At 34.8% G+C, this 57,460-nt stretch carries 69 protein-coding genes and 1 pseudogene (2 of these 70 cut by a window edge); 13 read left to right on the top strand and 57 right to left on the bottom strand.

Going from position 1 to position 57,460, the window contains the following annotated elements:
- From flhB to ABH961_RS03650, 9 genes are all read right to left on the bottom strand, one after another.
- A protein-coding gene (gene flhB, locus ABH961_RS03690) for a flagellar type III secretion system protein FlhB (protein ID WP_048543383.1) crosses the window boundary here: on the bottom strand, positions 1 to 983 show its 5' portion. It extends 64 nt beyond the left edge of the window; 983 of the gene's 1,047 nt are visible here — the first part of the coding sequence; it begins with the start codon at positions 981 to 983; its stop codon lies off the left edge, out of view.
- A 10-nt stretch (positions 984 to 993) separates the two neighbouring features.
- The gene (locus tag ABH961_RS03685; RefSeq protein WP_001055716.1) at positions 994 to 1,755 is read right to left on the bottom strand and encodes a flagellar biosynthetic protein FliR; all 762 of its coding nucleotides are present in this window, start codon (positions 1,753 to 1,755) and stop codon (positions 994 to 996) included.
- Positions 1,756 to 1,770: 15 nt separating this feature from the next.
- Positions 1,771 to 2,046 carry a flagellar biosynthetic protein FliQ gene (locus tag ABH961_RS03680; protein WP_001098085.1) on the bottom strand — a complete coding sequence of 92 codons (276 nt, stop codon included), beginning with the start codon at positions 2,044 to 2,046 and terminating at the stop codon, positions 1,771 to 1,773.
- A gap of 33 nt (positions 2,047 to 2,079) precedes the next feature.
- Positions 2,080 to 2,838, bottom strand: a complete 759-nt coding sequence (locus ABH961_RS03675; protein WP_098080172.1) for a flagellar type III secretion system pore protein FliP — start codon at positions 2,836 to 2,838, stop codon at positions 2,080 to 2,082.
- A complete protein-coding gene (locus ABH961_RS03670; RefSeq protein ID WP_000121176.1) occupies positions 2,835 to 3,155 on the bottom strand; it encodes a hypothetical protein in 321 nt (106 codons plus the stop codon). The genes ABH961_RS03675 and ABH961_RS03670 overlap by 4 nt, the downstream gene beginning before the upstream one ends.
- 12 nt (positions 3,156 to 3,167) lie before the next feature.
- Positions 3,168 to 3,527 (bottom strand): flagellar motor switch protein FliN, encoded by a 360-nt coding sequence (fliN, locus tag ABH961_RS03665; protein ID WP_000680019.1) that lies wholly within the window; start codon positions 3,525 to 3,527, stop codon positions 3,168 to 3,170.
- Between the two features lie 10 nt (positions 3,528 to 3,537).
- Entirely contained in the window at positions 3,538 to 4,524 is a 987-nt protein-coding gene (fliM, locus tag ABH961_RS03660) for a flagellar motor switch protein FliM (protein ID WP_098068106.1), read from the bottom strand.
- Between the two features lie 14 nt (positions 4,525 to 4,538).
- Positions 4,539 to 4,763: a flagellar motor switch protein FliN gene (locus ABH961_RS03655; protein WP_000775712.1), complete on the bottom strand. Its 225-nt coding sequence runs from the start codon at positions 4,761 to 4,763 to the stop codon at positions 4,539 to 4,541.
- 63 nt (positions 4,764 to 4,826) lie between these two features.
- Positions 4,827 to 5,612: a lytic transglycosylase domain-containing protein gene (locus ABH961_RS03650; protein ID WP_098080170.1), complete on the bottom strand. Its 786-nt coding sequence runs from the start codon at positions 5,610 to 5,612 to the stop codon at positions 4,827 to 4,829.
- Between the two features lie 256 nt (positions 5,613 to 5,868).
- Here ABH961_RS03650 and ABH961_RS03645 point away from each other — a divergent pair, with 256 nt between their 5' ends.
- Together ABH961_RS03645 and ABH961_RS03640 are read left to right on the top strand one after the other, a co-directional pair.
- Positions 5,869 to 6,990 carry a flagellin N-terminal helical domain-containing protein gene (locus ABH961_RS03645; protein ID WP_098080168.1) on the top strand — a complete coding sequence of 374 codons (1,122 nt, stop codon included), beginning with the start codon at positions 5,869 to 5,871 and terminating at the stop codon, positions 6,988 to 6,990.
- Positions 6,991 to 7,229: 239 nt separating this feature from the next.
- Positions 7,230 to 8,030 carry a flagellin N-terminal helical domain-containing protein gene (locus tag ABH961_RS03640; protein WP_098080166.1) on the top strand — a complete coding sequence of 267 codons (801 nt, stop codon included), beginning with the start codon at positions 7,230 to 7,232 and terminating at the stop codon, positions 8,028 to 8,030.
- A gap of 94 nt (positions 8,031 to 8,124) precedes the next feature.
- Here ABH961_RS03640 and ABH961_RS03635 read toward each other — a convergent pair whose 3' ends face one another.
- The 22 genes from ABH961_RS03635 to ABH961_RS03530 form a co-directional block, all read right to left on the bottom strand.
- A complete protein-coding gene (locus ABH961_RS03635; RefSeq protein WP_098080164.1) occupies positions 8,125 to 9,072 on the bottom strand; it encodes a DNA-binding domain-containing protein in 948 nt (315 codons plus the stop codon).
- Between the two features lie 625 nt (positions 9,073 to 9,697).
- On the bottom strand, positions 9,698 to 10,606 hold the full coding sequence (locus tag ABH961_RS03630) for a chemotaxis protein (protein ID WP_097817762.1): 909 nt from the start codon (positions 10,604 to 10,606) through the stop codon (positions 9,698 to 9,700).
- Between the two features lie 119 nt (positions 10,607 to 10,725).
- On the bottom strand, positions 10,726 to 11,211 hold the full coding sequence (locus ABH961_RS03625) for a LysR family transcriptional regulator (RefSeq protein ID WP_098080162.1): 486 nt from the start codon (positions 11,209 to 11,211) through the stop codon (positions 10,726 to 10,728).
- 267 nt (positions 11,212 to 11,478) lie between these two features.
- Positions 11,479 to 11,817: a DUF3964 family protein gene (locus ABH961_RS03620; RefSeq protein WP_000213334.1), complete on the bottom strand. Its 339-nt coding sequence runs from the start codon at positions 11,815 to 11,817 to the stop codon at positions 11,479 to 11,481.
- A 49-nt stretch (positions 11,818 to 11,866) separates the two neighbouring features.
- Positions 11,867 to 13,180 (bottom strand): flagellar hook protein FlgE, encoded by a 1,314-nt coding sequence (gene flgE / locus ABH961_RS03615; RefSeq protein ID WP_098080160.1) that lies wholly within the window; start codon positions 13,178 to 13,180, stop codon positions 11,867 to 11,869.
- Between the two features lie 21 nt (positions 13,181 to 13,201).
- Entirely contained in the window at positions 13,202 to 13,774 is a 573-nt protein-coding gene (locus ABH961_RS03610; RefSeq protein WP_001143481.1) for a flagellar hook assembly protein FlgD, read from the bottom strand.
- Between the two features lie 3 nt (positions 13,775 to 13,777).
- Positions 13,778 to 14,887 (bottom strand): flagellar hook-length control protein FliK, encoded by a 1,110-nt coding sequence (locus ABH961_RS03605; RefSeq protein ID WP_141520071.1) that lies wholly within the window; start codon positions 14,885 to 14,887, stop codon positions 13,778 to 13,780.
- A 10-nt stretch (positions 14,888 to 14,897) separates the two neighbouring features.
- Positions 14,898 to 15,308, bottom strand: coding sequence for a cytoplasmic protein (locus ABH961_RS03600; protein ID WP_098080157.1), 411 nt, complete (start codon positions 15,306 to 15,308; stop codon positions 14,898 to 14,900).
- A 116-nt stretch (positions 15,309 to 15,424) separates the two neighbouring features.
- A complete protein-coding gene (gene fliI / locus ABH961_RS03595; protein WP_098080155.1) occupies positions 15,425 to 16,729 on the bottom strand; it encodes a flagellar protein export ATPase FliI in 1,305 nt (434 codons plus the stop codon).
- Positions 16,726 to 17,415 (bottom strand): FliH/SctL family protein, encoded by a 690-nt coding sequence (locus ABH961_RS03590; protein ID WP_098080153.1) that lies wholly within the window; start codon positions 17,413 to 17,415, stop codon positions 16,726 to 16,728. Before ABH961_RS03590 ends, fliI begins: the two co-directional genes overlap by 4 nt.
- Positions 17,402 to 18,406: a flagellar motor switch protein FliG gene (locus tag ABH961_RS03585; protein WP_000883360.1), complete on the bottom strand. Its 1,005-nt coding sequence runs from the start codon at positions 18,404 to 18,406 to the stop codon at positions 17,402 to 17,404. Before ABH961_RS03585 ends, ABH961_RS03590 begins: the two co-directional genes overlap by 14 nt.
- Positions 18,407 to 18,419: 13 nt before the next feature.
- Positions 18,420 to 19,997: a flagellar M-ring protein FliF C-terminal domain-containing protein gene (locus ABH961_RS03580; RefSeq protein ID WP_098080151.1), complete on the bottom strand. Its 1,578-nt coding sequence runs from the start codon at positions 19,995 to 19,997 to the stop codon at positions 18,420 to 18,422.
- A 22-nt stretch (positions 19,998 to 20,019) separates the two neighbouring features.
- A complete protein-coding gene (fliE, locus tag ABH961_RS03575) occupies positions 20,020 to 20,319 on the bottom strand; it encodes a flagellar hook-basal body complex protein FliE (protein WP_048551712.1) in 300 nt (99 codons plus the stop codon).
- A gap of 16 nt (positions 20,320 to 20,335) precedes the next feature.
- Positions 20,336 to 20,749, bottom strand: a complete 414-nt coding sequence (flgC, locus tag ABH961_RS03570; RefSeq protein WP_000484673.1) for a flagellar basal body rod protein FlgC — start codon at positions 20,747 to 20,749, stop codon at positions 20,336 to 20,338.
- A 20-nt stretch (positions 20,750 to 20,769) separates the two neighbouring features.
- Positions 20,770 to 21,177 carry a flagellar basal body rod protein FlgB gene (gene flgB, locus ABH961_RS03565; RefSeq protein ID WP_070805664.1) on the bottom strand — a complete coding sequence of 136 codons (408 nt, stop codon included), beginning with the start codon at positions 21,175 to 21,177 and terminating at the stop codon, positions 20,770 to 20,772.
- Positions 21,178 to 21,546: 369 nt separating this feature from the next.
- The gene (locus ABH961_RS03560; protein ID WP_001058080.1) at positions 21,547 to 21,819 is read right to left on the bottom strand and encodes a hypothetical protein; all 273 of its coding nucleotides are present in this window, start codon (positions 21,817 to 21,819) and stop codon (positions 21,547 to 21,549) included.
- Positions 21,809 to 22,177 (bottom strand): flagellar export chaperone FliS, encoded by a 369-nt coding sequence (locus ABH961_RS03555; RefSeq protein ID WP_098080149.1) that lies wholly within the window; start codon positions 22,175 to 22,177, stop codon positions 21,809 to 21,811. The genes ABH961_RS03560 and ABH961_RS03555 overlap by 11 nt, the downstream gene beginning before the upstream one ends.
- A 22-nt stretch (positions 22,178 to 22,199) precedes the next feature.
- The gene (locus ABH961_RS03550) at positions 22,200 to 23,603 is read right to left on the bottom strand and encodes a flagellar hook-associated protein 2 (RefSeq protein WP_098080147.1); all 1,404 of its coding nucleotides are present in this window, start codon (positions 23,601 to 23,603) and stop codon (positions 22,200 to 22,202) included.
- Positions 23,604 to 23,622: 19 nt separating this feature from the next.
- The gene (locus ABH961_RS03545; protein ID WP_060630278.1) at positions 23,623 to 24,486 is read right to left on the bottom strand and encodes a flagellar hook-associated protein 3; all 864 of its coding nucleotides are present in this window, start codon (positions 24,484 to 24,486) and stop codon (positions 23,623 to 23,625) included.
- A 41-nt stretch (positions 24,487 to 24,527) separates the two neighbouring features.
- Positions 24,528 to 25,826 (bottom strand): flagellar hook-associated protein FlgK, encoded by a 1,299-nt coding sequence (gene flgK, locus ABH961_RS03540; protein ID WP_098080145.1) that lies wholly within the window; start codon positions 25,824 to 25,826, stop codon positions 24,528 to 24,530.
- Positions 25,827 to 25,843: 17 nt separating this feature from the next.
- Entirely contained in the window at positions 25,844 to 26,296 is a 453-nt protein-coding gene (locus ABH961_RS03535) for a hypothetical protein (protein ID WP_098080143.1), read from the bottom strand.
- Positions 26,297 to 26,312: 16 nt separating this feature from the next.
- Positions 26,313 to 26,777 (bottom strand): YaaR family protein, encoded by a 465-nt coding sequence (locus tag ABH961_RS03530; RefSeq protein WP_000946323.1) that lies wholly within the window; start codon positions 26,775 to 26,777, stop codon positions 26,313 to 26,315.
- A 143-nt stretch (positions 26,778 to 26,920) separates the two neighbouring features.
- Between ABH961_RS03530 and ABH961_RS03525 the strand changes: the two genes are divergently transcribed.
- Both ABH961_RS03525 and cheR read left to right on the top strand, forming a co-directional pair.
- Complete coding sequence (locus ABH961_RS03525; protein ID WP_064469673.1) at positions 26,921 to 27,418, top strand: hypothetical protein; 498 nt, start codon at positions 26,921 to 26,923, stop codon at positions 27,416 to 27,418.
- Between the two features lie 39 nt (positions 27,419 to 27,457).
- Complete coding sequence (gene cheR, locus ABH961_RS03520) at positions 27,458 to 28,240, top strand: protein-glutamate O-methyltransferase CheR (RefSeq protein ID WP_141520070.1); 783 nt, start codon at positions 27,458 to 27,460, stop codon at positions 28,238 to 28,240.
- 32 nt (positions 28,241 to 28,272) lie between these two features.
- On the opposite strand, the gene ABH961_RS03515 is transcribed toward cheR, so the two are convergent.
- From ABH961_RS03515 to ABH961_RS03485, 7 genes are all read right to left on the bottom strand, one after another.
- Positions 28,273 to 28,989 carry a hypothetical protein gene (locus ABH961_RS03515; RefSeq protein ID WP_098080139.1) on the bottom strand — a complete coding sequence of 239 codons (717 nt, stop codon included), beginning with the start codon at positions 28,987 to 28,989 and terminating at the stop codon, positions 28,273 to 28,275.
- 27 nt (positions 28,990 to 29,016) lie between these two features.
- Complete coding sequence (locus ABH961_RS03510) at positions 29,017 to 30,363, bottom strand: transglycosylase (protein WP_098080137.1); 1,347 nt, start codon at positions 30,361 to 30,363, stop codon at positions 29,017 to 29,019.
- A gap of 29 nt (positions 30,364 to 30,392) precedes the next feature.
- Positions 30,393 to 32,033, bottom strand: a complete 1,641-nt coding sequence (locus ABH961_RS03505; RefSeq protein ID WP_098123401.1) for a flagellar motor switch protein — start codon at positions 32,031 to 32,033, stop codon at positions 30,393 to 30,395.
- Positions 32,034 to 32,206: 173 nt separating this feature from the next.
- Positions 32,207 to 34,207, bottom strand: a complete 2,001-nt coding sequence (locus ABH961_RS03500; RefSeq protein ID WP_098080135.1) for a chemotaxis protein CheA — start codon at positions 34,205 to 34,207, stop codon at positions 32,207 to 32,209.
- Positions 34,208 to 34,336: 129 nt separating this feature from the next.
- Entirely contained in the window at positions 34,337 to 34,705 is a 369-nt protein-coding gene (locus ABH961_RS03495; protein ID WP_000940570.1) for a response regulator, read from the bottom strand.
- Positions 34,706 to 34,855: 150 nt separating this feature from the next.
- Positions 34,856 to 35,533, bottom strand: a complete 678-nt coding sequence (locus ABH961_RS03490) for an OmpA family protein (RefSeq protein WP_000977943.1) — start codon at positions 35,531 to 35,533, stop codon at positions 34,856 to 34,858.
- Between the two features lie 22 nt (positions 35,534 to 35,555).
- A complete protein-coding gene (locus tag ABH961_RS03485) occupies positions 35,556 to 36,389 on the bottom strand; it encodes a flagellar motor protein MotP (RefSeq protein ID WP_000502146.1) in 834 nt (277 codons plus the stop codon).
- Positions 36,390 to 36,561: 172 nt separating this feature from the next.
- Between ABH961_RS03485 and ABH961_RS03480 the strand changes: the two genes are divergently transcribed.
- The gene (locus ABH961_RS03480; protein ID WP_098080131.1) at positions 36,562 to 37,164 is read left to right on the top strand and encodes an HD domain-containing protein; all 603 of its coding nucleotides are present in this window, start codon (positions 36,562 to 36,564) and stop codon (positions 37,162 to 37,164) included.
- A gap of 25 nt (positions 37,165 to 37,189) precedes the next feature.
- Here ABH961_RS03480 and hfq read toward each other — a convergent pair whose 3' ends face one another.
- Positions 37,190 to 37,378 (bottom strand): RNA chaperone Hfq, encoded by a 189-nt coding sequence (gene hfq / locus ABH961_RS03475; RefSeq protein ID WP_087985600.1) that lies wholly within the window; start codon positions 37,376 to 37,378, stop codon positions 37,190 to 37,192.
- Positions 37,379 to 37,432: 54 nt separating this feature from the next.
- On the bottom strand, positions 37,433 to 37,651 hold the full coding sequence (locus ABH961_RS03470) for an aspartyl-phosphate phosphatase Spo0E family protein (protein ID WP_002096752.1): 219 nt from the start codon (positions 37,649 to 37,651) through the stop codon (positions 37,433 to 37,435).
- A 239-nt stretch (positions 37,652 to 37,890) separates the two neighbouring features.
- Here ABH961_RS03470 and ABH961_RS03465 point away from each other — a divergent pair, with 239 nt between their 5' ends.
- The 6 genes from ABH961_RS03465 (at position 37,891) to ABH961_RS03440 (ending at position 42,531) form a co-directional block, all read left to right on the top strand.
- Positions 37,891 to 38,010, top strand: coding sequence for a YjcZ family sporulation protein (locus ABH961_RS03465; RefSeq protein ID WP_000120179.1), 120 nt, complete (start codon positions 37,891 to 37,893; stop codon positions 38,008 to 38,010).
- A gap of 165 nt (positions 38,011 to 38,175) precedes the next feature.
- Entirely contained in the window at positions 38,176 to 38,643 is a 468-nt protein-coding gene (locus ABH961_RS03460; protein ID WP_098080129.1) for a VOC family protein, read from the top strand.
- 6 nt (positions 38,644 to 38,649) lie between these two features.
- Positions 38,650 to 39,864: an MFS transporter gene (locus tag ABH961_RS03455; protein WP_098080127.1), complete on the top strand. Its 1,215-nt coding sequence runs from the start codon at positions 38,650 to 38,652 to the stop codon at positions 39,862 to 39,864.
- 128 nt (positions 39,865 to 39,992) lie between these two features.
- A complete protein-coding gene (locus tag ABH961_RS03450; RefSeq protein ID WP_098078459.1) occupies positions 39,993 to 40,442 on the top strand; it encodes an ArsR/SmtB family transcription factor in 450 nt (149 codons plus the stop codon).
- Between the two features lie 19 nt (positions 40,443 to 40,461).
- Positions 40,462 to 41,682, top strand: a complete 1,221-nt coding sequence (locus tag ABH961_RS03445) for an MFS transporter (RefSeq protein WP_404518895.1) — start codon at positions 40,462 to 40,464, stop codon at positions 41,680 to 41,682.
- A gap of 123 nt (positions 41,683 to 41,805) precedes the next feature.
- Positions 41,806 to 42,531 (top strand): sulfite exporter TauE/SafE family protein, encoded by a 726-nt coding sequence (locus ABH961_RS03440; RefSeq protein ID WP_098080123.1) that lies wholly within the window; start codon positions 41,806 to 41,808, stop codon positions 42,529 to 42,531.
- A 94-nt stretch (positions 42,532 to 42,625) separates the two neighbouring features.
- Here the strand turns inward: ABH961_RS03440 and ABH961_RS03435 are convergent, their stop codons facing one another.
- The 4 genes from ABH961_RS03435 to ABH961_RS03420 form a co-directional block, all read right to left on the bottom strand.
- Positions 42,626 to 43,210: a type 1 glutamine amidotransferase family protein gene (locus tag ABH961_RS03435; RefSeq protein ID WP_048543416.1), complete on the bottom strand. Its 585-nt coding sequence runs from the start codon at positions 43,208 to 43,210 to the stop codon at positions 42,626 to 42,628.
- Between the two features lie 86 nt (positions 43,211 to 43,296).
- Positions 43,297 to 44,031, bottom strand: a complete 735-nt coding sequence (nfsA, locus tag ABH961_RS03430; RefSeq protein ID WP_048543417.1) for an oxygen-insensitive NADPH nitroreductase — start codon at positions 44,029 to 44,031, stop codon at positions 43,297 to 43,299.
- 252 nt (positions 44,032 to 44,283) lie between these two features.
- A complete protein-coding gene (locus ABH961_RS03425; protein WP_048543418.1) occupies positions 44,284 to 44,601 on the bottom strand; it encodes a magnetosome magnetite crystal formation protein family in 318 nt (105 codons plus the stop codon).
- Positions 44,602 to 44,749: 148 nt separating this feature from the next.
- Positions 44,750 to 45,328, bottom strand: a complete 579-nt coding sequence (locus ABH961_RS03420) for a YdcF family protein (RefSeq protein WP_404518892.1) — start codon at positions 45,326 to 45,328, stop codon at positions 44,750 to 44,752.
- 160 nt (positions 45,329 to 45,488) lie between these two features.
- On the opposite strand from ABH961_RS03420, the gene ABH961_RS03415 reads away from it, so the two are divergent.
- On the top strand, positions 45,489 to 46,154 hold the full coding sequence (locus ABH961_RS03415) for a DUF421 domain-containing protein (RefSeq protein WP_000923941.1): 666 nt from the start codon (positions 45,489 to 45,491) through the stop codon (positions 46,152 to 46,154).
- Positions 46,155 to 46,189: 35 nt separating this feature from the next.
- Here the strand turns inward: ABH961_RS03415 and ABH961_RS03410 are convergent, their stop codons facing one another.
- From ABH961_RS03410 to ABH961_RS03390, 5 genes and pseudogenes are all read right to left on the bottom strand, one after another.
- Positions 46,190 to 47,545: an MATE family efflux transporter gene (locus ABH961_RS03410; protein WP_048543619.1), complete on the bottom strand. Its 1,356-nt coding sequence runs from the start codon at positions 47,543 to 47,545 to the stop codon at positions 46,190 to 46,192.
- 129 nt (positions 47,546 to 47,674) lie between these two features.
- Entirely contained in the window at positions 47,675 to 48,520 is an 846-nt protein-coding gene (locus ABH961_RS03405; protein ID WP_048543420.1) for a MerR family transcriptional regulator, read from the bottom strand.
- A gap of 201 nt (positions 48,521 to 48,721) precedes the next feature.
- A pseudogene (locus ABH961_RS03400) lies at positions 48,722 to 48,877 on the bottom strand (zinc ribbon domain-containing protein); the annotation flags it as partial.
- Complete coding sequence (locus ABH961_RS03395) at positions 48,853 to 48,954, bottom strand: helix-turn-helix domain-containing protein (protein ID WP_000599306.1); 102 nt, start codon at positions 48,952 to 48,954, stop codon at positions 48,853 to 48,855. The gene ABH961_RS03395 and the pseudogene ABH961_RS03400, both read right to left, overlap by 25 nt.
- Positions 48,954 to 49,082, bottom strand: a complete 129-nt coding sequence (locus ABH961_RS03390) for a hypothetical protein (RefSeq protein ID WP_255256191.1) — start codon at positions 49,080 to 49,082, stop codon at positions 48,954 to 48,956. The genes ABH961_RS03395 and ABH961_RS03390 overlap by 1 nt, the downstream gene beginning before the upstream one ends.
- 722 nt (positions 49,083 to 49,804) lie before the next feature.
- Between ABH961_RS03390 and ABH961_RS03385 the strand changes: the two genes are divergently transcribed.
- Positions 49,805 to 50,968 carry a cation:proton antiporter gene (locus tag ABH961_RS03385; RefSeq protein WP_048543422.1) on the top strand — a complete coding sequence of 388 codons (1,164 nt, stop codon included), beginning with the start codon at positions 49,805 to 49,807 and terminating at the stop codon, positions 50,966 to 50,968.
- 60 nt (positions 50,969 to 51,028) lie between these two features.
- On the opposite strand, the gene ABH961_RS03380 is transcribed toward ABH961_RS03385, so the two are convergent.
- From ABH961_RS03380 to ABH961_RS03345, 8 genes are all read right to left on the bottom strand, one after another.
- Entirely contained in the window at positions 51,029 to 51,337 is a 309-nt protein-coding gene (locus tag ABH961_RS03380; RefSeq protein ID WP_223265741.1) for a DUF3986 family protein, read from the bottom strand.
- Positions 51,338 to 51,388: 51 nt separating this feature from the next.
- A complete protein-coding gene (locus tag ABH961_RS03375; RefSeq protein ID WP_062822007.1) occupies positions 51,389 to 52,738 on the bottom strand; it encodes an aspartate aminotransferase family protein in 1,350 nt (449 codons plus the stop codon).
- A 180-nt stretch (positions 52,739 to 52,918) separates the two neighbouring features.
- Positions 52,919 to 54,469, bottom strand: a complete 1,551-nt coding sequence (locus ABH961_RS03370; protein ID WP_048543439.1) for a solute symporter family protein — start codon at positions 54,467 to 54,469, stop codon at positions 52,919 to 52,921.
- A 2-nt stretch (positions 54,470 to 54,471) separates the two neighbouring features.
- A complete protein-coding gene (locus ABH961_RS03365; protein ID WP_404518890.1) occupies positions 54,472 to 54,813 on the bottom strand; it encodes a DUF485 domain-containing protein in 342 nt (113 codons plus the stop codon).
- Between the two features lie 309 nt (positions 54,814 to 55,122).
- A complete protein-coding gene (locus ABH961_RS03360; protein ID WP_000832138.1) occupies positions 55,123 to 55,752 on the bottom strand; it encodes a sterol desaturase family protein in 630 nt (209 codons plus the stop codon).
- 82 nt (positions 55,753 to 55,834) lie between these two features.
- Positions 55,835 to 56,128 (bottom strand): hypothetical protein, encoded by a 294-nt coding sequence (locus tag ABH961_RS03355; RefSeq protein ID WP_000286360.1) that lies wholly within the window; start codon positions 56,126 to 56,128, stop codon positions 55,835 to 55,837.
- A 19-nt stretch (positions 56,129 to 56,147) separates the two neighbouring features.
- Positions 56,148 to 56,780, bottom strand: coding sequence for a LysE family transporter (locus ABH961_RS03350; RefSeq protein WP_000466560.1), 633 nt, complete (start codon positions 56,778 to 56,780; stop codon positions 56,148 to 56,150).
- A gap of 138 nt (positions 56,781 to 56,918) precedes the next feature.
- Positions 56,919 to 57,460 carry the 3' portion of a YqcI/YcgG family protein gene (locus ABH961_RS03345; RefSeq protein WP_404518888.1) on the bottom strand. The gene runs 187 nt beyond the window's last position, so only the last 542 of its 729 coding nucleotides appear in the window; its start codon lies off the right edge, out of view; its stop codon occupies positions 56,919 to 56,921.

The following is a 57,460-nucleotide window of genomic DNA, read 5'->3' as shown; positions in this document are numbered from 1 at the left end:
TCTTCTGGAATCGTCTCATCTTCCTCGACTTGATAATATAAAGAACGAGCAAGTGGACGGTTTTCCACCATTGGTATTTCTTGTTCGCGGGCGAGCGTTCGTATATATAATGCGAGCTCATCTTCCCCTTTTGCAACGACAATTGGCGCCGAATCAACCTGTTTATTGTACCGAAGTACGACTGAAATATGAGTCGGATTGTTTACAATAAACGTTGCACCATCCATCTTCTTCGCAATTGTCCCTTGCAAGATGGCATGCATAAAGTTTTTTCGCTTTCCCTTTACTTGCGGGTCCCCTTCATTATCTTTATGCTCTCGTTTTACTTCTTCTTTTTTCATCTTAATATCTTGTTCGTACTCCCATTTTTGATAAATAAAATCAATAATAGAAAGAACGATTAATATAATTAAAATAGCTAAAAAGATAAATTTAATTTGCCTAATAATTTCAGTAAGTGACGCAGTCCAGTTAAATCCAATCATACTAACGATTTTCTCTAAATTCTTTTTAAAGAGAACGTAAGCGACGTAACCGATTAATCCCATATAAAATAGTGATTTCAATATATCTACTAAACTTTTACGACTAAACAATCTCGTAAAATAGTTTTTTGGGTTAATACGTGACGCTTTCGGCTTAATGACTTTAGAAGAAAATAAGAAACCGACTTGAATCATATAATTAAATAAATGAAAAGCGTATACGAGTATTAATATCGGGGCTGATACTTTTAGTAATAAAATACCCATTAAATAAAAATACTCGGTCGAATCTGTATTTTTTCCAATTTGATCAAACAACACTGCTACAGAGTTTGCAATCTCAAACCCTAACCAATCTCCGAAAAAGTAAACGACAACTGCTAATACAAGTATGGAAAACAAATTATTTAAATCTTTACTCCGGGCAATATTCCCTTCTTCACGCGATTTCTTACGCTTCTGCGGGGTGGCCTTTTCTGTTTTATTATCCTTTGCCATGCGCGTCCCCCTACTTCGTTAAGAAAAAATTAAATAGTTTCGTATATTCCTCAAGCAATACATCCGTCATATTTTTAAACACATAACCGAGCATCGGTACACTCATCGCAATAAACAAAATACCACATGTGATTTTAATGACGTACGCATTCATAAAAACGTTTAATTGCGGAGCGTTTTTTGCGATTAAAATTAAAACAAAGTTAATGATGAACAAACTTCCCATAAGCGGAAGAGCAATTTCAACCGCTGATGTAATCGCAAATAATAACGTTGCGAGTAGACTATCTAGGAAACTAGTCGTCAGCAATTTTGAAATCGCCTCTGTATATTGAAACGACTTTAAAATCGTGGCAACGAAATAATTAATGCCGCCAAGTGAAATAAAAATAATGAGAAAAAATATATCAAAAATGGTTGAAAGTAAAGTAGACTGTGAACCTGCATTTACATCAAACAAACTTGCCTGTGATAAACCGATATCAAAGTCTAAAATATGCCCTGCCATTTTTGGAATGTTCCACAGCATTTCTACAATTTTTGAAAGCGATAATCCAATTACAATTTGCGTACCTGCATAGGCTGCAACGTCCCAAGTTGTCTTTATGTGAGAGACATCAACTTGATCGGCCACTGTAATCGAAAGAGCAAGTCCAACTGTAACCTTTGCCATCGCTGGAATCGATCGCCCTGAGAAAAACGGTAAAAAATATAAAAATGAAGTAATGCGGCAAAACGCAAAAAACGTCGCCGCCCATAATTCCATATTCATTTCAGTTCACCTATCTTAGTACGAACGCAATAGCGATGGGATTTTATCAAATAAATCTAAAATAAGCGTCGTTAACTCTTGAAACATCCACGGACCTAAAATGATAATAACGAGTACAATACTTGCCATTTTCGGTAAAAACGTCAGCGTTTGCTCTTGAATTTGCATCATCGCCATAATGACAGCGATGATAATAACGACAATCATACTTACGCCGGCAACCGGCATTAAAATCATAACCCCTTTGTAAAAAAAGGTTTGAAAAATATCTATAATTGGTGACGTATTCATTTATATGACTCCTATCACATAGCATCAAACGCTTCAGGCGACTGTTTTAAACATAATGTCGACGATTTTTGTATATCCACCTAAATATACAAAAACAAGTATTTTAAATGGTAAACTTAAAATCATCGGCGGTACCATCATCATCCCGAGGTACATTAAAAGTGTACTAATAATCAAATCTATAAATACAAACGCTAAATAAATGAACATCCCCGTTAATAATCCCTTTTGAATTTGCGTTAACGTAAAGGATGGTACGAGCGTAAATAAGGAAAGATCTTTCAACTCTTTCGGCAACTCTTCTCCGCGCACTTTCAGCATCATTTTTAAATCATGCTTATACGTATGCTTTGACATATACTCTTTCATAATCGGAGCTGTCGTCTCCGCAGCTTGACTTACCGTTATTTTCTCTTTCGTCATCGGATCCCACACATCGCTCTTTAGCTGCCCAAGTACAGGCTGCATCGTAAAGAGTGATAAAAACAATGCAAGTCCAACAAGTACTTGGTTCGGTGGTAAATTCATTACCCCAAGTCCTTGACGTGTAATCCCAAGAACGATCATAAAATAAGTAAAATGTGTAAATAATAGAACGATAGAAGAAGATAATGATAAAAGGGTAACGAGCGCAAATAGTTGTACACTTGAATTACTCGTAAACTCTTTTCCATTTTCGAAATTAATAAAACCGTTCGGGGCCGCATACGCTGGATTTACAAAAACAATTGAAAAAACGATAGAAAATACGAAAATAACGGCTAATAATGATAACTGTTTCTTTATTCTCATGATGGATCCTCTACTTTTTTCGTTTCACTCTTCACCGCGTCTTCTAGCGCTTGTTGAAACTGATTTCCTGTTCCTGTTAATTGCACAGATTGTACACCGTTATTACTAATAACAGTGAACACTTGCTTTCCATCTACTTCAAATAAAAAGGCACTCGTTTGATGATTTAAATAAACGCCGTCCTTTACTTGAATATGGCCATTTTCACCTTGTTTAAAAAACTGCTGTTTGCGCGTCTTTTTTGTCATATAGTATGCACCGTAGCCGAGCGCACCAAACAGTAAAACGACTTGAAATAAGGTCGTCATATACGACATATGACTCCTCCTCTACTCTTTATCTAGCATTTGACTTTGCGCTTTCATAAGCGCAGCTTGCTTCTTGTCAGCTTCAATTTCAGAAATGATAATACCGAACTTCTCGTCCATTACGATCGCTTCCCCAATACCGACTTTCATATTACTTAAATACACATCTACTTTATGTCCTAAGTTTTTCTCTACTTCCAGAACATCGCCCACTTTTAACTCTTTCACATCACCGAGCGTAATAGATGACTTCCCAAGCTTTACACCAAGTTCAATCGAAATATCCGAAACAGTATCAATATGTGCTTTACCCGCTTCATTTCGCTTTCCTGCAAATTCTTCTAATCCCATTAATGACACAGGAGATACTTCATGCTTCATATGGATCCTCCTACTCTACAAAACTTTTAAATAAGAGCGCCTTACGCGTTCCATCTTTTCCAATAAAACAATTAAATTTATGCTTTCCATCTACATAACCAAGCAATTCATCCGAAACTTTCGTATGAAGCGGAATAATATCTCCCTCTTCAATTTGCTCAATCTCACCCATTGTCATCTTCTGTTCACCAATCGCAACGTGAACAGGTTTAAACACTTGATTTACTTTCACTTCTACTTCAGACGTATACTTTTTACGCTTATCCGAAGAATGTTCGACAATATTTTCAGACGTTAACTTATCCATAATTTCTTCAACAGATAAGAACGGAATACCGATACGAACTGTCGTATTCCAAAAATCAGTTTTCATATTTACGTTCAGTAATGAAATGATATCACTCGCTGTCGTAATCTTAAGTGCATTTGGATCTGTCTCTGTCGTTACAAATTTCGGTTTAATCTCTACAACACTTTCAAATGATTGCTCTAAATTTTTGCATAGAAGCGCAAAAATATTATCAAGCGTTAAAAACTCGAACGCCGTCAGTGGTCTACGCATCGTAAAGTTACGCTTACTATCTCCGCCGAGCCAGCACTCATGAATGTAAATAACAAATGCTAAATCAATCTCAATAACAATTTCTCCAAGCTCTGGAAGTCCGAGGTCAATGACGCAATATAAATAGTAATCTTTCGGCATTTTCTCCACATACTCACTCGTAAATGGAACTTGCTCAACTGTCGAAGGCTCTAAGTCAATTGGAATACGCATACGCGCTGACAACGTCTGTGACGTCTGTTTACCAAACGTAGAAGCAATCGCTTGCAAACTACGTAAATGCTCAACACCGAACTTCTCCGGTCTATTAAAATCATACTCTTGAAATTTATCTTGCTTCCCTGCTTCTTGTGCGAAAGCTGGCATTTCCTCGCCTTCATTTACTGCCTTCAGCAGGGCATCAATTTGCTCTTGGCTTAATTTATCGCCACTCATGAAAATCCCCTTCCCTACCTTTTCAATTCAACGATTTCAACGTACATCTTTCCATTCTTCGTCAAAATCTTTCCGGTTCCAATCTCTTCATTCTCAAGCATAAGACGCACCGTATTTTTCGTTGAATTTTCAAGACGATACAATGTACCTTTCGTAATATGAAGCAGATCTTCAATTTTCTTTTTCGTATTTCCGATTTCAAAATAAATTGTTAACGGAATATCATCTTGTAATTTCAAATCTAGCCAACTCCCATATCATGTTCAAGAAAATTTCATGTTCTCTCTATATAATGAAATCTCTTATTTTGAAACGTCGATATTTAATATTTTTTTAATATATCCTTGCGTTTCTTTAAATGGAGGTACGCCTCCGTACTTTCTCACATTACCAGGACCAGCATTATAAGAAGCAAGCGCTAATACTAAGTCGCCATTATTTTTCTTTAAATAACCACTTAACTCTTTCACGCCGCCTTCAATACTTTCTGCTGGTGAAAATGGATTTTTTATCCCCATCTCTTTCACATTCGCCGGCATAAGCTGCATAAGCCCCATCGCCCCTGCATGCGACACCGTTTTCGGATTAAAATTAGACTCTACTTCAATCATTTTTTGAATTAACGTTTTCGGAATTCCGTAGGAACGGCTCACGCGATCAATAATATCCTCATACTTCCCTTCATTTGAAGAACGTATTTTTTGAATATTATACTTCTTCGTTAACCCCCACGTATCAACAGCCTCATTTTTCGTTTCTGGGAAACGTCGTTCAAACTCTTTTTGTGCAACTTGCACTTCATCTACGTTCTTCGTTTCAGCCTTTTCTTCAGGCTTACTCGCTTCCTCTACTTTATTAATAGATTGTTCCGGTTTATTTAAGACCGTTTCTATTTTCGTAGATTGTACCGGCTGACTCATATCCTCTACACTTGTCGGCTGCGCAGTACCCTTCGTCTCCTTCGCAGGTTCACTCTGCAACTTCTCTTGAAAACGACTACTAACGAATGCTTGTGGACTACTTAGCTTTTGCTGAATTTGTCCTTTCTTATATGCAAGCACTTCTTTTACTATATTTCCAACTATCATAATATCACCTTTTCGGTAAACAAAGATAATCTAATATTAGAGTTTTTTTTTAAAGTTTGCAATAATCCTTTTAATAATTATGTAATAAAAAAATGAATATATTGTTAAACTGTTATTTTTTTATATTTATTAATTCGAATTTTTAGTTGACACCCGTTGTAGCAAGGATTACAATAAATCTCGAAATTGATTTTTTCGCATATTACCGTTTTTCAATTTGCAGAAAAGTCAATATAAAAAAATGGGGGTTCTTAACATGAGAATTAATACAAACATTAACAGCATGCGTACTCAAGAGTACATGCGCCAAAACCAAGCAAAAATGAGCAATTCTATGGACCGTTTATCAAGCGGTAAACGTATCAACAACGCTTCTGACGATGCAGCAGGTCTTGCAATCGCAACTCGTATGCGTGCACGTGAAAGCGGATTAGGTGTTGCTGCTGATAACACGCAAAACGGTATGTCTTTAATCCGTACAGCTGACTCAGCAATGAATTCAGTATCTAACATCTTACTTCGTATGCGTGACATCGCCAACCAATCTGCGAATGGTACAAACACTGATGATAACAAATCTGCATTACAAAAAGAATTTGCTGAATTACAAAAACAAATTACTTACATTGCAGACAATACGCAATTCAATGATAAAAACTTATTGAATGCAGACAGCGAAGTTAAAATCCAAACGCTAGATTCAAGTAATGGTGGACAACAAATCAGTATCGATTTAAAAGCTGTTACACTTGAAAAATTAAATATCAAAGATATTTCTATCGGTAAAGCTGACGCTGCTGGTAAACCAGTTGTTCCTGGTCCTACAGTTGACCAAAAAGATCTTGATTTTGTTAAAGACGAAATTGGCAAACTTACAGAAACTTCATTACAAACTGATATCGATGCAATCAAAGGCTCTCTTGATAAATTCAAGGCTAGCATGACTCCAGGAGATGTTAAAACACTCGAAGATGCTCTAAATGATTTCAAAGTAGGAGAAGCTACACCTGCAGCTGCCGGTGTACCTGCGATTAAAGATGCTTTAAAGAACGTTACACTTCCTACAGCTACAGCGCCAGCAGCTGACGCTGATAAATCTGATGCATTAGCTGCAATCGCTGCAATTGATGCTGCTCTTACAAAAGTTGCTGACAACCGCGCAACTTTAGGTGCTACATTAAACCGTTTAGACTTTAACGTAAACAACCTGAAGAGCCAATCTTCTTCTATGGCTTCTGCTGCTTCTCAAATCGAAGACGCTGACATGGCGAAAGAAATGTCTGAAATGACTAAGTTCAAAATCTTGAACGAAGCAGGTATCAGCATGCTTTCTCAAGCAAACCAAACTCCACAAATGGTTTCTAAATTATTACAATAAGCCATTTGATTTAGTTTCATAAATAAACCTCTCTGCTTGCGGAGAGGTTTATTTTTTATAAAACCTTTCTTTTTTTGATGGAAGAGAGCACCCGCAATGCATAGAAGCGGTCAGTGCTTATCTTAATCCCCTCCTATGTTAAAACAAAAACAGCAAATAAGCATAAGCCCTTTATCCTTCCATAACCGTTTATTAGACTTAGAGTTACCAACTATATCAATCTATAAGGAGTGTCTATTATGCGTATTGGTACGAATGTTTTAAGTATAAATGCTAGGCTGTCGTTGTATGAGAATGAGAAGCGTATGCATGTTGCGATGGAGCATTTAGCTACTGGTAAGAAGTTAAACCATGCTTCTGATAATCCAGCTAACATTGCGATTGTGACTCGTATGCATGCGAGAGCGAGCGGTATGCGCGTGGCGATTCGTAATAATGAGGATGCGATATCGATGCTTCGTACAGCGGAAGCTGCTCTTCAAACTGTGACGAATATTTTACAGCGTATGCGTGATTTAGCTGTTCAATCTGCAAATGGTACAAATTCAAATACAAACCGTGATTCACTGAATAAAGAGTTTCAATCTTTAACAGAACAAATTAGCTATATTGGCGAGACGACTGAGTTTAATGATTTATCCGTGTTTGATGGACAACACCGTCCTGTTACGTTAGATGATATTGGTCATACAGTAAATATGACGAAACATACTCCCCCTTTCCCTACACAACATGACATCAACATTTCAACAGAACAAGAAGCAAGAGCTGCAATTCGTAAAATAGAAGAGGCTTTACAAAATGTATCACTTCATCGTGCTGATCTTGGGGCTACGATGAATCGTTTACAGTTTAATATTGAAAATTTAAATAGCCAAAGTATGGCCCTAACAGATGCTGCATCTCGGATTGAAGATGCGGATATGGCGCAGGAAATGAGCGATTTTTTAAAGTTTAAATTGTTAACTGAAGTTGCCCTTAGTATGGTTTCACAAGCAAATCAAATACCGCAAATGGTTTCCAAGCTACTACAATTTTAAAAATCATCTTCCTTCTTTGAAACGATTCCATACAAAACAAAAGGGAAATACATATACACTATGTATCTCCCTTTTGTTTTGTACCCAAATTTTATTACTGCGTTACAGTCATAACCTGCCCACTACGATCAACCATAATTTTCATTTTACCGTCTTGCGCGTTATATAACCCTAATTTATGCAAATCTTGTTTACATTCTTTTACGAAGAAAGGTAATGTGCGAATTTGATTAATATCAGAGCTCGTAATGAAGTGAATTAAATGATGCGTCATTTCTTTTATATCATGAACAAGCTCTTCCTTTTCTCGTTTTAGCCTTTCATTTTCAGCTCGCAATACATGTAATTCCCCTTCGAGACCACGTGCATTCTTTTCATCTTTTGAACGCTCTGCCGCCATGCTAGAAAGTTTATAAATCCCTTCCATGAACTGATATAGTTCATGCTCTTTTCTTTCACTACACTGGCTAATCGTTTCAAAATTATCAACAATACCAGATATAACTGTTACAAGGCTTTTTTCACTCTCTGTATTTTCAACTTCTTTTCTTAATTCTTTCTTGTTTTCTGTTTTCATCTCAACAATTGGTTCTTTTACAGGCGTATATTTTCGCTTTCGTCCTGGTTTTTGTTTTTCAACATTTTCAAATGGTATTTCACATTTTTTTAATTTGTAATACGTATTTTGTAATTGACTTGCTGTTTTCGGAAAAAGATTTAGTTCTTTTTTACTAACGTATTTTGAAATATTAATAATGTTTAAACCGTGACGTTGGGAAAATTGATACACTTCATACAGTAACTCTAGCTCAGACTTTAGCCATGTAATTGTTGATTTTTCATACGCTCGCATCCCACCATTTTTTTCTATATCTATTTGAAATAATACCATTCTATTATGTAAATCAACTAGTTCTTCATATTTTACTTGGAATTGTTTTTCTATTTTTTTAAATTCCTCTTCTAGTTGCACATCGTTCATTTTATTATTTGACATGTTTTGTAAAAGACTTAATACATTGATTGCTGTGTGGTGATACATAATCTGTGTCACTCCCCCTCATCCTTTCACAATTCTCATCTGACTCCCATGTCTTCTCAGAAAATAGCAATTTTTACATATCCATATTATAACATTTCGAAATTGTCTGTCAAATATTAAACATACAAAAATGTATAGAAAGTATAGAAATAGAAAAATTATTTTTAATTAATATGTATAATTACATATTAATTATATTATATGGTATTTCAGATATATTTTCACCGAAAAAGTTTGCGTTACTACGCAACCTTACTAGCATAATCCAAAAATACGCTCTCTTATATTTTCAAATAAATAAGCCAGCTATTTATTCATTAAACGAATTGAAAATCTCGAAGTAGAGACTATTCATACAGCCACAAACACTCCAGAACTGTTTAATCTTCCTACCTGTACAGCAGAGTATAGAATGCAAAAAAGGAACTAGCCAGTACTACTTACACGTGGCTAGTTCCCTCCTCCCTACTAAAAAAATAGAGTTGTATATCAGTTCTTCAAACCCTCAATCAAAGGCTCTTTTCTTCTACTGACCTAAAACCACTCCATATATCTGGTCTCACATCGCAGGGGCTCTATTAGGCACTGACCTCGCTAGATTCTCTCTTCCAGCCAATAAAAGCTTTTAAAGTACTAACTTATCTACTAAACCAATTAACTCTTGAATATCTGGCTTACTTACTTGAGCATTTGCTCCCACAGCTTCGCCTTTATGGAATAATTCATTTGTAATTAATGAAGAGAAAATAACAACCGGTAAACGATTCATTACTTCACCATCTTTAATTACTTTCGTTAAATGGTGTCCATCCATTTTTGGCATTTCAATATCCGTAATTAGCAAGTGAATATGTTCAAACATTTTTTCGCCTTGCTCTTTCGCTAGCTTTTCAATTTGCGCCAATGCTTCTGCACCATTGCTGAAGAAGTTCATTTTCGTATATCCAGCTGATGATAATGTTTCTTCTAATATTTGACGAAGCATCGCTGAATCTTCCGCAATATAAATCACTTTTTCAGCTCGATCTGTTTTTTGTTCTAATTTTGAAAGGGATTTATTATCATAACCAGTCCCGCTAATTTCACATACAATTTTCTCGTAATCTAATAGTAAGATGATTTTTCCATCTAGTTTTACAATACCAGATGTCGTTTCTTCTAGTCCCATAGACAATGAAGCTGGTTCATCAATTTGTTCCCACGAAATACGTTGAATACGATGCACTTCATCAACGCGGAAAATAACTTTCATTTGATTTAATTCTGAAATAATAAATTTCGTTTGATCAAGTGGCTTTGTCGATTTTAAATTAAGAGCTGTCGCTAAGTTAATAACAGGTAAAATTTCACCGCGTACTTGAACAACACCTTCAACTGCATGATGAGATTCTGGAACAGTTGTAACAGGGAATGGATTAATGATTTCACGTACTTTCATTACGTTGATACTAAACAGATTTTCACCAACAGTATATGTGACAATCTCTAATTCATTTGTTCCGCTTTCTAATAAAATACTTTGTGCTTGTGACATAAAGGTGTCGCTCCCCTTCCATTAATTCCGTATATCTAATTATTAAGCTTTATAAAAGCGAAAAAGTCAACTACCTATATGAAAAATATAGATAGTCGAACGATTTATAAAAAAAACGCTTAATCTTGTATAAACGAAGCAAGTGCCTCTAATAACACTTCTTGCGCCCCTACAATTTCTGTCGGCATTGCTTCCCACTTTTTTGAAAGCTCCGTTTCTACTCGTATTCTTAGCTTCGAATCCATTTCTTCTAGCACATATTCTTTCGTCGCTATATCAACATCAAGTAGCGCAAGCGCATATAATTCTGGATCATTTATTTTGTTAAATAATTGTTTCAATATAGCTGGTGCTATATGTTTTAATTTTTCAATATGAATTTCTTTATCAGAAAATAGTAACTCATATTGAATAAATGTAACATTTTCTTTAATCACTTTAAAATAGCAATTATTTTTTTTATCATTTACAAAATAACCGTTCGGATCTGCAATAATACTCTCTACTTTACGAATTAAATCTGGCAAACTACTCGCCGCCATTACAGTCCGCTGCTCAACCTCACTTGGCGAAATGAATGTAACGCGATACTTATTCTGCGCCATCCTCCTCACCTCTCCTTTTATTAAAATCTATCCTCACAAACTCTCCGAAAGGCACTGAGATAGTATGATATGATTATTTCATATCTCTTTACAACCCCATGCGGATCATAGCTGTTATCCACACTTCGCTTACCTCTTCTTCAACTATCTTAGTAACTCTCCATATCTCTGGGCTTACACACCGGTCGAGAATCTATTAGGCACTAACCGCTACCACACATCGCCAGAGGACCCCTCTCAAAACCTAAAAAGAGCTTTTAAAGTCTTTTAAGAGCTTTTCAATAACTCGATGTTATTGAACCAAAATGCAATCTGCTGATCCGTTATCCCTGATAGTGTAATAAAAAACTCACGGCACTTCATCTCGTCCTTAAACAGTTGATACTTCCATTCTCCTTCGCTACCAACACTTACGAAATAAAACTCATGAATACGGCCAATAATCGATTGCTTTTCACCAAATGAATATGCAGGTACTTGCTTAATTTCAAATTGATCAGGTAAATATATATGCTCTTCTCGTTCCATTTTTAACACTTGCTCGGCAAGTTCACGTTTATTTTCGAAAAAAGGCAATTGTAAAATTCGCTCTTGTCTTGTCGTCATACGAATAAAAAACCCTTTCTACTACATTACAATTTTACTTTATGATATATTATCGAATTAAGTTTACTACTTCATTTAATACTTCATCTGAAACTTTAATTACTTTCGCATTTCCTTGGAATCCACGTTGATAAAGCATTAAATCAACAAATTCTACAGATAAATCTACATTTGAACTTTCTTTTGCTGACCCTCGTACATTCCCTGCACCATTCTCACCAGCAACACCTACCCCTGGAATACCCGCTGATGGTGTCGCAACGTAATTTCCATTCCCTGTTTTCATTAATCCACCTGAATTCGGGAATGTAGCTACAGCTAGTTGTCCTACAACTTTCATACTACCATCTGAATATTTCATCATAACGAAACCACCGTCTGAAATAGAATAGTCATTTGCAATTGCAGCTGGGCGCCCCGTTACTTCTGTTGTAGAAATAGTTTTTCCTGTCGGATAATTTGTTAATCCGCTTAAATCAAGTGTTAGACCACCACCAAAAGGAATTTGAACAGATCCACCATTAGTAATTTCACCAGTTACTGGATCCTTTTGTACAGGTTCATCTGTTTGCTTTAAATTTCCTAATGTATCAAATATAAGGGGTTTGTCGTCTGGCATGCCTTCAATAGGCTTAAATTCTTTGTCGTTTTTAGAATCATTTCTTACAGAAACTGAATATGTATATTCACCTGCCTTCGGTTTTTTAACTTCTTTACCATCTACAATCTCTGATTCAGTCTTTTGCTTAATATTTACACGTAACGTTAACGAGTTCCCTTCCGCATCAAAAACTGTGAATTCGTGAGATAATGCATTTTGGTTCCTAGGAAGGTTTCCGCTTATTGTCGCTTTATCTGTTTGAATCCCACCAACAGCTGATCCCATTGGAATATGGATTGGGCTTGGTCGTGAAGAAAAATCTACTTCTTGTGTTCCTGTTTTTACACCATAACCTAGTACATACTGTCCACCTGTATTTGTAACATAGCTATCTTTCGATACACCGAAAGACCCTTTTCTCGTATACTCTACATTCCCACCGTTACGATCACCAACTAAAAACAAACCGTTTCCTTCTATCGCTGTCTCCATCTTATCACTAGTTAAAGTAATAGAACCATCACTAAAATCTGTAGATGTCCCACTGAACTTTACACCGTTACCAATACTCTTTGGATTCGTGCCAGCATAAGCACCATCACCACGTGAACCAACCGTATTATTATATAGTAAATCATCAAAAATAGCTTTTTGCTTTTTATATCCAACTGTTTGTGCATTTGCAATATTATTTGAAGTAACACTTAATGCATTTTGTGCTGCATTCATCCCTGTAATACTTGTATATAACGCTTTAATCATAACCTTTGTACACTCCTTTTATTAATCTGGTTTAACCTCTTCATTTTTTTCTATATCATCTTTCTTCTCATCTTCCGGATTAGTTTCTGTTATCGGTTTATCAGAAACCCTCTCTATGAAACGAAGTGAGACAACTTGATTATCAACAATAAGTTGCACATCGTTATTTTCAGCAAGTCGAACTGTTTCCACTTGACCAGTCACTTGCTTTCCATTATTGCTTACACCTCTAACGTACTTTCCTAAAAACTTCATCCCTCCATCAAGAGCCGTCGAATACATCGTTGATTGCAGTTTATCTACTGCTTTCGTCATATTCTGTACTTGCTCCATAAGCGATAGCTGTGCTGTTTGGTTCATCATTTGGTTCATATCCATCGCATTAAACGGGTCTTGATGTTGAAAGCTTGCTAAGAAAAGTTTCAGGAAATCATCTTTATCCATAATACCGGGTGTTTTTTGAGTACTTGCTGATACTCCGTTTGCTTGTTGAGCTGTCGACTGTGCACCAGTAACAGATGCGTTTTTTGTTTGTGCTCCTGCTTGTAACGGAATATGATTTGTACTCGTTGTATTTAATCCAACTGTTGGCACACTTTATTCCTCCAATAATCCCGCAAATTCTTTTGCATGTTGTTTTTCATGTTTCGTACTTGCTAATTTTTGTTTTTGTCTTTGCTCTTGTTCTCGCTGCTCTTTACGGTTTTCATCTTTATCTGAATAGCTAATTTGAATATTGATTTCTTTTTCTTTTAACTTCAGTCTCAATTCATCAAAAATGATTTCAACACGTTTTTTCGCATCATGTTTTTCCATTTCTACGTGAACATCAATTTGATCTCCATGTTTTTTCATAAACACCGTTAATGTACCAAGTTTTTCTGGATTTAACTGAAATAAAACACGCTCTTGTTTCACTACAAATTTTTGCAACGCTTCTACTTGTGCTTCCATTTTCTTTCCTAAGTCAGGTAACGTAACTTTCTCAGCGCCACTATTTGATTTCCCTATTTGATCCGTACCCGTTGCTTTATTTAGCAACTCCGCACCCGTTGAACTCGAATCGTTTAACACATCACCTTCCGGCAACTCTATCTTTACATCATCGCCCTCAGCTTTCGGAAAATCTGTGTCTTTAAACTCTTCTTGTTTTTTTGCAATATTACAAGTTTCTGTTTCTACAACTTTCAATGCTTGCATCGTTTGCTCCGGCATCTTCATTTTGTCTAATACCATTTGCATTGTATCTTCTAAACATATAGCATTTTTGATATTCATATTTGAAAGGAGCTCTTGTAACTGCTGTAATTCTGCTGCGGGTAATTCGTTAAGTTTTATATTCCCATATTCTTTATATAGCTCTTGTATTTTTTGTATGTATTGATATAACAATTCCGGTTGCACACGTAATTGCTCAATTGCAACCATTTGCTCAGATACAGCTAATAGTAACTGTTCTGTCTCTTTTTTTTCTTCTTTCTTTACAATTGGCTCTTCTTTCGTTACTGATTGTTTAGAAAGAATATATTCTTTTTTTTCTTCTTTTGGTGCTTCTTCTTGTTTCATTTTCTCCGTTTTCGGCTGCTTTTTATTTTCCATTCTCATCGTACGATCGAATGAAGAATCTTCACTTTTTGATTGTACTTCTAGCCCTTTTTCTTTTTGCGGAGGTAAACTTTGTTGCACCGGTAATACAGACTGTATCACTATATTCACCTCATCCATTCATACACATTTTCAAATCAAGAAGCATTTTTTCTTCCTGCTTTTCTCGTACTTTAGCAAGCTTTCTACAACCTTCTTGATACATCTCATCAATGACACGTTCTTTTTCTTTTACTTGCTCTAAAAGGCTTTCATTTTTTTGAATAAAATCTTCCGTTTTTTTAATTTTACGATTCCATTCTTCTATTCTTTCAGGTGAAAACGTATGTGACGAAAGCATGCCAGCCATTATACGCTGCCCAGTTTGTACGACTTTACTACGCGATTTTACTACATATAAATCATATTCTTTTTTTTGTTCTATTTTTCTTTTTTCACCTGTTAATTCATACACTTCTTTCAAAATCTGTTCTTTTTCTTGATTTATTTGCAATTTTATCGTGTCGTACTGCTGCTTATCCACCTGTTTTTATAGCCCCTTCCTATTATAACGTTCTCTTTTTCTATTATATAGTTTTTTTCCAAAAAAATCTGTGAAATATTAAAAAACAAAAAAATAAGACCTCTTGGGCAGAGGTCTTATACTATATGGTGCATCGCTTCAACAATATCATCAAATTGGAAACTATCAGATCGACCTTGTTTTAAAAACGTATTTATACCTTCTACTTTGTTTTTACATTCAAAAATATAAGCATTTTCTGCATTTTCTTGAATCGTTCCTAATTTAAAATACAATTCATTTTCTTTATAAACAGATAAGATTTTTCTCATTTCATTTGCAAGTTGCCAATGAGTTGGCGAAACGATTTCTTCCATAATCCTACTCACTGAGTCTAGCACTGAAATAGCAGGGTAATGACTAAGTGTTGCAAGCTCACGTTTTAATACAATATGTCCATCTAAAATACCACGCGCTAAATCTGGTACAGGGCCGTTTAAATCGTCTCCATCAACGAGTACGGTATAAATACCTGTTATAGATCCCTTTTGTGTTTTCCCAGAGCGCTCTAACAACTTCTTCATATAACTTTCCATTAAGAGTGTCTTACCACCAATCGGCAACTCTTTAACGGCAATATCAACGCTTCTGCGGGCATCCGCAAAACGAGTAACAGAATCCATCATAAGTAGTACGTTATTGCCTTGATCACGGAAGTATTCAGCAATAGATGTCGCAAGCTTCGCTGCACGAAGTTGCATTAGGTGACTTTCATCTGACGTCGCTACAACAACGACGCTTTTTCGCATTCCTTCTTCACCTAATTCTTTTCGAATAAAGTCTTTTACTTCTCGGCCACGTTCTCCTACTAAACTAATAACATTAATGTCAGCTTTTGCGTTTTTCGCAATCATTCCGAGTAAAGTAGATTTACCAACACCAGAACCAGCAAAAATACCAATCTTTTGACCGATGCCAATTGTTAGCATAGAATCAATCGATTTGATTCCAGTTTCAAATACATCGGTAATTTCTTCACGTTCAAATGCATGAATAGGCGGGGCATCTAGTTTTATTTTTTGTAATGGAATATTCTCTGCATCCTCATTTAGTACTTCGCCATTTGCGCTTAACACTTTTCCGAGTAAATGATTCCCACGAGGTATGACAACATCTTCTGCAACTAATGTAACTGAATCTCCATAACATACTTTTTCTGTTTGCTCAAATGGAAGTAGCATATTGTTTTCTTTTTCAATCGCAATCACTTCACATAAAACATTATGTTCCCCAACGAAACAAACATCTCCAATTTTCGCCTTTGGCCCTTTCGCTACGAAAAACTGTTCTTGTACACTATGAACTTTACCGACTTTCGTATAAAACGGGGTTTCAATAAACGTATTCCATTTACTATGTTCGTTCATGAGCTTGTTATTCATACATTTTGCTCCTCAAATAACTTCCCCTCTTCCCATTTCTGGCGAAGTTTCGCAAATATAGGTGCAAATTTAAATTCAAAGAACTCTTTCTCTTCTTCCAGAACAAATTCACCGAACTGCAAGGAGAAATCATACTTCCATTCTACTAATTGTAGTAGCCAATATTCTTTCGTATTTTCCTTCTCTTCTTGAATACGTTCAAATGTTTCTGGATGTACTGTAATGACTAATTTTTCAAACGAAGTAGGCAACGTTTGAACGATGCCAGTTAAAATAGGTAACACATCAAGCACGCGCGAATCTACTGCTTGATTTACAATTTTTTCTGCTAGTTGAAAAGATTGATCCCATAATAACTCTGTCCATTCATATGCTGTTTCTTGTTGTTCTTTTTGAAACTGCATACGTGCTGCTTCCATCTGCTCCATTTGTTCATGAATATGCATTTGAAATTGTTCTTTATCTTGCAATAGCTGTTGACGCTCTCGTTCTAGCATTTGCTGCTCTTGCCTTAGCTGATTCATTTCCATATGTAACGATTCTTGCTGCGCGCGAAGTTCTGCATGATCAACTTGTAATTCTTCCTCTTCTATATGAACTGCGGCTGGCTTTGGGTATTGTAATTCATACCTTTCTTCAGAAAAAGAAACAGAATTCTTCGGAATTCTGTTTTTAAATAAGGACATCATCTTCACCTCTTTGAACGATAATTCTTCCTTCCTTCTCTAGCTTTTTCACTGTACCCGTAATCGTTTGCTGTGCCTTTTCAGCATCCGTCATCTTAAGCGGTCCTAAGCCATCTAATTCTTCTAGAATCATCTCTTTACGATTTGAAGACATACATGTAAATAATTTCTCTTTAATCTCTTCTTTTGCAATTTTAAGTGCTTTCGCAATAACACCATTATCTGTAATTTCCTCTAACACACGACGAAGTGCAAGATCTTCAAGTCCGAGTAAGTCTTCAAATACAAACATGTTTTCTTTAATTTTCTCAGATAACTCATAATCCATTTCATCCAGCTTTTGAAAGACTGTTTTTTCAACACCTCGTGAAACGTTATTTAAAATGTTTACTATTGTTTTCAAGCCATCTGTTTTATTAATTGCATTAAACGCCATATTATTTAATTTTGATTTTAATAAATCCCCAATTTGATTTATTAATTCACCATCTACTTGCTCTAGCTTCGCAATCCCCATTACCGTTTCTACTCGCTTATGATCTGGTAATCTCTCAATTAATTGAGAAGCAAGCTGCGGTTTAATATAAGAAGCGATAATCGCAATCGTTTGTGGCGATTCATCATTAAGTACAGTGAGAAGTGGTTCTAAATCCGCAAGTGAATTTAAGAATTCAAACGGATTATCTTTGTTATACCAAAGATCTTCTAATAATTTTTCTAGTTCGTCTTCTGGCATATTTTTAAATATGCGACGAATATATTCTTTATCCGGAGTCACTAGGTTTAATTCTTTTACATTTAATTCATACAAGAACTCCCCTAGTACATTTTCTAACGTTTCCGGTTTATATACACGAAACTTCGCAATTTCACGAAGTAATACTTCTTTTTCCTCAGCCGTCATATATTCAATGACTTTTGCTGCCACCCCTTCTTCTAATGTACGAATAAGGATGGCAGCTTTTTCTTTGGAGGAGATTTCATCTAACATCGTTGTTCCTCCCTTACTGTCCATTTAACCATTTTTTAATTACTTTTGCAGTTCCTTCTACATGTTCTTTCGTAGCATCCTGCACTTGTTCATCTAACGTCGGTTCTTTCGGTTCTTCTGGTTCAGGTTTTGGTTCTGGTACTATTTTTTCTTCAGGAATTTCCATAATACTTTCACTACTTGCAGCAATTTCCTCTTCTGCTAAGTATTCTTCATATTCCTCTTCTTCTTCTTTCTTTCTCTTACGTCTTGCTAAGAAGAACCATACTAGACCACCAATCGCTAATAAACCAGCTGGAATTCCACCGAATAACCACCAGTTTATGCCGCTTTCTTCTGGTTCTTTCTTCTTCTCTTCTTTCGGCTGATCAAACTGAACAGTTACAACGTTAACTTGACCGTTTGTAAAGTTTCCATTCGGATCAGCTTGAAGCCCAGCAGCTGTGCCGATTGCTTCTTTGAAAGTAGTCATATCTATTTTTCGTTTTACTAACGTATCGTTGTCTACCCATACTACAACATTTGTTTTCGTTAATTCTGGGTGTTTCTTAATTGTTTCAACTGTTTTATCTATTTCATAGTTTTCAATTTTGTTACCATTTTTATTATCATAGACGATTTTACCATTTTGATTATTGTTCGTACCGTAGTTTGGTACTTCGCCGTTTGCTGTAATACCAGCGCCTTGTTTCGTCTCTGCTCCTTCTTGTGCAGTAGAGCTTTCTTCTTGCTCTTGTTTACTACGAAGTACACCTTTATCACCATATTTTTCTGACTGGCGAGTAACTTCATCATAGTTTACAGACACTTTCGTATTCACTTTATATTCATTCGGTTTAAACATCGTCATTAACGTTGCATCAATATCTTGCTTTAATTTACCTTCAATTTGTTGTTGCATCTCTACTTCTTTTTCATAAGAAGAGGAACTAGTAGAATGTGCTTCATCTGCCCCTTTTGAGATTACACCTTTTTTACTATCAATCACACTTACTTCTTCTGCTTTCACGCCAGGAACTGCTGCACTAATCATTTGCTGTATACCCGCAACTTGATCTGCCGTTAATAATTGGCCACGCTTCACACCAACCGTAATCGCTGCTGTCCCTTTTGCTTTTTCCTCATCAAAAATCGTCTCTTTTTCAGGTAATGTAATTTGAACATTCGCCGTTTCAACTGTCGCAAAGTTCCTTACAATATCTTGTTCCAATTGCTTTTTCGTACCGACAATTTGCTTCATTTTTTTATCTTGCTCACTTGAACCGAGCGAGCTTTCTAATAAAATTTCCTCACCGCTTTTAGAATTAAACGGTAAGCCCATCCCATTCATTTCTTTTCGAACCCATGGAGCATCATTTTTTTGCACACGAATCGATCCATCGGCCGCTAACTGATAATCGACACCTAACTTTGATAATTCTGCTGTAATCTCTTGCTTATCTGTATCATTTAAATTTTGATATACAACAACATATTTATCTGGCAAGGTGAAGTATAAAAGTGCTCCTGTTACAATCGCTAAAAGCGCAGCACCGATTACTAACTTATGCCACGTTTTTAACGATTGGATAACATTTTTCATCTTTTCCATTTAAACACACCCGTCCACTTTCCTAAATTTGCATATTAATTAGTGACTTATAATTTTCAATAAGATTATCACGTACGAGAGCAGCCGTTTTCATTTGAGACTCAGCCTTCTTCTGCTGAATTAAAACGTCATGCGTTTCTCCTACCCCTTTAGTTAATAAATCATATACTGCTGTTTGCGCATTGTTTTGCGTTTGATTCATATCTTCCAATAAATCAATAAACTTTTTCCCCTCGACTACTGATGTTTGAGAATTTTTCGGTGCACCAATTGACTGAATTGCTCCAAATGGTTGCGTATTTAACATTGGTTGGATTTTCATATTACTATATTCCCCCTTATCCTCGGCCAATTTCTAAATCTTTATCAAGCATTTTTTTATTCGCATTTAATACACTTGTATTTGCTTCGTACATTTTTTGGGCAACCATTACATTCGTCATTTCAGCAGTCACATCAATATTTGGATAACGTACATATCCTTCTTCATTTGCATGCGGATGTGTTGGATCATACACTAAGTTTTCAGTTTTATCTGCTTCAATACTTTTTATTTTTACTCCATTAGTAGGAGAACCATCTAACATATTTGCAAAACTATTGTTTGATTCTAGCACTACACTACGACGCTCATATAAATCTGCCCCCGGAGCAGCCGTTGTATTTGCATTTACAATATTGTTAGAAGTAACTTCCATCCACTTTCTCGCTGTCGTTAGCCCTGAGCCACTTGCATTAATTGCCTGAAACATCGTTGTCTCTCCTTCTACTTTTAACGTCCGCGTGCCGCTTGGTTAATTGCATATTGTGTATTAATTGCGTTGATTGAAATACCGTATAACTGATTTGCTTTCATTAAATCTAGCATTTCTGTCGTTACATCCACACTATTTCCATCTTTATTCGTTTGCATTGATTTTGTTTGAATCTTTGCATATGTATTTTTCATATTCACTGTCGGTAAGTGCATTTCATTCGTTTGATATAAATCCGGATTACTCTTTAAGTCCGCAGCATTGTTCTTGTATAATGCACTACTTTTATTCATTTGCTCAGCAAATGTTACATCTTGTGCTTTATAGCCGGGTGTATTCGCATTTGCAATATTACTAGAAACAGTATTTCGTTTCGTCACTAAATAATTCATATAATGGCCTACATCACTCACTAAATCTGGCATATTCCACACCCTTTCTTTTTTAACTTAATGATCCACTGATGGAAGTTTCACTTCATTATTTATTTTCTTATATGTGTTTATTAAAATATTAACAATCATGTACCCTTACATATTTTATTCCATTTTTCCATTGTTGTCTTTAGAAAAATACAAAAATATAAAAAAGAATACAAAAAAACTGTATTCACGCAATAATCTATGAAACATTTCAATATATGATCTACAAACTAAAGTTCATTTTCATATTATTTAGATTACTACTATTTTTTCATTACAGTCATAAAATGAAACCTCAATCAGCGGAAGTCTTTATTTAAACAAAGGAATGGATCCCCTCTTAAAAGGGGAATCCGTTTCTAAACTCAATCATTAAAATTTACCGTAAAATGAATTAGCTTTCATGCGCCCATCATTTGTCATAATCATTTCTTCCAAAATCTTTTGCTTATCTCGAATATGCTGTGCCGCCTTAATAATGAATGGGCTTACTTCTGCCGCAACTTGTGCGCGCGTTTCTTCATCCAAAGTCATCATCCAACGATTTAACATCTCACTCTTCTCAGCAAACTCTCCATCCGACACTTGCAATTCACCGATTTCATTAAAACAGCCGACAAACGTCCGATAAATATCATTGTTCATTTTCAAGTGCTCCGCGGTAACCGTCTATTAAATCTTGTAACACTTTCACAATCGCATCCATGTCTTTTGCTTCACGCGTTACTTTCATCGCTTGAATTTGTATGCTAATCCAATCGTATAAACCGTATAAACTATCATATAAATCTTTCGTAATTTCAGGATTTAATTGAAGCTTTAATTCTTCAAAAATACGTTCTAACTTTTCAAGAAGTGCATCTCCTTCTTGTAGTTTAAAAGTATGTAAAAGCTCTTCTAAATTACGAAACTCTACAATACATCTTTCATAAATAAAAATTGTATTTTTAATCGGATTACTCGTCATAATATCATTTTGCATATAACGTTGCCATGCTTGCATACGATCACTTCCTCAACTTTCATTAATCATCACTTTTTTGTTTTGTCATTGCTTTAATTGTTTTTAATTGGCTATCAAGTGCTGCTAATGTGCTTTCTAGCTTTTGATACTTTTTTACAATTTCATCTTGCTTTTGCAAATTTTGTGTTTCAATATCTTTAATCTTTTTATCTAAATCACTTACACGTGAATCAATGTTTTTTACTCGTTCTCCAACTACACCTTTATCACCAAATAACTTATCAAGTGGCTCTTCCATCATTTTTCCTAAACCGTTAGAACTAAAGAAAAATTGCTTCGCTGCATCTGGTTTTTCTTTTAACGCTTTCGTTAATGCTTCGTCATTAACTTCCATCGTTCCATCTTGCTTTAATTGAATACCAAATGAGAATAAGTAATTGCCATCTTGTGAAAATGTTACAACATTGTTCATAGCTTGACGCACACTTTGCATAATAGCTTGTCCTTGGAAAGCCCCACCTTTTCCAGCAAAGATATCCACTGTAGAAACAGCTTTATTATAATCTGCAACCATCTTTTTAATAATATTTGATGCGTCTGTTACGTTTGAGTCACTTACTGTGAATTTTAGATCTATCCCTTTTGCTTTTGGTTCTGTTGTTGTACCTGCATCTGATGTTCCTTCTACTTTCGACTCAGTTACTTTTAACAATTCAATTTTCACGCCTGGAAGAGCTTCAATTGTATTGCTAGGACTTTTACCTTCAATACCATTAATAGTATATTTTGCATCTAATGCTTCGTTAATAGTATTTAATTTCATTTCCGTGGCAAGTGGGTCTTTTCCTTCCACTTTTGAATAAAACAAATCTGTAAGTACATTAGGCGGTGTCTTTTCTAATTTAATTTCATTCATTGCCCCTTCTTTTTTCGAGGTCATGAAAATTTTATCTCCAAGTGTATAAGCCGATACACCATAATCTCCGTCATTAATTTTATTAATTAAATCTTTATATGTCATATCAGTTGTTACTTTTAGTTCTTTATCACCTAGTTTTATTGTTTCATCTTTAGGAAGCTTCGCATTTATATTAGTAACCTTATTAGAGGCTATTTGATGACGCTGTGCAAGCTGAGTAATCATCATATTAAAAGTGCCAGCAATTGCACCACCATCAGCTTTTACATCTATATAGCCTTCTTGCGTTGTCGTTACTTTTTTTTCATTCCCTTTAAAAGCCGCTAAGTTTTTAAAAGTTTGTGTGAAAGAGCTAAATTCCGATTTCAAACTTGTATATAATAGTTTATCATTTGTAAGATCGTTCTTTTCTTTCGTATACGGTGTTTTCCTCATATCTAACGCTTGCAGCTCTAATTCTACTAGGTTAGAAGTATCGATCATATTATTTCCAAGGTTCCAAATCTGTTGTCTACCACCAATACCTGTCATCGTTGTTCCTGCCATTTTTCTCACTCCCTGTATATTACATGTAGTCTAAAATACTCGTTTTACTCATCGTACTAACTGCTTTAAGCGTTGCTTCATACGTCGCATTAATATACGCTAAATCAGAGATTGCTACCGCTAAATCAACATCTTCAATTTCTTTACGATTTTCTTGAAGTGCTAAATTTTGTTCACTTAAAATTGTTTTAAACGTCTCCATTGTGTTCATTGTCGAACCAACTTCAGTTGTACGATTAATGATGCCATCTAGGTTTTTCTTATTTTCTCCTAATAACGGCTGTAACGCTTTTTGGTCACCGTTTTGCATCGCTTCACTTATCTGTTTTAATGTTTTTATAACAGGGGATAATAATGCTTCTCCGTTACGGAATGCTTTTAATTCATAACCGTCATTTAGTTGCCAGTTCACATCATTTTGTCCACCTTGATACGTACCATCTTCTGTAAATGGTGGCTTCTCTGTACTATCACCACCGAAAATATAACGACCTTGCTCTTTCGTATTCGCTAAATATACAACTTGTTTTAAAATTTGATCAATCTCTGCACCGATAGCTTTCAATTCTTTTTCACCATTTTGCTCACTTAACGCCTGCAACATTAATTGATCTGTTCTCGTTACAGATTTCAAAACACCTTGTAAAGTATTTTCAGTTTGTGTTAATACATTTTTCGAGTCAGCTAAATCTTTTTGCATTTGTTCAATGTTCGCCAATGAATGTTGAATCGCAAATGATTTACTTGCCGCAAGTGGATCTTCACTCATAAACAGGTTTTTCTTCCCTGAAGTTACTTGATTTCGGTGGTATTGTTGTTGCACATTCAAATCCATTAACTGATTCTTTGCCCAGCTTGCATTTTGAAATGTAGATACTCTCATTTCTATCTCCTCCTTATATATTTCCAATCAATTACTATCACTTATCGAATAATCGAAAATAGACTATCAAACACTTCATTCATCGTAGAAATCGCTTTAGAGTTTGCAACGAAATATTTTTGGAAGGCCATTAAATTAACCATTTCCTCTTCCATATTAACGCCTTCGACACCCATCTTTTCTTCCTGAATCCCCTCTAATAAATCCCCATGAATTTTTTGATATGCATTCACTGCACTTTTATCAGACGCAATACCAACTACGAATTGGTCTAATGCTTGTTTATAAGAAAGACCTTCTTTATAATCTCCATCTGTAATCGCTGCTAGTTTATTTGCTGTTTCAGCTGATATTTTCATTTTTGAAACATCTTTTGCAAATTCAGGGTTTAATTTCATATCTTTCGCTTGATCTCCAACGAAGAATTCTTTCCCCATTACTGTGTTCACTTCATTCTTTACAGAACTCATTAGTTCTTCAAGGTTTTTCTTATAACTAGCAATCTTCGCTTTCGTATCAATTGCTGATTGAATTGCTCCACTAGTTAAAGGAATTTCCGAACCGTAAATTTCAGCAGTCATTGGCTCTTTTTCTTTATTTAATTGAAGTGGATATGTATCTTGTCCATTTACTGTTAAAACACCATTCATTCTAACACTCGCGATATTAGGATTCATAGATTCATAAGACACTTCTATATTTGCATACTTAGACATTTCTGTAATGATACGATCACGTTCATCTAAAAGCTGATTTGGTACTTGTGTACCTGCTTGTCCAATTTTTTTATTCGCTTCCGCTAAACCTGCAGCAAGTCGATTAAATTCATTGACATGCGCTCCAATATCTTCTGTCGTTTGTGCTTCTGCTGTATCTAAGCTTTTTGCCAGACGATTTACTTGACTTGTAAACTTCCCAGTTTCAGAAATTAATGTATCGTAGTAATTTGGTTGTTCTGGATTCTTTGCAACTTCACGAAAGGCATTGAAGAAACCATCCATTAAACTAGATAATGAATTCTTTCCTGTCGTTCCAGCCATAGACTCTACTCGTGATAAAGTCGAATTCATGTAGTTGTAGTAAGAGAGTTGAGATAATTGATCGTTAAACTGTTTCGTCTTCACTTCATCTGTAATACGGTCAACACCTAGCGTTTGTACACCGTAACCTATTTTTTGTTCCGGTGAATAGCCATGACTTGCTCCAGCCGATCCGTAATTCACCATTTGACGTACATAACCAGGCGTATGAATGTTAGATAAATTTTGTTTCGTCGTTTGTAATCCCATTTGTGCCGCTAACAAACCCGATAACGGCGTATTATAATCAGATAGTCTCATAATGTTTCACTTCCCCTTTACAATAGTTCGTTCATAAAGATTTGTGAATTATTGTTTCGCTCTAAATTATATTCAGAAACGGAATCCACAATACTTTCTGTAGTTTTTAATAGTACGTTTAAGTAATATTGATTTTTCAAAAGAATCATTTTTACATTCTCTTCTAATTCTGTTAGGTTTTTTTGTATTTTTTCCATTTTTTCAATTTCTTCATGAGAAAAATACGAAAATAACGCACTTACGCGAAATGCTTCCACGCCCTGTTCTTTACAAAACTGAACAACCATTTCTTCAAATGAACTTGATAACTTTTTTAAACCATCAATGTACTGCAATTGCTCTACTTGTAACTTTTGAACTGCATTTACATTTTTATGTTTTAAATTCTCATATATTTGTTCTCCAAGCGTTTGAATGTTTTCATATGCTTTTTGAATAATAACGAGCTTTTCATATAATTGTATGTACATATAGCTTCCTTCCCTTTTACAAGACTAAATTTACAATTAAACCGTGGATTTCTCCAATCTGATTTAACATTTCTAAATGTCCCGTTTTCGTATTAATTAAATTCATAACATCTTCTAACTCATTTAATCCCATTTCCGCCTGTTTCACAATCGTCATTTTCTGTGAATATCCGTAACGCGGATGACGAGACATGACATCTTTATATTGCAATACATTGTCAACGTAAAAATTCAAAAATGATTTTACTGTATTTTTGTATTCCATTACGTTATCAAGTGTTAATTCCATTTCAATTTTCTCTTTAATTTCTCCAATGTTATCGACAAATGCTTCCATTTGTTCTAGCAATTTATCTTTTTTCGGATCTGCATGCAAATTATCCGAAAATGCAAGTCCTGTCCTGACATTTGCTTCTTTCGGCATTTGAGTAGCAGGCGGTATATGCGATAAAATTGGATTATGCGAGATAGAACGCAGCATATATATCACCTTTTTATTTTTTTATTTCTTCCTAAAGTTAATCGTAAAATCTAGTTATTTATAATTATACTCTGAACACTAATATTTTGCAGTTATTTTTTATAGAAGATATGTTACAATTTAGCATGAGGTGGCACAATTCTATGAATATTTTTCTTTGTGGTTCAAATCAATTAACAGCATTAGATCAAGAAGAAATTAAAAAATTTTTAACTGACTATGCTCACAAACATAAAATTTACATATTATGTTATAAATCTATTGAAAATGAGGTACTTCGTTTTTTCGTCGAAAACGAAAGACTCGCTCAAAATTTATGCCTTTACACGCTACAACCGTTTCAAGCAGTAACAGATGAATTTCAAGAAATCGTTGATTATTTAAAAACACACGGAGCCGAGTATGTTGCTTTTGATCATCCTTCCGAATCTATTTACCGATCAGATTATATGTTTTTTGTTAAACAAATTATTGAAGATACCGATTTAGTTCTCTGTTTTTATAACGGAGACAAGCATACATCTGTCATTCCCGTTGATATTGCAAAAGAAGCTGGGATTGATGCTGTCATTTATGATTTACCAGGTTTACATGAAAAACAGATGAAAAAAAACTTTGAACAAAAAATTCGTATGATGTAAAGGGGGAGGCACAATATTGTTATTGTGCCTATTATAAATATGATAATTGAACAAGATTATGATCATTTTATCGCGAGTTTTAAACAACAATTCAATATGGATATCGCTTCATATAAACAAGATAGAATGCGCCGTAGAATCGATGCTTTCATTTCAAGAAAAGGCTTTGAAAACTACACTAATTTCTTAAGTACTTTACGTGTCGATCAAAGCTTATTTTTAAGTTTTATTGACTATATTACAATTAACGTTTCAGAGTTTTTTAGAAATAAAGAACGTTGGCAAACGTTAGAGACGAAAGCACTACCAAAATTACTTGAACAAAATAACGGAAAATTAAAGGTATGGAGTGCCGCTTGCGCTGCCGGTGAAGAACCATATACACTCTCTTTAATTTTATCGAAGCATCTAGCTCCATTTCGTTTTGAAATACAAGCAACAGATCTTGATTTTCACATTTTAGAAACTGCAAAACGCGGTCAATATACAGAACGTTCTTTAAAAGAATTACCTACCGATTTGAAAGAACGTCATTTCACAAAAGAGAATGATATATATTCATTACATCAAAACATTAAGCAAAACGTTACGTTCAAACAACATGACCTGTTAATGCAGTCGTTCGATACAAATTACGATTTAATCATTTGTCGCAACGTAATGATATACTTTACTGAAGAAGCAAGGGTAAAACTTTACGAAAAGTTTAGTCGTGCTTTACGAAAAGGCGGCGTACTATTTGTTGGTAGTACCGAACAAATTTTAACACCTGAACGTTATAATCTTCAGAGATTTGATACATTCTTCTACGAAAAAATATAAAAGAGGTCGTCACAATGTAAAGTGACGACCTTTTATATAACTCGAATTAAAATAATAGCAACAATCCATACAAAGAGAAAAAGAAATGTCATAGACCATTTATGTTCTTGCATCGTTTGTTTCAGGACCTGTGATAATTGTGTCATATTCATTTCTGCGAGCGCTCTCCATACACTTACATCCCGCTCTTTAGCAGTGCGATCTGTAACGTTAATTAAAATAGTTTCGTTAGACAATTTCGTTATGTAAGCAGTAATAACCGTTACCATTAAATTTATATTTCCTTCTGAAGAATCACTTTCCACTCTAGAAAGGAGTGCACTTACATCCAATAACGGAATATGTACTTTTCTACCAAATGATAGTTGTACTTCAGCAAAATCATACGTCCCATCTAACAAAGGAAGCTCTTTTATATGCGCCTGCTTAACAAGCCCTTGTAAACTTCTCATTACTTGTTCAAATACTTTTTCTGTTTGCTTCCCTTCTCCAGATAACGTATGCAACTTTTTAAAGAGTTGTAACACTGTATCCATCTCTTTAGAAAGCATTTCCTTCATAACCTTTCCATCACCTAAACTCGCAAGTAAAATCCCTATTTCATTATTTTTCGAAATAATCTTAGACTGTCCAGTAAACACTAGATTACTATGCTTTCGTTCTTTCTGGATTTCATGTTCTGAAATAGCTGCAGGCTGTTTTAATGGTTGTAGCGTCTTATTTTCAATTGTCGTACGTTTAATTTCCATTTAAGCGCCTCCATTAAGATGAAATAATTAGCCCCATTCTTTATTACTCTTTAAAACTAAAAACAATACGAATAAACCCGACATAATAGCAAACACATTAGAAGCTTGTACTCCTTGTTCGCTACTGTCTTCTTTTTTCTTTTGCGGTTCTTCTATTTGTTCTTTCTTTTTCGAAACGACTCCATTGTCATTTCTACTTTTATTCTCTTTTTGAGCCTTTCCATCACTTACTTCCTTATGATTTTCCAACGGCTCTTTTATAAAGTAAGTAATTTCTTCTTTCTCTTTCAGCGGCTCTTTTATAAAATCGTTTATTTTCTCTTCTTGCTTCGGAATTTGAACAACTGGTGGTTTTTCTTCCAGAAGTGGAATCTCTACTTTCGATTCTTCCTGCTTCTCAGTTTCTTTCTTATCTTCTAATTTATCTTCATTCTCTCGTTCTTCTATCTTTTTATCATCTTCTGGTTTTTGCTCCAAAATAGAAACGATATACTCACTTTCCTCAACCAGTTTATTGCCGGCCGCATCCACTATCTCTACAAGTATTTCGTATGTACCGATTGGCAACTCATCCGTTATTTCAAATACTTTTTGCCAATCCATGTCGCGCTTATTGTAATCTAATAAAAATGTAATCTCTTTATTTTCTTTCCCTTTTAATGTAACACGAACCTCTTTCACAACTGATTCTCCGTCTGTCGCCTTCACTCGCACACGTATAGAATCGCCTTGTTTCCGTTCAATTAGCTTCTCTTTCGCCTCGTCAACAGTAACTTTATGCAACTTCGGCAGTTCTTTATCTATTGTTGGCGTGTCATTATTTATACGAATAAATGGGACTTTCACTTCATTTTCTATAAGCTCTTCTTTCTCAGTTTCTTTAGAACTTTGAATGAGCTGAAGATTCCAATCACCTTGCAAATCAAAAGTTTCGACCTTGTAGTTAGCAATCCATCGCTTCGTTTCCTCTTCATACTTAAACGATAGCATTCTTTCTTGTTCATACTGATCGCCGTTTTTTGGCAAGCGCAAAATACCTTTTATACTTTGAACATTTTGCTCTTTCGGCTCTACAATAACTCGCACTTCTTCGCCAACTTTTAATTCCGACTTATTTACTGTAATAACCCCTTGATCCGTCTCTATCTTTTTTTCGACCTCTTGTTCATTTACTACTTCTTGTTGTTGCTCTTTACCTTGATTCACTTCCACTTGCTCTGGCTGCTCTTGAACTTCTTTGTTTTCTTCTTGTACATTCATTTCATTTAGTTTTTGATCTGGTTCAATTTGTTCTTCCGCCTGACTTTGCAGAGGGAAGAACAGACACACATTTATGAATAACCAGCTCATTAGAAAAAACTTTACGTTTTTCATCTACTAGCTCAAACTCCTATTTCAACGACTTATAGCGATTTCGTCACTTTTACTCCGAAAAATCCATCTACATTTACAAGTTCACCATACGCTACTAATACATCATTTACATAGATTCGAATTGGTTCATCAATATCTTCATCTAATACAACGGCTTCATTTTCTTGTAAACTTAAAATATCTTGAATTGTTTTCACTGTGCTTCCAAATACAAATTTCACATTCATTTCTACATTTTGTAAGATGGATGTGTCCATGTATACTGGTTCCATTTGTTTTACTTCTTTAAATTCAATAGGTTGCACAACAGGTTCTACAATTTTTTCTTCTTCAATTTCTTCCGTAACAATCTCTTCTTCCTCTTCCATCATTGGATATAGAAGTCTTCTAACCATTTCTTTCGCTTCTGAAATCGGTAAAATTTGATACATTTTCGATTGAAGCAGGTCGCCAATTTCAAGGTTGAACGTAATTTGGACGAGTTCGTCCACTTTCATTGACTCTCCCAAATATTCCATTTCTTCTTTTAACGTTACGAATTTAACATTTGGCGGTGTCATGTCCATTTTTTCTTGAAACATTTCTGACATCGCCGTCGCAGCATGCCCCATCATTTGGTTCATGATCTCTTTAATACCGCTCAGTTCTAATTCACTAAGTTCTTTCTCTGGATCAACTTCTCCTGTTCCCATCATCATTAAATCTACCATTGTTAAAGCGACATCTTTCGTAAATACGAATACATTCTCATTCTTTAGTCCTTCAACAAAATCAACATTTAAAATAACAAATGGGACTGGTACTCCGTCATAATGACGAACATTGATTGATTCTACATTGGGCGTGCTAATTGTAACTGGCTGATTTAAAAGTGTTGACAATACTGTTGAAGCGGAACCAATTGAAATATTTGCAATTTCACCAAGGACATCCTTCTCTTCTTGTGTTAAATGCTCTTTTTCAACTTCTTCTACAATCTCAGTTTCCACTACTTCTGCTGGTTCGTCTTGCTCTTCTACGTCACCAGATAATTGCATCAATTTATTTACCATTCGTTTCGCATGTTCAACCGAAACAATTTGCACAAGTTTAGAGTTTACAAGATTATCTATCTTTAAATCAAACGATACTTTAACAATCGTATGATTCCCATCGATTTCAGAGATTTTCTCCATTTCTTCTGATAACTTTACAACTTTAATTGTCGGCGGAGACATATCTACTGTATCTTGGAAGAATTCAGACATAGATGTAGCTGCGAACCCCATCATTTGATTCATCGCTTCTTGTACAGCACTTAGCTCTAATTCACCAAGTTCTTTTCCGTCTTCCACTTCACCTGTTCCCATCATCATTAAATCAGCAATGGATAATGCAACATCTTGCTTAAGGACAAGAAGGTTTTCCATATCTAATCCTTTTGTAAAATGAATGTTTAATACAACGTGTGGAACTTCGACGTCGCTTGAATCATATAAATCTACCAATTCTATACGAGGAGCAGTAATGCTTACTTGCCTATTTAAGATTGTTGATAATACAGTCGAAGCTGAACCAAATGATATATTTGCAATTTCGCCAAGAATATCGCATTCTTGAGGCGTTAAATGCTCATTTTCTTTTTCTAGCACAATTGTGCTCGTATCCCCTTTTGTGTGTTGCTCAGGCATTTTCTCTGCCTCCTCATTTCTGTTTTTCTATCAAATGATATAAACTCTCATTTTATTTTAACAAACTTATTATATAAAACGTTAATATGTATTTATTCCCATTTTTAGATTAATAACGATTAACCAAAAAGCTCCCCAATTGTATACAAGTGGGGAGCTTTCCTTCATTCCTATTATAAACCTTCTGGGTTTAAAATGAGGACCACTCGTCCATCACCGAGAATCGTCGCACCAGAGAAATAGTTAGAACTCTCTGCAAAGAAGTCACCTAATGACTTTAGGACTATTTCTCTTTGACCGATAATTGTGTTTACAATAAGTCCATAGCTGCGATGTGTATTACGAACAATTAACACAGGAACCATTTGACCATCATATGACGCAAACGCCTCATCTACTGTTTTCTCACCAAATACAGTACTTAAATGCTTCACTTCAATAATTTGATTACGGTAATTTAACACATCTTTTCCTTGTAAGGATTGGATGTCTTCTCTCTTAATCCGAATTGCTTCAACAATATTACCAAGAGGGAAAGCATAACGTTTATCATTCGTTTGAACAAGCATAGATTGAATAATGGACAACGTTAATGGCAGTTCAATTCTAAATGTACTACCTTTTCCTTCTTCAGAATCAATAATTAAATGTCCACCTAAACTATGGATCGTATGTTTCACTACATCTAATCCAACGCCACGCCCAGAAAGGTCTGATACAACTTCAGCTGTACTAAATCCTGGTTGGAAGATCAAATCAAATACTTCACGATCCGTTAATTTATTTGCCTCAGATTCTGTTACAACACCATTTTTAATCGCTTTTTCTAATACTTTCCCTTTATGAATACCATTTCCATCATCCGTAATTTGAATAACGACATGATTTCCACTATGAAACGCTTCTAATTTAATCGTACCTGTCTCATTTTTACCTGCATCACGACGTTGTTCAACTGTTTCAACACCGTGATCAATTGCATTACGAATTAAATGAACGAGTGGATCACCGATTTCATCAATAACAATTTTATCAACTTCGGTGTCTTCACCTGTAATTTGTAAATCGATTTTCTTCCCTAAATCTTTCGCTAACATACGTACCATACGCGGGAAACGATTAAAGACTGTTTCAATTGGCACCATACGCATGTTTAGTAGTACATTTTGAATATCTTTTGAAATATCGCCTAATCGATTTAAATGCTCAATTAATTCCTTATTTTGAATTGCTTGTGCCAATTCATCTATACGGCCACGCTCAATTACACTTTCTTCAAACATGTTCATTAATCTTTCAATTTTTTCTAATTGAACACGTATGGAACGATTTTCCACTTTACCATTTTTCGTTTTTGCAGTGCTTTTAGCAGGTGTAGCATTAGCTGATTGCTTCGATACTTCTTTAGTTGATTCCACATGCGTAGCCGCTTGTATATCTTCCTGCACGGCTTCTTGTGTACCCAATTCTTTCGAGACTACTTCTTTTAATGTATGTCCTTGCTTCACTTCTACTTTCTCAATTTCAGAAACATGAAGCACTACTTGTTTTAATTCTTCTTCACTTTGATCAGTATCCATAAATACTGTGAACTCAAACCCGAAAGCATCTGCTTCAATTTCCTCAATACTTGGAACTGTTTTTTGTACATTACCTACATTTTGCAGTGCTTCAATACACATAATTGCACGTACTGCTTTTAAAATAGCTTGTTGCTCAACAGTTATATGCACTTCATGTGAAACTGCATCATTATTTATAGGTTCTTGCTCAATATATTCCGCAGGAGTTTCTACATTGCCATTCAATAATGCTTCTAATTTCTGCTTAGTTGTAATTACATCAATATTGCCCATTCCGCCTTGTTGCACATCTGCAACCATCTTCTCCAAATTATCAATGCACTCAAAAATCACATCAATAATCTCCGCATTTACAACTATATTCCCATGACGAATTTCATCTAAAACGTTTTCCATCTTATGCGTTAAATCCGCCATTTCCGTAAATTCCATACTCGCTGACATACCTTTAAATGTATGGGCTGAGCGGAATATTTCTCCCACAACATCCATATCAGTGGGATTTTGTTCTAAAGTTAGCACATTTTCATTTAGCGATTGTAAATGTTCTTCTGATTCCTCAAAAAATATATTTAATAGATCTGTTTGCATTTTAATCCCCTACCTGTCTAACAAACATTTCATTCATGTATAACAATTTAGTGTTTTAAAGCAAGAAAAAAGGGTGCCACACATCTTTCCGTTATCACTGTTTAGATTCCTTGTGGCGCCCCTTCTATATTAGCTGTTTGCTACTTTTGTTAAAGCTTCGATTACGCGATCTGCTTGGAATGGCTTTACAATAAAGTCTTTTGCCCCACCCTTAATTGCATCTAATACCATACCTTGTTGTCCCATTGCAGAACAAATAACAACTTTTGCACTTGAATCAATTTTAATAATTTCTTTTAATGCTTCAAGTCCGTCCATTTCTGGCATAGTAATGTCTAATGTTACAATATCCGGTTGAAGTTCTTTAAACTTCTGAATTGCTTCTACTCCATTCTCTGCTTCACCAATAATTTCAAATTCAGAATTACTTTTTAATAAGTTTTTAATCATCGTTCGCATAAACATCGCATCGTCTACAACTAAAATTTTATGTGCCATTCTTTTTAATTCTCTCCTTCTATGTATAAATATATCTTAATATTTCACCTTATCATTCTCACTCATTATACAAAATAAAATGATAAAATTTAATATTTTTTTAAAAGAATTTTCGTATTTTCATTATTTTATTATTAAAATGATAATATACTATTCTTTTATGTAAATGACAACGCGACGGTTTTTCTCCCAATTTTGCGGTGAATCATTTGGTACTACTGGCTTTGTGTCTGCATATCCTACCGCAGCTAACCTTTTATCATCCACATTATACACTTCAATTAAGTGATGAATCATATTAGCTGCTCTTGCTGAAGACAGCTCCCAGTTAGAAGGGAATTTGTCATTATGAATAGGTCTACTATCTGTATGCCCTTCAACAACAATCGGATTTGGTACTGATTGGAAAAATCCAACTAATTGACTTATTATCTCTTTCGCTTCTGGTTTAACGTTCGCATCACCCGTATCAAATATTAAATTATCTACTATAACGACGCTTACTCCCGTATCCTCTCGATATACATTCACTTGACTAATACCGTTATTATCTACATATGCTTTTAACTTTTTATATAATTCATCCATTCTTTTTTTCGAGACCATTTTTTCATCATTTTTTTCATGTGAAATATCTGGTATTGTATTTTCCATTACTTTTGCATCTACTTGCTCCACGTCACTAAACTTTTCAAGCATCTTTGACAATTTTACTGCATCCTGCTTTGATGTAGCAACTAGTAATACAAAGAAAGTTAATAATAACATCGTTAAATCTGTAAAAGTCGTCATCCAACGAGGCGATCCCTTTTGCGGTCGTTTCATCATCACCATACCACTCCTTGAAATATTAGGCTGCTCGTTTTACTTTTTTTATCTTTGTTTCGTATACATATGTATCGAGTTTCAACTTTAATTTAGAAGGGATTTGACCGCGATATAATTCTGAAATCGCTTCAATAACAAACTTCTTCTCTGTATATAAATCTTCAATACCACGATACACCTTTTCAGCAAGAGGGATTGCAATCATATTTGCAAGTACTGACCCATACAATGTCGTTAACATCGCAACTGCCATCCCTGTACCAATCTGCGATGTGTCTTGCAAGTTTTGAAGCATAATGATAAGACCGATTAAAGTCCCTATCATGCCCCAAGCTGGAGCGAAATCGCCAATTTTATCTAATAATGCTGCCCCTTTTCTTAACTCATACACTTCCGTTTCAACATCTTTCATTAACACTTCTTTTAATTCATCTTCATCGTAACCACTTAACATTAATCGAATTCCTTTTTGAATAAAAGGATTGTCTACTTGCTCTCCATCAACTTCTAAAGAAAGTAGGCCGTGTTTTTTAGACTTTTTCGAAAAATCGACAAACAAATCCGTTAACTGTTCTAAATCTTCTTCTTTTCTATGTAAAACAGTAAAAATACTTTTCGTATATTTTTTTATTTCTCCAAATCGATATGCCACAACAATTGTCGCAGTTGTTCCCCCTATTACAATTAAAATAGATGAAACATCTAAAAAGTTTTTAAAAGCTTTTACTCCGCCGCCGCCAATCATAATTGCTGCTATTACAATAGCAAAACCTACTATTATGCCCACTGGGCTAGAAATATCAAACTTCCTTTTTTTTCTTTCTGGTCTAGCAAACACTTGATTTTCATCTCCCATATTCCGGACCTTCCCTTTTCATTTTTATAAAACATTTTTTTATTTTAATAATGCGTTTTCACATATAATGTTTATTATACGCTTATCATCTATTTATCGCAATATACTCATAAAATTGACACATTTCATTTCCATATTAGAATTATAGTATGGAAATATGAGGAGGATCACGATGGAACATAACATTTTACAAGTCATTGCACTAGCAGAAAAATTAAAATACGAAATGCGACATAGCTGGCTTTCTAACGGGCGTCAAGAAAGTGTTGCTGAACATACGTGGCGCATGTCTCTAATGGCCATTTTAGTTGAGCCTTATTTAGATCAAAAAGTAAATATTGAAAAATTACTTAAAATGGTTATTATTCACGACCTAGTCGAGGCAGAAGCTGGTGATATTCCTGCTTTTGATACAATGAATAGTCATGAATTACAATTACAAAAACAAAAAAATGAGCAAGAAGCCATTTTAAATATTAAACGAACATTAAAAGGTTCTCTCGGTGAGGAATTATATGATTTATGGATGGAGTTTGAAGCGAAAGAAACGTACGAAGCAAAAGTTGCCAACGCACTTGATAAGCTTGAGGTGAAAATTCAGCATAACGAAGCTGATATTGCTACGTGGCTACCAATTGAGCATAAAATGACATTCCAAGTGGCAAAGCATACAAACTTTGATTCTTTCCTATCTAAATTACAAAAAATGATTGAACAAGATGGAGAAAAGAAATTACTAGCTGCCGGCATTGACGTGGAAGCTTGCAAACGATAATGAAAAGACACTCAATATGAGTGTCTTATTTTATTATCGTTGATATAGCCTGCTTGTATATAAGCTGTTGTTTTCCATCAACTAACATTAAAACGGTAAATTTGTCTATCGCAACAACTTCTCCTACTATTCTAACGCCACTCTTTAAAAAAATTGTAACAATACCTTTTTCTTCTTTTATTTGTTTATATAACTCTTCTTGTAAATGTTCCAAATACTTTTCTCTCCTTTTTTACAAAATATCTTAATATAAAAAACTACAAATTATTTATTTGTGTACTTTATCTTTTACATTCATAAACTTATTAATAAGTATATCTAAATCTCGGCTAAATAACAAAACTTTATCATGATCCAATCCGTGTCTAGCAACAAGTTGGATTAGCTCTTTCTTTTTGTTTTCTATTTTATTGTGTAATTTTCCCATCTCCATCTCTTTACTAAAACTCCCTTTTCCCATAATATTACTTGTAAAATTATAGTACAAATCCTCTCATAAAAAAATATAAAAATGGTTTTTTTTACAATTTTTATGTTTTTTTATGAACAAATCGCAAAATATATAACGATTTCTTCACATACCCCTAGCACAATATACAATTAAAATAACCATACAGGCGTTTGTCTAATTACAAAAGAGACTGGCTCCTTTTCCATACAAAAAACATACTGTATATAGTAGTCCATGAATTATATAGATTAACTTACTCAAAAGGAGGAAAACATATGAGCTATGGTGGAAGTTGCGCTGGTTTCGGCGGTGGATTTGCTTTGCTTATCGTACTATTCATCCTTCTAATCATCATCGGTTGTAGCTGCTGGGGTGGCGGCGGATACGGATACTAATATATCCTACCCTTAACAAATGAACGAAAAACTATACGAAAACAGCTCATATTTGAGCTGTTTTTTCATACTTTCGTATGAAGTGTTATCCCTCTTTTTTGTGATTTCAACTAATAAAAAAACGTTTACTATGAAATAAGAAATGTTTTACTAAGGAGGATTACAATGATTAAAGGTCTTTACGAAGCACATTTACCTGTCAGTAACTTAGAGATATCAATATCTTTTTATGAATCACTTGGACTGAAATTATATAAAAGAGGAAATGATATTGCTTTCTTTTGGATTAAAGAAAATGAAAGTTGGCTTGGCCTTTGGGAAGGCACAGAATACAAAGTTAATTATCACCCTTCTTTACGACACATCGCCTTTCAAGTAAGCTTACATGATTTAAAAAATGCAATACACTGGCTAAACCAAAAAGAAATTTCAGCTAGAAAAGATTTTGGAATGGAACCAATTGAGCCGATTGTTTTTCCAGAATTAGCACATGCCGCCGTATACTTTAATGATCCTGACGGAAATAGTTTAGAATTGATCGCACAATTACCTGTTGGACTTCCTACAGCGGAGAAAGTGTATTTAAGCGAGTGGAAAAAACAAGTTCAAGCATCATTATTACATACGGATTAATCTTTTATGTCAATTTCTTATAGCACACTTTTGAAAACAAATAATACCTTCAAAAAACTATTTTATGGGCAAACATTAAGTGTACTTGGAGATTGGTTTCATACGGTAGCTTTAGTAACATTTGTCTACAGCATAACGGAATCGCCTTTTATGGTCGCCCTTACTTTTATAAGTAAAGGTTTACCTCAACTTCTTCTTAGCCCTTTCATAGGCGGGATTGTAGATCGTTTTCCTAAAAAGAAGATTCTTATTTTTACCGATATTTTACGAGGCATAATCGTCCTCACTTATTTATTTGCATTATATAAAATTGAGATTATTTTCATTTCTAACATATGTTTATCCGTACTTTCTTGTTTATTTGAACCAGCTAAACAAGCAACCTTAAAAAATATCGTACACCAAAATCATTTCGTAACTGCTAACTCTCTTTCTAGTACAATTAATAGTTTTATGTCTATTATGGGTGCTTCTTTAGGCGGAATCCTTGCACAATCTTTACATATTGAGTTCGCTTTTTTAGTAAATAGCCTGTCATACTTTATTTCAGCCTATTTTATTTATAATATGAGTGTCCCTTCTCATGATACTTGTAACAAGAAAAAAGCATTTTTTACTGATATAAAAGATGGTTACACATACATATTACAAACAAAAATCATTTTAACGTTAATTCTTGTCGGCATTTCATGGGGCATGATTGGAGGGGCTTATCAGCTACTTCTAACGATCTATGCCGAAATAATTTTCCACACCAACATTGGAATTTTATATACGGTTCAAGGGGCTGGGCTTATGATGGGAAGCCTTCTCGTTAATCTTTATATGTCTCATAATAAAGAAAAAATGAAAAAAGCATTCGGGTGGGCCTATTTCCTACAAGGAATTTTCTTTCTCGGATTCATTTTATCCGATCAACTTATTATCGGTATCATTACATTATTCTGTATGCGCATAGCAGGAGGAATCATCGTTCCACTTGATACGACATTACTTCAAACTTATACGAAGGAAAATATGATGGGTAAAGTTTTTTCATTCCATTATTCCATTTACGGATCTCTTATTCAGCTATCTATGTTTTTTACTGGAGCGCTTTTAGAAGTCCTTTCTCCGCAAGTTATTGGTAGCCTTTTAGCTATATGCTGTATTTTTGTTAGTTTTATATGGCTTTACCTGTTTTATCGCGGGAAACTGAGTGAAGAATCTACTATCACTTAATAGCATGTTTATGTACATGCTATTTTTATTTATGTCGAAATATAAAGGAAAAAGGCGATTTATTTTCCTTACGTTCTAATTTTTTAGAATGTACAATAAATTTAGATCATAAGAAAGGAGATATCATAATGTTTGACGATAGACTTACTATTTCAGCTGAGCAGCAGAAGCTCATTTCTAATGCAACTCGCATTCAAATTCTTCACCTTTTAAAAGACGAGGCACTCACTGCAAAACAAGTAGCTACTAAACTAAATAAATCTGCTGGTAGCGTACATTATCACGTTCAAATTTTATATGATGGAGGGTTACTTGAATTAGTAGACACGAAAGAAAAACGGGGAATTATTGAAAAATATTATAAAGCAAAAGCTGCTCATTTCTATATTGAAGAAAGCGGCACAGAAGGAACGAATACAGGTAGTCATATTGTATCTCATTTATTTTTAACTCCAGAGGAATTACAACAGCTTACTTGGGAAGTTACACAAGTTTTATTACGCTGGGAAAACAAAACCGCTCGTCAATCAAACTCCGAAGAGGAATACTCCATTTCCTGCAGGATTAAAAAACAATGAAAGAAAGGGCCATTTGTTCATGAAAAATAAATTATTATTATTGTCGGGAACAGGAATTTCTCGTTTAGGTGATTTTATGTATCTCATCGCCTTAAACATAATGGTGTTAAATAGCACAAACTCCCCTGCTGCTGTAGCAGGATTATGGATTGTAGGTCCAATTGCCACCGTTGTTACAAAAATATGGTCTGGTAGCATAGTAGATCGATTAAACAAACGGTCCATTATGCTCATCACAGATATAATTCGAGCAGCTCTCATTGGCTGTATTCCACTATTTGATTCTATTTGGGCCATTTATATTTTTATCTTTTTAACTCGCATTGCTACATCATTTTTCGATCCAGCATCATTTTCTTATAGAACAATGCTCATACGAGCTGAAGAACGCGCTCAATTCAACGCTTGGAATAGCTTATTTACAAACGGGGCTTTTATTATCGGTCCAGCTCTTGCTGGAATACTTCTCACCACGTACTCAACATCCTTTGTGATTTACTGCAACTCACTTTCCTTTCTACTTTCTACCATTCTCATTTACTTCTTGCCAAACATTACACTACAAACAAAACAAAACGAAGAAGTTGCAAATACTTTCGTACAAACATTACGAAGTGATTGGAAACAAGTTTTTTCATTCGCTCGAACTGAAAGTTACATTATTCTCATATTCGTTTTATTTCAAGCTACTATGCTTGTCTCTATGGCACTCGATTCACAAGAGGTTGTTTTCACAAAACAAGTACTGTTTTTATCCAATATAGAATATAGCATGCTTGTTAGTATAACTGGTGCTGCTTACGTTTTCGGTTCATTTCTTGTTTCTCTCTTTGCTAAACGATTACCAATTCAACATTGTATCGGATTAGGTATGATTTTCACAGCAATAGGCTATGTAATTTTCGCCTTTTCAAGTTCATTTATAGTTGCAGCGAGTGGTTTCATTTTACTTGGCATTTCTTCATCATTTGCTGGTACTGGCTTTATAACATTTTATCAAAATAACATCCCTGTACATATGATGGGACGTATTGATAGCGTATTTGATTCCATAAAAAATTTCATCCAAATCTTTTTCATTTTAGCAATTGGGGCATCCGCACAATTTCTTTCCGTTCAAATCACTGTAATAAGCAGCTCATTACTCATTTTTTTCCTTTCCTGTTTATTAGCAATCCGTGTAATGACGCCTTCACGAGAAAAATATTTTAAAGCTACAGGGTCATCATTGGAATATTAAATGCGAGAAAAAAGCGGCTATTTAGCCGCTTTTTTCCCGTTTTAAAGGACAGTAAGCCCCACTGATTAAAGTTTCACTTTATGTTAAAATATGTATTGGATCTGATTATGTAGGAGGGCTATTTTGGAGATTATATTCACTTTCATATGTATTATATTAGTAGCTTCTATTTTACAAACAAGTACAGGTTTTGGCTTTTCTATTATGGCAACACCTTTCTTACTTATGTTATTTCTACCACAAGAAGCTATACAAATAAATATCATTTTATCCTTAATTATTTCCATATCGCTCATTTGGAAAATAAGAATGGACATTGATTTTATTCTACTGAAAAGATTAATTTTCGGAAGTATAATTGGTGTTCCTTTTGGTATTATCATTTTCACTTCCATTAACATCAACACATTTAAATTAGCAATTAGCATCCTGCTCTTACTATTAACGTTGATGCTAATATGCAACTTTAAAATTAAATCAACAAAATCTAGAGATTTCTTAGTCGGTGGATTATCCGGTCTTTTAACGACAAGTATAGGTATGCCCGGACCTCCCCTGTTACTGTACTTTACAGGAACTGATACGAAAAAAGAAAAGTTGAGAGCAACTACTTTAGCTTTTTATCTATTTATATATTTCATTAGTCTACTAACTCAAATACTCTTTACTGGGACAAATAAAACAATTTGGGAATCAAGTTTGTATGCTATTCCAATCGTATTTTTAGGTTTGTATATAGGTCAAATTATTTTCAAATGGCTTAATCAACGGATTTTTAAAATATTTACGTATATCCTTTTGAGTTGTACAGGTATGTATCTTCTTATTGAAAGTTTGCATTTATTATAAGTAAACTCTTCAAGACAATAGATGCTTTAAATTGTACAAAAACTCATAGATTTAAACGATAAAAAGCGGCTATTATGCCGCTTTTTATATTCACTTATACTAACGTTTCATCACAAACCTCTGTTACATTTTTAAAGTATTGCAAGTTCTCCTTCACTTCAGCTTCGTTAAATAAATTGAGCTGCTTCATTATTTCAGCAGCAAATTCCACGTACGCAGATCCTACCGCGGTTATGATTTTCCCATCAACGGTTACATCTTTATTTTGTTTATATTCCCATTCATGTAAATGCGCTAATTGTTTTTCATCTGGTGTTAATGATGTTGAGAATTTCTTCTTATTAAGTACTCCTGCTGCATGTAGTAATGATGTCCCTGCACAAATACCTGCTATCCATTTATTTTGCTTATGTAATTCATTCACGATCGATAACAATTGTTCATTTTCTAAATGATCAAAAATATGTCCTCCTGGTACAATAAACACTTCATAATCTGCTACTTCAACATGCTCGATAGAGACATGTGGTTGACATAAAAAACCGCCTTCTCCTGTAACTGTTTTTCCGTCTATTGTTGCTGTTATTATTTCAAATTCCTTACTTATCAAAAATAAACTCGCTATATTCACTTCAAATTCTGCAAATCCATCGAATAAAAAGATTAAAGCTTTTTTCATATTATCTCCTCCTTCTATACTTATTCGAAAACAATCATATTTCTCCTCCAAAAAAGGCAGACCTACATGAAGGTCTGCCTTTTTATTCATTTCTTATTAAGTCCTTTTTCACTTAAAAACTCTTTCATATGCATTCTTTTTTCTTTAGCCATAAACGAACTCATTGATTCTGTCCATGTTACGTTTTTCTTGTTTGCTGATCTTTCTTTGTAATACGAACTCATCGTTTCATCGTATTCGTTTAGTAATTCATCATATTTCTTTTCATCATACCCATTTTCATGTAGAATTGCCGCTACTGGTAAACGTGGTTTCACTCCATGATTTTCATCTGGTACACCAACTGTCATTCCGAATATAGGATATACTTTATCTGGTAAATGAAGCAATTCACTTACTTCTCTCGGGTTATTACGAATACCACCAATATAACAAATACCGTATCCTAACGATTCTGCTGCTAACGCTAAGTTTTGCGCGAACAGTGAAGCATCTACCGTCGCAACGATAAAGTCTTCTACTCCTTCATGCTTAATCTCTGTACCATGCTGTTCACACGCCATTTCAAGTCGTTTTAAATCTGCACAACAAACAAAGAATGCTGCGCAGTCTTTCACGTGACGATTTCCGGATAGCTCTGCTAGTTTAACCTTTAAGTCTTGATCTGTTACATATATAACAGAATACGCCTGTACAAAATGCGAGGAAGCAGCATGCTGCGCAGCTTGCACCATTCTTTCTATTACATCTTTCGGAATTGATTCTTCTTTATATTTACGAACTGAAACGTGTTGCTCCATTGTATGTATGATCTCATTCATGAAAAACACTCCTTTTTTCTCTTCCTAATGAAAAATTAACATATCTTTTCCAATATTCACAACTTATAAGCACAAAAAGAGCAATTCTTTTTGAATTGCTCTTTTTAAAACGTCTATCAATACGGTGCATGAAATTATATCGACGATTATTTAAATATATCAGCGATTTTTCAGATATATCGACGATTCGACAAGGGATATCGACTTACCGACAAATAACGACAAATTCACTCCGAATTATTCCTTATCTTATTACGCTGTTTTCAAAACTTTAACACCTTTTACGATATTCCAAATGAAGTAATAAACCCCTACAAGAATGAATACTGCATATGTGATCATCATTCCAATTCCAGCACCATCAGATTGATTGAAACTTAAACCATATATGCCTGATACTGCTAATCCACCAAATAAAACCGCATACGGGAAAACATGTGACCAAAATGCTTTTTTCGCGTGATATTTCACTTCATCCTCCGCAATGAAGTACACGATAATTGGCAGTAAAAATGGTGCAAAAAAGATACTAAAGTAACATAGTGAAGATAATATATTATTTCCTTTCATCCGATTCACCTCTAAATAGTTTTTGTTATCTTCATTATGTCAGGAATGCATTCTAGAAACTATCGCTTTACCTTTCAGGAACATGACATTTTTGTAAGATTTTCCGCAAAACAATCCCGCCTGGACTTCCAGACGGGATTATTTTTCTCTATATTCGATTCATAAACCAATATTGCGTAATAGCAAAATACTCTCGTATATTCGATGGAATAACAATTCGCTTCGGCGTTTCGGCCGGAAGACCCTCTAATTGTAAACCTTGCTTTGCTGCTATTTTTTTCGCTCTAAACATATGGAAATCGTTTGTTACGATCATCCCTTTTTTCATATTGTCCGGAATTAAAGGTTTTGAGAATGTAATATTTTCATCTGTACTCGTTGACTTATCTTCCATTATTATGCGGTCTTCTGCAATTTTTAGTTTCATTAATCCATTTTTCATTGCTAATGCTTCTGAAATATCTTCTCCTTTTCCTTTCCCTCCAGACACGATAGCAATTGTTTTCTCATGTGATTGTAAATACTCAGCAGCTTTATCAATACGATATTGCAAGGAGTATGATGGTTTCGTCCCGTTTACTTTCGAGCCTAATACAATTATATAATCAGCATCATAGGCCGCATTCATTTGCCCATGCTTATAAATGTTATATTGTAAAAATCCCGCATAAACAGCGCAAACCATTATAATCCCTATCGTATACTTAATTATTTTCTTCTTTTTCATATCCATATTCTCCTATGTTCTTTGCTTCTTTCATGATAATATCCATTTATTTGTTTGTATACAGACAAATTCCAATTCAGTCTAATTTATCCTCTGGAAAGTAATATTTATATTTCTTTCGGGAACAGTAAGTACAACTTTGCACGAAGGAGTGTCTCTATTGCTTCTCTTTTTATGTAACGTATCGTTCTTTTTCATCTTATTTTTACTATCACTTAAAATGCTCGGTAAATCAGCTTTAGCACAACTAACTCCTCATGATTTTGGTGCTATTATCTTTTTATCTTATTTAGCTTTTCAGGCCATACCAGTCTCTGGTGCTTTGCAAGCTTTTCTCGGTATGGTCGTTATTACATGTTTGCATTTGCTTCTTACAAAATTAAGCTTACTAAACAAACTAAATCGTTTCATTCTCGGACATCCTATCATTTTAATTAAACATGGTGATATTATTTTTGAGAACTTACAAAAAAGTAGATATCCAATCGCTGAACTTCTTTCTAACCTTCGCGTCGCGGGATACCCAAGTGTTCACGAAATTGAATACGCTATTTTAGAAGCAAACGGAGCCATTAGTATTTTACCAAAGCGTGAGCTTGTACCATTAACTCCAAAAGATTTGAACATAGATGTTACGTATGCCGGATTACCAATTGCCCTTATCGTTGATTCGCAAATTCAATACGATAACTTAAAGTTAATTCATAAGGACGAAAAATGGTTATATAAAGAATTAAAAGAAAAGGGCATCACTAATATTAAAAGCGTTGCTTTCGCGTCTGTTCAAGAAACAGATGGATCTTTTGCGATTAGTTTAAAAGAGTAAAAAATCCCCTTACTTACTCAAGGGGATTTTCTTCATTATATCGCTTCTTTCTCTCCCGCCATATTTAATGGAACAGGATGTTTCATACGATTCATCGTAAATACAATAATCGCTGTCAATACTTCAGCTACTGGCATAACGAGCCAAATTCCGTTTATCCCAAATAATTTTGGCATAATCCATAATAATGGAATAATAAATAGTAACCCTCGGCTCATTATAATCAGCACTGATTTTGTCGTTTGTCGCACGGATTGGAAGTACTCTCCATACACAATGTTATAGCCTAAAAATACATATTGGATAAAGAACAAGCTAATACCCGTTAATGTTAACTCCAATAACTCTGGAGATTGGACATCAAAGAGACCAATAATATATTTCCCGAAGAATAATCCGACAATTATTGCTACGCCCCCAAGTACTACCGCAATTTTTACAGCAAACTGCAATCCTTCACGTAATCTTTCTGCTAAATTTGCACCGTAATGGAAACTAGCGATTGGCTGTAACGCTGCTCCAACGCCGAAGAATAATAGTAATGTCATCGCATGAATACTATTCACCATCGCATAAGAAGCGACTCCTACTTCTCCTGCATATTGAACGAATGTAATATTAAAACCAATCGTAACAATCGCTACTGTACTTTCTGCTGTAAAGCTCGGGAAACCTATGATCATAATTTGTTTAACTGTATCCCATTCAAAATGGAATTTCGTCCATTTTAAAATACTACTTTTTCTAAAGAAGTGCGTTAATAATACAAGGAAACCAATCGCTGCTGAAAGAATAGTCGCTGAAGCCGCACCTGTTATGCCCCATCCAAAGATGAAAATAAAGATATAGTCAAACACTATATTTAATACAGCCGTTACAACTAGCCCTGCCATTGCTAAATTAGGATTTCCATCATTTCGTATAAATGTACTTAAAATATTTTCTAAAACGTATATCATTCCAAATGTTAATAACACGTGTAAATAGTCTAACGCATACGGTAAAATCACTTCGTTTGCACCGAATAAGTATGCTAAATCTTCTATTCTCCATAAGCAAAGCGCTGCTAACACACCTACGATAATTACTGCTACCGTCATGGATTGAGTAAAAATAGATCTTGCCCTATCTAATTTATTTTCACCTAGTGCAATGGAATATAACGTTGCCCCGCCCATTCCAATCCATAATGAAATAGAGAAGAAAATTGAAAACGCTGGAATAGCCACGTTTACTCCTGCTAATCCGTTTGCTCCAACTCCCCTACTAATCATAACCGCATCAATCACAATATTAACTGACATTAACACCATTCCTAGAACGGCTGGTATTAAATAAGAAATAAATAAACTTTTTATCGGTTTTTCTCTTAACTTTTCTGTTGTTTCCATCATATAAATGCTCCTTTTTCAATGCTCTGTTCACAGTTTAAACCTTCAAGTTACTTGAAGGTCAATAGAGAATTAAAAAATAGGTAACTTAATTATCATGTTTGGAGCCAATTTGTAATGATACGCGTCCTACAACTTATTGCTTTGTTTTTTCATTATAGGAATTTGAATTTCTGTTACTTGCTCCTCTGGATTGTCTGTTACAGACCAATCAATTAATGCAATCTCAATCGCATCTCCACTTACTTCGTATCCTTCTTGATTAATATATTTCATTAACTTCTTATATGTTTCATCCGTTTCTTCATATGGTCCATGATGATATACACAGGCAAACATGCCTTCTTTAATTTCATCTGAACTATGTATTTGAAAAGGCATGTAATCCAAAAGAATAAAAACACTGCTATATGCTTGAAACTCATTTTGCATTAATCCTTTTTTCGCAACTGTTACACCGATATCTCCAGAAAATAAGCTATCATCCATTTGTTTCATATTTTTTTGCAACGAATGAATATAGTACTCAAACATATCATCCGTCGTATTCGGGGCAACCGCAATTGCTGTAATTTTTCGCTGCGAGATCTCTTTAATTACCATTTGTTCAGCTTTTGCTTTTGTCGCTTCCTTAATTAAATGAATTTTATGTTCCATTTTCGCCAAAGCATACTCAATTTCTCTTTGTTTTTTCAACATCATTTCTTGTTGTTTTTCCAATAAATTGAGTGCGTATGCCGGATTTCTTTCATCAATATATTTCTTAATTTCCTTTAATGGAATATTTAATTGGCGTAAAAATTTAATCGTATCTAATAGTGAAAATTGATCGATCGTATAATAGCGATAATTTGTTTGCGGGTCCACAATGGACGGATGAAAAATCCCCTTTTCATCATAATAGCGTAAAGTAGATTCCGCTATATTTTGCATTTTTGCCATTTCTCCAATTGTAAAACGTTTATTTAATAACATATACCCTTCTCCAATTCATTAATAGCGTAGCCTTATTTCTTCTTATTATATAGTGATTCCGATACGATAAACTTAACTAAATCTATACAATTCAATCAAATTTACACAAGTTAGTGCTTCATCATGTTCTCGCAGCCCCAAAGGGACGAGGGGTATAACACTCCACACGAGGCAGTATCGTTACCTCCTATTATCAAGCATTTATTTTACCCATCTTGATAAATTTATCGCAGCATTTACATCCCTATCGTGATGGCTATTGCAGGAAACACAACACCACTCACGTATTTTTAAACTCCACTGCCCTTCTGATTGAACTGAATGGTCGTATTTTACGCCGCAACATGAGCAAATCTTGCAGCACCAGCATGGTTTCTAAGCACTTTTTCTTGTTCAGGCGTTGGAATCAGTCTGACCTTCTTCGCCAATATCATCAGAATGTAACTCCTTTAATGAAAGATTTGTTCTTCTGAATAGTAGCGTGTTCCACCAGCATTCTCCTGAGACTAATCGGATGCAAACCTGTTAATTCTGATACTTGACTAACTCGTGAAAATTTCATTATTATTCTCACCTCATTGAATCTAAAGTAGCACATACGTTCGACAAATTCAATGAAGTTTGATAGATTCAATAAAATTTATCTTGTTCAACTAAGGATGCAATTCCTTAGCCAGTTCTCTTATGAACTTCTCCTGTTTTCACATGAGCGCAGACTATATGTTTATCTACTTAGAGATAGAGGATTTTTCCACCACCATAGGCTTGTGATGTACTCTCGTCAGTTATACAAAATAGTCGTTGAACATTCATCTTATCAATATTAACTTAGATGATTCGATGCGGAAGACCCATTGTTCTAATGTTTAGGATTTAACCTTGCACGATCTGATTGATTTTTTCTGCTTCGGCGACATTCACGCTCGCTATTTCTAGCCACGTTGTAGTTCAATCAGCTTTAGGGATTGCCCGCCGTTAACCCTCACTACTAGCCAATCACTTAACTAGTACGGCTTACTGATATATTTAATTAACTTTCGTTATACTTGGTTAAATACATCGTAACAGTTAGTTACCCTCCATACCTAAATCGAATCCTATCATGAAAATCTGCTATTTTTTCATTGATTTTTCATACATTTTATTATATATTAATTACAGGTTCAAATTACGAGTTCAAAAGAACTTGTAATCAGACCTTTGTTTAATGGGTTTTACATATTTTCATTAGGCAAATTCCGAGAAATCGTATGATAAAAATAAAAATGATGAGGAGAGGATCCGATGGATTTCGAATTTTTCTTTCAAATTGCACTTATTTTATTAAGTACAAAGCTTGCTGGTGACCTTAGTGTTAGACTAGGTCAACCTTCTGTACTCGGTAAATTAATTGTCGGTATCGTTATCGGTCCAGCTATATTAGGTTGGATTGAAAATTCAGAGCTTCTAACACAATTAAGTAATGTCGGTGTTATTCTTTTAATGTTTATGGCAGGACTTGAAACAGACTTAGAGGAATTAAATGCAAATCGTAATTCTTCTTTAGCTGTTGCACTTGGAGGTATCATTCTACCATTCGTAGGTGGTTACGTTTCTGGTCTTGTTATGGGAATGGAACAAGGAAATGCTGTATTTTTAGGATTACTTCTATGTGCGACAAGTGTTAGTATTTCCGTACAAACACTTCGTGATTTAGGAAAGATGAAAACACGTGAAAGTACAACTATGCTTGGCGCAGCTGTATTTGATGACATTCTTGTTGTTATTTTATTAGCATTTGCAATGAGCTTCTTAGGTACAGACGATGTTAACTTAACAATGGTTATCTTGAAGAAAGTTGTATTCTTCGCTTCTATTATTTTAATCGGATGGAAAGGTGTTCCTGCGATTATGCGCTGGTTATCACCACTACGCGTATCTGAGTCTATCGTGAGCGCGGCTCTTATCATCTGTTTCTCATTCGCATATTTCGGCGAACTATTAGGAATTGCTGGTATTATCGGTGCTTTCGCCGCTGGTATCGCTATTTCTCAAACGAACTACAAACATGAAGTAGAAAAGAAAGTAGAACCAATCGCTTACGCTATGTTCGTTCCAGTGTTCTTCGTTAGTATCGGTATGAATATTACATTTGACGGTATTGGCAATCAAATTTGGTTCATCCTAGCATTAACAGTAATCGCTGTATTAACGAAACTAATTGGTTGTGGCTTTGGTGCACGAATGACTGGATTTGACGCTAAGTCTTCTGCAATTATCGGTGCTGGAATGGTTTCTCGTGGTGAAGTTGCACTTATCATCGCAGGAACAGGACTTTCTTCAGGTCTACTAGCACAAGATTACTTTACAGCTATCGTTATTGTCGTTATTTTAACTACAATGATTACACCACCAATGTTAAAATACACTTTTGGTGCAAAAGATAAAGCAATGAAAGCAAGTAAATAAGTTTAATAAAAAAGGAGATTGCTATCTTATAAGATAGCAATCTCCTTTTTCGTTTTATCTTTAAACAATTTTATTCGTTTTTAACCATTTTTCAAAAATAATTCGTGCTTCTTCATCATCAATATCATTACGAAATGAATACACCATAATGCCGTAATCATCTATATATTCACCTAGCTTCATTTTCTCCACTTTCTTATAAAAATTGTCTACCTCATAGTGCGGAATATAAGCGTCCCAAACTGGTTCATTTATTCTTTTGTACGCCGTCACTTCTAAATCGTATCCATCTTCATAATACCCGATGTGATAATGTTGACTAGGGTCATATTTCTTCATAAAAGTTCCCTCCCTTTGAAAATTTATCATATTTCACATAATAAACAAAAGCGAGCTGTATATTACAGCTCGCTCGATTCATTAAATACGTTCCATCGCCGTCTTCAACGTTCCAACAACAAAGGCAATTTCTTCACTTGAAATAACAAGTGGTGGTGCTAATGTTAAGACGTTATTATATCCTGCTGTTGTCATGCCGTTTCGTCCAATAATTAAACCTTTTTCTTTACAAGCATTTACAACACTTGCAATTTTGTCGTTATCAATTGGTTCTTTCGTCTCTTTATCATTTACTAGTTCGATTCCAACTAGTAGACCTTTCCCTCTAATATTCCCAACAAGTGGATGCTCTCCAATTTCTTCTTTTAATTGCTCTAATAAAAGCGAGCCCATTTGTGCAGATCGCTCAATTAAATTTTCATTTTCCATAATCTCTAAGTTTTTAAGCGCTAATGCACAAGCTGCAGGATTTCCACCAAATGTATTAATATGACGGAAGAATTCATATTCTCCCTTCCCTTTAAATGCTTCATATATTTCTTTTTTCACAGCTGTCGCTGATAACGGTAAATATGCGCTCGTAATCCCTTTTGCCATCGTAATAATATCTGGCTGAACGTCATAATTCATAAATCCAAATGCTTTTCCTGTACGTCCGAAACCGCAAATCACTTCATCACTAATGAGCAAGGCACCGTGTTTTTGACACGTTTCATGAACAGCTTTCATATAGTCTTGTGGCGGCATTAAAATGCCTCCGCCCGTAATAATTGGTTCCATAATAAAAGCTGCAATCGTTTCACTTAATTCCCATGTCATAACGCGATCTACTTCTTTTACACATTCTACATCATAAATGTTCTCTCTTTCTATTCCAGGCATACGATAACAATCTGGCGGCGTTACATGTAAAAATCCTGAAGCAAATGGCTCATATTGATATCTACGTTGTGCTTGTCCCGTCGCTGCCATCGTTGCCATTGTATTCCCATGATACCCGCGGTAACGTGACATAAATTTATAACGATGCGGTTCACCTTTTTGAGCATAGTATTGTCTTGCTATTTTAAAAGCTGTTTCGTTCGCTTCCGAGCCACTATTAGAGAAGAAAATAACATACTCTCCTCCAAGCCATTCATTTAATTTTTCTGCAAGCTTTATAGCCGGTTCATGCGATTGTGACATTGGAAAGTATGATAATGTTTGTAATTGCTTATAAGCCGCCTCTGCGAGCTCTTTTCTGCCATATCCACTATTCACACACCAAAGACCACTCATACCATCTAAATATCGTTTTCCTTGTATATCTTCAACCCAGCACCCTTCTGCTTTTGCCCCTACCATTGTACTATTTGGACTAAAGGGACGCATTCCGTGCCAAACATATTGCTCATCTTTTGCTAATAATTCATCAGTCTGTTTCGTTTTCATCATTTCTTCCACCTTCCATAACAACTTATTTTTCACAAAAGCTGCGCTGGTGCCATGATGATTTAATTTTCTCCCTGCTTATTTTCATTCCACAAAATTAAGACAAAATCCTACTTACAATACAGTAATATTTACAAGAAAAAAAGAGCTTTTCTTATATATCGAAAAGCCCTTCTCTTTTTAATGTGACGATGCATCACTAACACCATGACCTGTATTAGATTTCACAAGAATCTCATCAAATTTCGCAACATCTTCTTTCTTACTAGATAACACGGTTCCTAAATATGCTGCAAGGAATCCAAGCGGAATTGAAATAATTCCAGGTGTCGTATATGGGAATATCGCTTCCCCAACAAATATAGCTTTTCCAGCTACAGGGTTCCAAACATTTGGACTTAAGGCTACGAGAACAATTGCTGATACAAGACCAACGACCATACCCGAAATGGCACCTGTTGTATTGAAGCGCTTCCAATATATTGTGAATAATATAACTGGTAGATTTGCACTCGCTGCAACTGCAAATGCCAATGAAACTAAAAATGCTACGTTCAATGTTTGAGCAAATAACGCTAGTATAATGGATAATACCGCTACTCCAATAGACGCATAGCGAGCCATTGACACTTGCTCTTTTTCCGTTGATTTCCCCTTGCGAATAATTTCATTATAAAAATCATGTGCGAATGCTGATGCTGCTGTTAATACAAGTCCTGCCACTACAGCTAAAATAGTTGCAAAGGCAATTGCTGAAACGAAAGCAAATAAGAAATCTCCACCTAACGCTTTAGCTAATAGAGGTGCTGCCATATTACCAGCAGGGTTTGCTTTCATAATTGCCTCATTCCCTACAAATGCTGCTGCCCCAAATCCTAAGAAGATTGTCATAATATAAAATGCGCCAATTAACCACGTAGCGTACACAACAGATTGCCGTGCCGTTTTTGCATCACGTACTGTAAAAAAGCGAACAAGAATATGTGGTAATCCGGCAGTACCAAGAACTAGTCCTAAATTTAAAGACAGTGTATCAAGACCATCTTTATACTTTACCCCTGGATTTAAAAATGAATCTTTTAATGGCGTAGCTGTTTTCATTTGCGCGAACATTTCAGTCACACTAAAATTAAATTTTGAGAAAACGATAACAGAAATAATAAATGTACCAGCCATAAGTAATACAGCCTTAACAATTTGTACCCAGCTCGTCGCAGTCATTCCGCCAAAAATAACGTACACTGTCATTAATGTACCAACGATTAAAACGGATGTCGTATATTCGATCCCTAATAATAATTTAATAAGTGCACCAGCCCCAACTAATTGTGCAATCATATAAAAAATCGAAATCGTCATTGTATTAAGCGCTGCAACGCCGCGAACTTTTTTCGCATCAAAACGTGCCGCAATCATATCCGCTAACGTGTACTTCCCTAAATTTCTAAGCGGTTCTGCAACAAGGTATAGAACAACTAAATAAGCAACTAAAAAGCCGATACTATAAAAGAATCCATCAAATCCAGTTAATGCGATCGCTCCGGCTATACCAAGAAAAGACGCAGCAGACATATAATCTCCCGCAATGGCCAGACCATTTTGCCAACCAGTTAATCCCCCTCCAGCTGTATAAAACTCACTCGCATTTTTCGTTTTCTTCGATGCAAAATAAGTTATGACGAGTGTACCAAGAACGATGATTAAAAATAATGCAAAAGCGGTTACATTCAAAGTTAGCCCCTCCCTTTTTGCATATCTTGTAGAATTTTTTGCGAGATTTTATCAAAGAATTCTGCTTTTTTGCTATAAATCATACATAATGACCACGTCATGATAAATTGCGCAAATGCAAACACCCATGCCCACGTAACATCCCCAAATGCTGGTGTATTGAGCACCTTTGAATACGATGTTAAAATAGGTAATGCAATAAAAAAGCTTAAAAAGAAAATACTCATCGGAACGATAAACTTCTTTTTCGTATTTAATAGCAATTGAAATTCTTCTGACTGAACAACCTCTGTATAATTCACTTCATTTTGTAACTTACGTGCTGATGTATCATCTCTTTTCATTCCCATTCCCCTCTCTTACCGAAAATACAATTCCCCCTTGTATACCTAAAGACTAAATTTTATAAATATTCAGAAACTTATTTCTATTTTAGACAATCCATACATTCCTGCAAAGATTTTTCGATAGACATTTTTCGCCAATTTCTCCTAAGTTTTTAATATACTTTTTCAACATAAAAATTACGCACTTCAATTCCTCACCAGTCAAGCTTTACAGGAAGTTATCTTCCATCTAACTTCCTCATATTTGCCGGATTGTGAGGCGGGAGTTTTACCACCCGGCAAATTTCCAAATAAAAAAAGTAGTGCTTATCGCACTACTTCTGTCTTTTTCTCTTTTTCTAAATTACGAGCTGTTTCACTTAATTCAACGTCTTTCCCATCTTTAAGTGTTCCAAATATGAAATCGAATACTGGATTTGAAACACCAAACCAAAACTTTTCATTTTTATAATGGTGTAATATGTGCTGTTTTTTTAGCCACCTTCCAAACTTAGTGAACGGACGAATCGGCTTATGTGCAATATAATGTTTCCATTCATAAACGAGAAGCATGATAATCATTCCAATTCCGAATGAAAGTGTAATAGTAGCACTTTTTGTTATACCATATGCTATAAGTAAATATATAGTAAAGCTAGGTATACTAAACCATACAGGCAAAAACAATAGTTTTAAATCATCTGGATATACATGATGATCATAATGTAATCTTCTTAACATTTTTAATAAAAATACGTTTTTAGGTGGCTTTAAATGGAATAAAAACCGATGTGTCATATATTCGTTAAGCGTATAAAAAACAATCCCAAACAAACACGCGAACATACCGATCCATGTAAAAAATTGCATTTTTAAAATAATGATGAAAATAAATAAAATACTATACATAATAACGATATCATGTTGTAAAAAGAACTCTTTCCCCACTCTCTTCATCTTCCTTCCCCCTTTTCCAAAAAAACAGCCGCAACATATCGTTACGACTATTTCTTCTATTTTTTATTTTATTCTATTCACTTTACAAATTTGCCTGCTGCTCTATTGTCGAGAAAAAATTGTTCGATCCAAATATATTTTGCTTTGGAATAATATGTTCCACCGCAAACACTGTTACTTCTCCTCTTTGTACCTCTCCAATAATGAGCCCAAATATTTCATGATTTAGCGCAAACGTTGGTTGCTTTGTTTGCAGTAATCTTGCTGCATTATGAAATACCGCTTCATATAGTGGATTCCTATCAGTAATTTCTTTTCGGATTTTGGGTGCTAACGTAATAATAATTTCTTTTCCGTCAATAGTGGTTCGATACATAAAAATCTCCCCTTCAATCTTATGTGAACAACTGTAAAGCTTTGTATGCAAAATGGATAGAATATCCTACTAAAATAATACCGGCTCCCGCTGTTATATAGCCAAGTGCTTTTTGCTTTAATAAAGTTCTGCCAAAATGGACAGAAAAAGCAATATTTAAATTCCATAAAATAATGCCAACGATAATACAAAGACTGTACAAAAAAGCTTCTTGTTTCGTTACCTTCGTAAGCAATGAGCTAAGTGTACTTCCGTATATACCAAACCAAAAAACAAGGTTTAATGGATTGGATATCGCAATTAAAAAACCTGCCATAAACGATTGTTTAAGGCCACCTACCTCTTCCTTTTTATATTCCATATTCGAGTGGGAAATTCCTTGTTTTACACTTTGAAATCCTAAATAAAATAATAAGAAAAACCCTGTGCAATACATAAAAGCTTGTACATATGTATACATAAACACAGAAGATAAACCGAAATAAATGAGAAGCATAAACAAAATATCTGCAGTCATTCCACCAATTCCAACAACCCATGCATGCCAAAAACCTCGTTCAATTCCTCGTTTTAACATTTCAATATTAATCGGACCTACTGGCGCAGCTAATGAAATACCTAATACAATTTGTTGTATAATCGCTCCAAACATCGCTCTATCCTTTCTACTTCCTTTACTATTAAGTAATGATGTAATGATTAAAAATAGACTAGCTTTCATCAAAATATTTACTACTAAAATACCCTTTTTTATCCAAAATATGCAAAAGAGCCATCTGGATGATGGCTCTTACTTTTCTAACTTATGAAGAAAAGGACATTTTCCTTTTATCGGCTCTACATCGTCTCCTATGAAGTATTGTTTCCATTCGCGATGATCCGGATCACCATAATGACTAATGTTAGGGTGTTTCGGCAGCTGATCCCACTTTTCAACTCGATCTCGGACCGTTTGCCTTGAATATGCTCCTTTAGGGCGATCCCCTTCTAATCCATCAAAGATGGTACGCGGTTGAAATCCAATAACGAGAGAATTTCCTAAATGCCTAGTTTTTCGTTGTTTATAAGCTGGCGCATTTCCAAATGCGAATATCGGTTCACCACCAAATGAAAATTCCCATAAGTAATGGTCTGGGTCTTCAGGAATTTGCTTCGGCCATGTTTGGTCATCGTTTTCATGTAAATATTGTAGTACTTTCCAAAAGTAATCACGATAATATTCCAGTGATTGTTTCTCACATTCCGGTTCCACAAAAAGAAAGAATCCTCTTCTTACAATTGGGCGCTCTTTCATTAACTCTAAAAAAGATAACATTGTATGTGGCAAATGAC

Source organism: Bacillus sp. RC251 (genome assembly GCF_044908765.1).
GTDB lineage: Bacteria > Bacillota > Bacilli > Bacillales > Bacillaceae_G > Bacillus_A > Bacillus_A wiedmannii.
This window is presented reverse-complemented; position numbering and strand designations above follow the sequence as displayed.

Coding starts and splice junctions, on each gene's coding strand:
- ABH961_RS03555 (WP_098080149.1), bottom strand. CDS start 22,177: ATGCAAGCATGGCAACGTTATATGCAAAATGATATTATGACGAGTAAT.
- ABH961_RS03460 (WP_098080129.1), top strand. CDS start 38,176: ATGATTAAAGGTCTTTACGAAGCACATTTACCTGTCAGTAACTTAGAG.
- ABH961_RS03675 (WP_098080172.1), bottom strand. CDS start 2,838: ATGAGAATAAAGAAACAGTTATCATTATTAGCCGTTATTTTCGTATTT.
- ABH961_RS03465 (WP_000120179.1), top strand. CDS start 37,891: ATGAGCTATGGTGGAAGTTGCGCTGGTTTCGGCGGTGGATTTGCTTTG.
- ABH961_RS03515 (WP_098080139.1), bottom strand. CDS start 28,989: ATGGAAATTAAACGTACGACAATTGAAAATAAGACGCTACAACCATTA.
- ABH961_RS03445 (WP_404518895.1), top strand. CDS start 40,462: ATGAAAAATAAATTATTATTATTGTCGGGAACAGGAATTTCTCGTTTA.
- flgB (WP_070805664.1), bottom strand. CDS start 21,177: ATGCCAGATTTAGTGAGTGATGTAGGCCATTATATGAATTATTTAGTG.
- ABH961_RS03630 (WP_097817762.1), bottom strand. CDS start 10,606: ATGTCACAAGCACAAAGTATTTTATTAGAAAGCGGAACAAATGAATTA.
- ABH961_RS03645 (WP_098080168.1), top strand. CDS start 5,869: ATGAGAATTAATACAAACATTAACAGCATGCGTACTCAAGAGTACATG.
- ABH961_RS03495 (WP_000940570.1), bottom strand. CDS start 34,705: ATGGCACATAAAATTTTAGTTGTAGACGATGCGATGTTTATGCGAACG.
- nfsA (WP_048543417.1), bottom strand. CDS start 44,031: ATGAATGAGATCATACATACAATGGAGCAACACGTTTCAGTTCGTAAA.
- ABH961_RS03380 (WP_223265741.1), bottom strand. CDS start 51,337: ATGATAAATTTTCAAAGGGAGGGAACTTTTATGAAGAAATATGACCCT.
- ABH961_RS03435 (WP_048543416.1), bottom strand. CDS start 43,210: ATGAAAAAAGCTTTAATCTTTTTATTCGATGGATTTGCAGAATTTGAA.
- ABH961_RS03650 (WP_098080170.1), bottom strand. CDS start 5,612: ATGATAGTTGGAAATATAGTAAAAGAAGTGCTTGCATATAAGAAAGGA.
- ABH961_RS03680 (WP_001098085.1), bottom strand. CDS start 2,046: ATGAATACGTCACCAATTATAGATATTTTTCAAACCTTTTTTTACAAA.
- ABH961_RS03585 (WP_000883360.1), bottom strand. CDS start 18,406: ATGTTAGATGAAATCTCCTCCAAAGAAAAAGCTGCCATCCTTATTCGT.
- flgK (WP_098080145.1), bottom strand. CDS start 25,826: ATGAGACTATCTGATTATAATACGCCGTTATCGGGTTTGTTAGCGGCA.
- ABH961_RS03355 (WP_000286360.1), bottom strand. CDS start 56,128: ATGTATCGAACCACTATTGACGGAAAAGAAATTATTATTACGTTAGCA.
- cheR (WP_141520070.1), top strand. CDS start 27,458: ATGATAATTGAACAAGATTATGATCATTTTATCGCGAGTTTTAAACAA.
- ABH961_RS03485 (WP_000502146.1), bottom strand. CDS start 36,389: ATGGGAGATGAAAATCAAGTGTTTGCTAGACCAGAAAGAAAAAAAAGG.
- ABH961_RS03535 (WP_098080143.1), bottom strand. CDS start 26,296: ATGTACATACAATTATATGAAAAGCTCGTTATTATTCAAAAAGCATAT.
- ABH961_RS03640 (WP_098080166.1), top strand. CDS start 7,230: ATGCGTATTGGTACGAATGTTTTAAGTATAAATGCTAGGCTGTCGTTG.
- ABH961_RS03350 (WP_000466560.1), bottom strand. CDS start 56,780: ATGTTTGGAGCGATTATACAACAAATTGTATTAGGTATTTCATTAGCT.
- ABH961_RS03390 (WP_255256191.1), bottom strand. CDS start 49,082: ATGAAATTTTCACGAGTTAGTCAAGTATCAGAATTAACAGGTTTGCAT.
- ABH961_RS03550 (WP_098080147.1), bottom strand. CDS start 23,603: ATGGCAGGAACAACGATGACAGGTATTGGTGGTAGACAACAGATTTGG.
- ABH961_RS03590 (WP_098080153.1), bottom strand. CDS start 17,415: ATGTCCTTATTTAAAAACAGAATTCCGAAGAATTCTGTTTCTTTTTCT.
- ABH961_RS03360 (WP_000832138.1), bottom strand. CDS start 55,752: ATGAAGAGAGTGGGGAAAGAGTTCTTTTTACAACATGATATCGTTATT.
- ABH961_RS03420 (WP_404518892.1), bottom strand. CDS start 45,328: ATGAAAAAGAAGAAAATAATTAAGTATACGATAGGGATTATAATGGTT.
- ABH961_RS03450 (WP_098078459.1), top strand. CDS start 39,993: ATGTTTGACGATAGACTTACTATTTCAGCTGAGCAGCAGAAGCTCATT.
- ABH961_RS03365 (WP_404518890.1), bottom strand. CDS start 54,813: ATGAAAAGAGATGATACATCAGCACGTAAGTTACAAAATGAAGTGAAT.
- fliN (WP_000680019.1), bottom strand. CDS start 3,527: ATGAAGCATGAAGTATCTCCTGTGTCATTAATGGGATTAGAAGAATTT.
- ABH961_RS03685 (WP_001055716.1), bottom strand. CDS start 1,755: ATGAATATGGAATTATGGGCGGCGACGTTTTTTGCGTTTTGCCGCATT.
- ABH961_RS03625 (WP_098080162.1), bottom strand. CDS start 11,211: ATGGCGCAGAATAAGTATCGCGTTACATTCATTTCGCCAAGTGAGGTT.
- ABH961_RS03670 (WP_000121176.1), bottom strand. CDS start 3,155: ATGTCGTATATGACGACCTTATTTCAAGTCGTTTTACTGTTTGGTGCG.
- ABH961_RS03635 (WP_098080164.1), bottom strand. CDS start 9,072: ATGTATCACCACACAGCAATCAATGTATTAAGTCTTTTACAAAACATG.
- ABH961_RS03405 (WP_048543420.1), bottom strand. CDS start 48,520: ATGTTATTAAATAAACGTTTTACAATTGGAGAAATGGCAAAAATGCAA.
- ABH961_RS03500 (WP_098080135.1), bottom strand. CDS start 34,207: ATGCAAACAGATCTATTAAATATATTTTTTGAGGAATCAGAAGAACAT.
- ABH961_RS03525 (WP_064469673.1), top strand. CDS start 26,921: ATGAATATTTTTCTTTGTGGTTCAAATCAATTAACAGCATTAGATCAA.
- ABH961_RS03375 (WP_062822007.1), bottom strand. CDS start 52,738: ATGAAAACGAAACAGACTGATGAATTATTAGCAAAAGATGAGCAATAT.
- ABH961_RS03505 (WP_098123401.1), bottom strand. CDS start 32,033: ATGCCTGAGCAACACACAAAAGGGGATACGAGCACAATTGTGCTAGAA.
- flgE (WP_098080160.1), bottom strand. CDS start 13,180: ATGATTAAAGCGTTATATACAAGTATTACAGGGATGAATGCAGCACAA.
- ABH961_RS03425 (WP_048543418.1), bottom strand. CDS start 44,601: ATGAAAGGAAATAATATATTATCTTCACTATGTTACTTTAGTATCTTT.
- flgC (WP_000484673.1), bottom strand. CDS start 20,749: ATGTTTCAGGCAATTAATGCAAGTGGCTCAGGGCTAACGACAGCGAGA.
- ABH961_RS03410 (WP_048543619.1), bottom strand. CDS start 47,545: ATGGAAACAACAGAAAAGTTAAGAGAAAAACCGATAAAAAGTTTATTT.
- ABH961_RS03580 (WP_098080151.1), bottom strand. CDS start 19,997: ATGGAAAAGATGAAAAATGTTATCCAATCGTTAAAAACGTGGCATAAG.
- ABH961_RS03480 (WP_098080131.1), top strand. CDS start 36,562: ATGGAACATAACATTTTACAAGTCATTGCACTAGCAGAAAAATTAAAA.
- fliM (WP_098068106.1), bottom strand. CDS start 4,524: ATGAGTGGCGATAAATTAAGCCAAGAGCAAATTGATGCCCTGCTGAAG.
- ABH961_RS03395 (WP_000599306.1), bottom strand. CDS start 48,954: ATGATATTGGCGAAGAAGGTCAGACTGATTCCAACGCCTGAACAAGAA.
- ABH961_RS03530 (WP_000946323.1), bottom strand. CDS start 26,777: ATGCTGCGTTCTATCTCGCATAATCCAATTTTATCGCATATACCGCCT.
- ABH961_RS03545 (WP_060630278.1), bottom strand. CDS start 24,486: ATGAGAGTATCTACATTTCAAAATGCAAGCTGGGCAAAGAATCAGTTA.
- ABH961_RS03560 (WP_001058080.1), bottom strand. CDS start 21,819: ATGAACAATGATATTTATCGGACGTTTGTCGGCTGTTTTAATGAAATC.
- ABH961_RS03510 (WP_098080137.1), bottom strand. CDS start 30,363: ATGAAAAACGTAAAGTTTTTTCTAATGAGCTGGTTATTCATAAATGTG.
- ABH961_RS03620 (WP_000213334.1), bottom strand. CDS start 11,817: ATGACGACAAGACAAGAGCGAATTTTACAATTGCCTTTTTTCGAAAAT.
- fliI (WP_098080155.1), bottom strand. CDS start 16,729: ATGAATAACAAGCTCATGAACGAACATAGTAAATGGAATACGTTTATT.
- ABH961_RS03455 (WP_098080127.1), top strand. CDS start 38,650: ATGTCAATTTCTTATAGCACACTTTTGAAAACAAATAATACCTTCAAA.
- fliE (WP_048551712.1), bottom strand. CDS start 20,319: ATGAAAATCCAACCAATGTTAAATACGCAACCATTTGGAGCAATTCAG.
- ABH961_RS03490 (WP_000977943.1), bottom strand. CDS start 35,533: ATGATGAAACGACCGCAAAAGGGATCGCCTCGTTGGATGACGACTTTT.
- ABH961_RS03385 (WP_048543422.1), top strand. CDS start 49,805: ATGGATTTCGAATTTTTCTTTCAAATTGCACTTATTTTATTAAGTACA.